63 protein-coding genes (2 of these 63 cut by a window edge) are annotated in these 53918 nt (G+C 65.8%); 38 read left to right on the forward strand and 25 right to left on the reverse strand.

Features of this window, described 5'->3' with window-relative positions:
- Positions 1 to 904 carry the 5' portion of an isopenicillin N synthase family dioxygenase gene (locus GGC65_RS10045; protein WP_192647021.1) on the reverse strand. 26 nt of this gene lie to the left of the window's left edge, so the window shows 904 of its 930 coding nt (coding positions 1–904); its start codon is at positions 902 to 904; its stop codon lies beyond the left edge, outside the window.
- A 134-nt stretch (positions 905 to 1038) separates the two neighbouring features.
- Here GGC65_RS10045 and GGC65_RS10050 point away from each other — a divergent pair, with 134 nt between their 5' ends.
- Positions 1039 to 1464 carry an EVE domain-containing protein gene (locus GGC65_RS10050; protein ID WP_192647022.1) on the forward strand — a complete coding sequence of 142 codons (426 nt, stop codon included), beginning with the start codon at positions 1039 to 1041 and terminating at the stop codon, positions 1462 to 1464.
- 21 nt (positions 1465 to 1485) lie between these two features.
- Here the strand turns inward: GGC65_RS10050 and GGC65_RS10055 are convergent, their stop codons facing one another.
- The 8 genes from GGC65_RS10055 to GGC65_RS10090 all read right to left on the reverse strand — a co-directional run bounded on the left by GGC65_RS10055 (position 1486) and on the right by GGC65_RS10090 (position 6468).
- Positions 1486 to 1812, reverse strand: coding sequence for a PilZ domain-containing protein (locus GGC65_RS10055; protein WP_192647023.1), 327 nt, complete (start codon positions 1810 to 1812; stop codon positions 1486 to 1488).
- Between the two features lie 84 nt (positions 1813 to 1896).
- Complete coding sequence (locus GGC65_RS10060; protein WP_192647024.1) at positions 1897 to 2484, reverse strand: SOS response-associated peptidase family protein; 588 nt, start codon at positions 2482 to 2484, stop codon at positions 1897 to 1899.
- A 2-nt stretch (positions 2485 to 2486) separates the two neighbouring features.
- The gene (arfB, locus tag GGC65_RS10065; RefSeq protein WP_192647025.1) at positions 2487 to 2885 is read right to left on the reverse strand and encodes an alternative ribosome rescue aminoacyl-tRNA hydrolase ArfB; all 399 of its coding nucleotides are present in this window, start codon (positions 2883 to 2885) and stop codon (positions 2487 to 2489) included.
- Positions 2878 to 3561 (reverse strand): RluA family pseudouridine synthase, encoded by a 684-nt coding sequence (locus tag GGC65_RS10070; RefSeq protein WP_192647026.1) that lies wholly within the window; start codon positions 3559 to 3561, stop codon positions 2878 to 2880. Before GGC65_RS10070 ends, arfB begins: the two co-directional genes overlap by 8 nt.
- Positions 3562 to 3585: 24 nt before the next feature.
- On the reverse strand, positions 3586 to 4386 hold the full coding sequence (locus GGC65_RS10075; protein WP_192647027.1) for a DODA-type extradiol aromatic ring-opening family dioxygenase: 801 nt from the start codon (positions 4384 to 4386) through the stop codon (positions 3586 to 3588).
- 4 nt (positions 4387 to 4390) lie between these two features.
- Positions 4391 to 4993: an NAD(P)H:quinone oxidoreductase gene (wrbA, locus tag GGC65_RS10080; RefSeq protein WP_192647028.1), complete on the reverse strand. Its 603-nt coding sequence runs from the start codon at positions 4991 to 4993 to the stop codon at positions 4391 to 4393.
- Between the two features lie 65 nt (positions 4994 to 5058).
- Positions 5059 to 5655, reverse strand: a complete 597-nt coding sequence (locus GGC65_RS10085; protein ID WP_192647029.1) for an FMN-dependent NADH-azoreductase — start codon at positions 5653 to 5655, stop codon at positions 5059 to 5061.
- Between the two features lie 117 nt (positions 5656 to 5772).
- Complete coding sequence (locus GGC65_RS10090; RefSeq protein ID WP_192647030.1) at positions 5773 to 6468, reverse strand: pirin family protein; 696 nt, start codon at positions 6466 to 6468, stop codon at positions 5773 to 5775.
- Between the two features lie 141 nt (positions 6469 to 6609).
- Between GGC65_RS10090 and GGC65_RS10095 the strand changes: the two genes are divergently transcribed.
- The 6 genes from GGC65_RS10095 (at position 6610) to GGC65_RS10120 (ending at position 11963) form a co-directional block, all read left to right on the forward strand.
- On the forward strand, positions 6610 to 7557 hold the full coding sequence (locus GGC65_RS10095) for a LysR family transcriptional regulator (protein WP_192647031.1): 948 nt from the start codon (positions 6610 to 6612) through the stop codon (positions 7555 to 7557).
- Positions 7558 to 7737: 180 nt separating this feature from the next.
- Positions 7738 to 8445: a response regulator transcription factor CtrA gene (gene ctrA / locus GGC65_RS10100; RefSeq protein WP_037513859.1), complete on the forward strand. Its 708-nt coding sequence runs from the start codon at positions 7738 to 7740 to the stop codon at positions 8443 to 8445.
- 136 nt (positions 8446 to 8581) lie between these two features.
- Positions 8582 to 9163, forward strand: coding sequence for an SRPBCC family protein (locus tag GGC65_RS10105; protein WP_192647032.1), 582 nt, complete (start codon positions 8582 to 8584; stop codon positions 9161 to 9163).
- A 278-nt stretch (positions 9164 to 9441) separates the two neighbouring features.
- Complete coding sequence (locus GGC65_RS10110) at positions 9442 to 9714, forward strand: PadR family transcriptional regulator (RefSeq protein ID WP_192647033.1); 273 nt, start codon at positions 9442 to 9444, stop codon at positions 9712 to 9714.
- Positions 9715 to 9734: 20 nt separating this feature from the next.
- The gene (locus GGC65_RS10115; protein ID WP_192647034.1) at positions 9735 to 10337 is read left to right on the forward strand and encodes a hypothetical protein; all 603 of its coding nucleotides are present in this window, start codon (positions 9735 to 9737) and stop codon (positions 10335 to 10337) included.
- A gap of 153 nt (positions 10338 to 10490) precedes the next feature.
- Complete coding sequence (locus GGC65_RS10120; RefSeq protein WP_192647035.1) at positions 10491 to 11963, forward strand: serine hydrolase domain-containing protein; 1473 nt, start codon at positions 10491 to 10493, stop codon at positions 11961 to 11963.
- 44 nt (positions 11964 to 12007) lie between these two features.
- On the opposite strand, the gene GGC65_RS10125 is transcribed toward GGC65_RS10120, so the two are convergent.
- Positions 12008 to 13351 (reverse strand): acyltransferase family protein, encoded by a 1344-nt coding sequence (locus GGC65_RS10125; protein ID WP_192647036.1) that lies wholly within the window; start codon positions 13349 to 13351, stop codon positions 12008 to 12010.
- Between the two features lie 144 nt (positions 13352 to 13495).
- Here GGC65_RS10125 and GGC65_RS10130 point away from each other — a divergent pair, with 144 nt between their 5' ends.
- The 3 genes from GGC65_RS10130 (at position 13496) to GGC65_RS10140 (ending at position 18621) form a co-directional block, all read left to right on the forward strand.
- Positions 13496 to 14494, forward strand: a complete 999-nt coding sequence (locus tag GGC65_RS10130) for a pyridoxamine 5'-phosphate oxidase family protein (protein ID WP_192647037.1) — start codon at positions 13496 to 13498, stop codon at positions 14492 to 14494.
- Positions 14495 to 14545: 51 nt separating this feature from the next.
- Positions 14546 to 16849, forward strand: coding sequence for a DNA topoisomerase IV subunit A (parC, locus tag GGC65_RS10135; protein WP_192647038.1), 2304 nt, complete (start codon positions 14546 to 14548; stop codon positions 16847 to 16849).
- An 89-nt stretch (positions 16850 to 16938) separates the two neighbouring features.
- Positions 16939 to 18621, forward strand: a complete 1683-nt coding sequence (locus GGC65_RS10140; protein WP_225940764.1) for a putative bifunctional diguanylate cyclase/phosphodiesterase — start codon at positions 16939 to 16941, stop codon at positions 18619 to 18621.
- Here the strand turns inward: GGC65_RS10140 and GGC65_RS10145 are convergent.
- Genes GGC65_RS10145 through GGC65_RS10160 form a run of 4 tightly spaced genes read right to left on the reverse strand, consistent with a single transcriptional unit; the run spans position 18594 to position 21505 of the window.
- Complete coding sequence (locus GGC65_RS10145; protein ID WP_192647040.1) at positions 18594 to 19790, reverse strand: CCA tRNA nucleotidyltransferase; 1197 nt, start codon at positions 19788 to 19790, stop codon at positions 18594 to 18596. The two genes, GGC65_RS10140 and GGC65_RS10145, sit on opposite strands and share 28 nt — an antisense overlap.
- Positions 19787 to 20371 (reverse strand): CoA pyrophosphatase, encoded by a 585-nt coding sequence (locus tag GGC65_RS10150; protein ID WP_192647041.1) that lies wholly within the window; start codon positions 20369 to 20371, stop codon positions 19787 to 19789. Before GGC65_RS10150 ends, GGC65_RS10145 begins: the two co-directional genes overlap by 4 nt.
- Positions 20371 to 20955, reverse strand: a complete 585-nt coding sequence (locus GGC65_RS10155; protein ID WP_192647042.1) for a DUF1285 domain-containing protein — start codon at positions 20953 to 20955, stop codon at positions 20371 to 20373. Before GGC65_RS10155 ends, GGC65_RS10150 begins: the two co-directional genes overlap by 1 nt.
- 46 nt (positions 20956 to 21001) lie before the next feature.
- A complete protein-coding gene (locus tag GGC65_RS10160) occupies positions 21002 to 21505 on the reverse strand; it encodes a GNAT family N-acetyltransferase (RefSeq protein WP_192647043.1) in 504 nt (167 codons plus the stop codon).
- Positions 21506 to 21852: 347 nt separating this feature from the next.
- Here GGC65_RS10160 and GGC65_RS10165 point away from each other — a divergent pair, with 347 nt between their 5' ends.
- Together GGC65_RS10165 and GGC65_RS10170 are read left to right on the forward strand one after the other, a co-directional pair.
- Positions 21853 to 22224, forward strand: a complete 372-nt coding sequence (locus GGC65_RS10165) for a dihydroneopterin aldolase (RefSeq protein WP_192647044.1) — start codon at positions 21853 to 21855, stop codon at positions 22222 to 22224.
- A complete protein-coding gene (locus tag GGC65_RS10170; protein WP_192647045.1) occupies positions 22221 to 22982 on the forward strand; it encodes an SDR family oxidoreductase in 762 nt (253 codons plus the stop codon). Before GGC65_RS10165 ends, GGC65_RS10170 begins: the two co-directional genes overlap by 4 nt.
- 82 nt (positions 22983 to 23064) lie before the next feature.
- Here the strand turns inward: GGC65_RS10170 and GGC65_RS10175 are convergent, their stop codons facing one another.
- Both GGC65_RS10175 and GGC65_RS10180 read right to left on the reverse strand, forming a co-directional pair.
- Complete coding sequence (locus GGC65_RS10175; protein WP_192647046.1) at positions 23065 to 24498, reverse strand: NAD-dependent succinate-semialdehyde dehydrogenase; 1434 nt, start codon at positions 24496 to 24498, stop codon at positions 23065 to 23067.
- 50 nt (positions 24499 to 24548) lie between these two features.
- The gene (locus GGC65_RS10180) at positions 24549 to 25148 is read right to left on the reverse strand and encodes a TIGR02466 family protein (RefSeq protein ID WP_192647047.1); all 600 of its coding nucleotides are present in this window, start codon (positions 25146 to 25148) and stop codon (positions 24549 to 24551) included.
- Positions 25149 to 25194: 46 nt separating this feature from the next.
- Here GGC65_RS10180 and GGC65_RS10185 point away from each other — a divergent pair, with 46 nt between their 5' ends.
- The 3 genes from GGC65_RS10185 to GGC65_RS10195 are packed head-to-tail and all read left to right on the forward strand — an operon-like array spanning position 25195 to position 27330.
- Positions 25195 to 26115, forward strand: a complete 921-nt coding sequence (locus tag GGC65_RS10185; RefSeq protein WP_192647048.1) for an SMP-30/gluconolactonase/LRE family protein — start codon at positions 25195 to 25197, stop codon at positions 26113 to 26115.
- A 26-nt stretch (positions 26116 to 26141) separates the two neighbouring features.
- Entirely contained in the window at positions 26142 to 26606 is a 465-nt protein-coding gene (locus GGC65_RS10190) for a GlcG/HbpS family heme-binding protein (protein ID WP_192647049.1), read from the forward strand.
- 34 nt (positions 26607 to 26640) lie between these two features.
- Complete coding sequence (locus GGC65_RS10195; protein ID WP_192647050.1) at positions 26641 to 27330, forward strand: VIT family protein; 690 nt, start codon at positions 26641 to 26643, stop codon at positions 27328 to 27330.
- 114 nt (positions 27331 to 27444) lie between these two features.
- Here GGC65_RS10195 and GGC65_RS10200 read toward each other — a convergent pair whose 3' ends face one another.
- Complete coding sequence (locus GGC65_RS10200; protein ID WP_192647051.1) at positions 27445 to 27828, reverse strand: DUF488 domain-containing protein; 384 nt, start codon at positions 27826 to 27828, stop codon at positions 27445 to 27447.
- Positions 27829 to 27885: 57 nt separating this feature from the next.
- On the opposite strand from GGC65_RS10200, the gene GGC65_RS10205 reads away from it, so the two are divergent.
- Genes GGC65_RS10205 through GGC65_RS10220 form a run of 4 tightly spaced genes read left to right on the forward strand, consistent with a single transcriptional unit; the run spans position 27886 to position 30891 of the window.
- Entirely contained in the window at positions 27886 to 28992 is a 1107-nt protein-coding gene (locus GGC65_RS10205; protein ID WP_192647052.1) for a DUF2855 family protein, read from the forward strand.
- Positions 28993 to 29038: 46 nt separating this feature from the next.
- A complete protein-coding gene (locus GGC65_RS10210) occupies positions 29039 to 29446 on the forward strand; it encodes a hypothetical protein (RefSeq protein WP_192647053.1) in 408 nt (135 codons plus the stop codon).
- A gap of 9 nt (positions 29447 to 29455) precedes the next feature.
- Positions 29456 to 30196, forward strand: coding sequence for a glutathione S-transferase family protein (locus tag GGC65_RS10215; protein WP_192647054.1), 741 nt, complete (start codon positions 29456 to 29458; stop codon positions 30194 to 30196).
- Positions 30197 to 30228: 32 nt separating this feature from the next.
- Positions 30229 to 30891 (forward strand): HAD-IA family hydrolase, encoded by a 663-nt coding sequence (locus tag GGC65_RS10220; protein WP_192647055.1) that lies wholly within the window; start codon positions 30229 to 30231, stop codon positions 30889 to 30891.
- Here the strand turns inward: GGC65_RS10220 and GGC65_RS10225 are convergent.
- Positions 30883 to 31776: a LysR family transcriptional regulator gene (locus GGC65_RS10225; RefSeq protein ID WP_192647056.1), complete on the reverse strand. Its 894-nt coding sequence runs from the start codon at positions 31774 to 31776 to the stop codon at positions 30883 to 30885. The two genes, GGC65_RS10220 and GGC65_RS10225, sit on opposite strands and share 9 nt — an antisense overlap.
- 91 nt (positions 31777 to 31867) lie before the next feature.
- Between GGC65_RS10225 and GGC65_RS10230 the strand changes: the two genes are divergently transcribed.
- From GGC65_RS10230 to GGC65_RS10260, 7 genes are all read left to right on the forward strand, one after another.
- Entirely contained in the window at positions 31868 to 32578 is a 711-nt protein-coding gene (locus GGC65_RS10230) for a CoA transferase subunit A (RefSeq protein ID WP_192647057.1), read from the forward strand.
- The gene (locus tag GGC65_RS10235) at positions 32578 to 33468 is read left to right on the forward strand and encodes an HAD family acid phosphatase (RefSeq protein WP_192647058.1); all 891 of its coding nucleotides are present in this window, start codon (positions 32578 to 32580) and stop codon (positions 33466 to 33468) included. The genes GGC65_RS10230 and GGC65_RS10235 overlap by 1 nt, the downstream gene beginning before the upstream one ends.
- Before the next feature lies 1 nt (position 33469).
- Complete coding sequence (locus GGC65_RS10240; protein ID WP_192647059.1) at positions 33470 to 34105, forward strand: CoA transferase subunit B; 636 nt, start codon at positions 33470 to 33472, stop codon at positions 34103 to 34105.
- Entirely contained in the window at positions 34098 to 34547 is a 450-nt protein-coding gene (locus GGC65_RS10245) for a hypothetical protein (protein ID WP_192647060.1), read from the forward strand. The genes GGC65_RS10240 and GGC65_RS10245 overlap by 8 nt, the downstream gene beginning before the upstream one ends.
- Positions 34548 to 34590: 43 nt before the next feature.
- Positions 34591 to 35895 (forward strand): serine hydrolase domain-containing protein, encoded by a 1305-nt coding sequence (locus GGC65_RS10250; RefSeq protein ID WP_192647061.1) that lies wholly within the window; start codon positions 34591 to 34593, stop codon positions 35893 to 35895.
- A 68-nt stretch (positions 35896 to 35963) separates the two neighbouring features.
- Entirely contained in the window at positions 35964 to 36941 is a 978-nt protein-coding gene (locus tag GGC65_RS10255) for an NAD-dependent epimerase/dehydratase family protein (RefSeq protein ID WP_192647062.1), read from the forward strand.
- Positions 36929 to 37609, forward strand: coding sequence for a glutathione S-transferase family protein (locus GGC65_RS10260; protein ID WP_192647063.1), 681 nt, complete (start codon positions 36929 to 36931; stop codon positions 37607 to 37609). Before GGC65_RS10255 ends, GGC65_RS10260 begins: the two co-directional genes overlap by 13 nt.
- Here the strand turns inward: GGC65_RS10260 and GGC65_RS10265 are convergent.
- Positions 37606 to 38124, reverse strand: a complete 519-nt coding sequence (locus tag GGC65_RS10265; RefSeq protein WP_192647064.1) for a sterol desaturase family protein — start codon at positions 38122 to 38124, stop codon at positions 37606 to 37608. The two genes, GGC65_RS10260 and GGC65_RS10265, sit on opposite strands and share 4 nt — an antisense overlap.
- A 91-nt stretch (positions 38125 to 38215) precedes the next feature.
- Between GGC65_RS10265 and leuC the strand changes: the two genes are divergently transcribed.
- The 5 genes from leuC (at position 38216) to GGC65_RS10290 (ending at position 41902) form a co-directional block, all read left to right on the forward strand.
- Positions 38216 to 39646, forward strand: coding sequence for a 3-isopropylmalate dehydratase large subunit (leuC, locus tag GGC65_RS10270; protein WP_192647065.1), 1431 nt, complete (start codon positions 38216 to 38218; stop codon positions 39644 to 39646).
- Complete coding sequence (gene leuD / locus GGC65_RS10275; RefSeq protein ID WP_192647066.1) at positions 39643 to 40233, forward strand: 3-isopropylmalate dehydratase small subunit; 591 nt, start codon at positions 39643 to 39645, stop codon at positions 40231 to 40233. The genes leuC and leuD overlap by 4 nt, the downstream gene beginning before the upstream one ends.
- Positions 40234 to 40263: 30 nt before the next feature.
- Entirely contained in the window at positions 40264 to 41259 is a 996-nt protein-coding gene (locus GGC65_RS10280; RefSeq protein ID WP_192647067.1) for an NADPH:quinone oxidoreductase family protein, read from the forward strand.
- A gap of 65 nt (positions 41260 to 41324) precedes the next feature.
- Entirely contained in the window at positions 41325 to 41537 is a 213-nt protein-coding gene (locus tag GGC65_RS10285) for a DUF167 domain-containing protein (protein WP_318780151.1), read from the forward strand.
- A gap of 71 nt (positions 41538 to 41608) precedes the next feature.
- On the forward strand, positions 41609 to 41902 hold the full coding sequence (locus GGC65_RS10290; RefSeq protein ID WP_192647068.1) for a hypothetical protein: 294 nt from the start codon (positions 41609 to 41611) through the stop codon (positions 41900 to 41902).
- Between the two features lie 62 nt (positions 41903 to 41964).
- Here the strand turns inward: GGC65_RS10290 and sdhA are convergent, their stop codons facing one another.
- From sdhA to GGC65_RS10310, 4 genes are all read right to left on the reverse strand, one after another.
- On the reverse strand, positions 41965 to 43767 hold the full coding sequence (gene sdhA, locus GGC65_RS10295; RefSeq protein ID WP_192647069.1) for a succinate dehydrogenase flavoprotein subunit: 1803 nt from the start codon (positions 43765 to 43767) through the stop codon (positions 41965 to 41967).
- 1 nt (position 43768) lies between these two features.
- A complete protein-coding gene (gene sdhD / locus GGC65_RS10300) occupies positions 43769 to 44176 on the reverse strand; it encodes a succinate dehydrogenase, hydrophobic membrane anchor protein (RefSeq protein WP_192647070.1) in 408 nt (135 codons plus the stop codon).
- The gene (sdhC, locus tag GGC65_RS10305; protein ID WP_413052724.1) at positions 44169 to 44549 is read right to left on the reverse strand and encodes a succinate dehydrogenase, cytochrome b556 subunit; all 381 of its coding nucleotides are present in this window, start codon (positions 44547 to 44549) and stop codon (positions 44169 to 44171) included. The genes sdhD and sdhC overlap by 8 nt, the downstream gene beginning before the upstream one ends.
- 224 nt (positions 44550 to 44773) lie before the next feature.
- Positions 44774 to 46294, reverse strand: coding sequence for a hypothetical protein (locus tag GGC65_RS10310; RefSeq protein ID WP_192647072.1), 1521 nt, complete (start codon positions 46292 to 46294; stop codon positions 44774 to 44776).
- A 107-nt stretch (positions 46295 to 46401) separates the two neighbouring features.
- On the opposite strand from GGC65_RS10310, the gene GGC65_RS10315 reads away from it, so the two are divergent.
- A complete protein-coding gene (locus GGC65_RS10315; RefSeq protein WP_192647073.1) occupies positions 46402 to 46620 on the forward strand; it encodes a hypothetical protein in 219 nt (72 codons plus the stop codon).
- Between the two features lie 370 nt (positions 46621 to 46990).
- Here GGC65_RS10315 and GGC65_RS10320 read toward each other — a convergent pair whose 3' ends face one another.
- The gene (locus GGC65_RS10320; protein ID WP_192647074.1) at positions 46991 to 47248 is read right to left on the reverse strand and encodes a hypothetical protein; all 258 of its coding nucleotides are present in this window, start codon (positions 47246 to 47248) and stop codon (positions 46991 to 46993) included.
- 22 nt (positions 47249 to 47270) lie between these two features.
- On the reverse strand, positions 47271 to 48386 hold the full coding sequence (ald, locus tag GGC65_RS10325; RefSeq protein WP_192647075.1) for an alanine dehydrogenase: 1116 nt from the start codon (positions 48384 to 48386) through the stop codon (positions 47271 to 47273).
- 158 nt (positions 48387 to 48544) lie between these two features.
- Between ald and GGC65_RS10330 the strand changes: the two genes are divergently transcribed.
- From GGC65_RS10330 to GGC65_RS10355, 6 genes are all read left to right on the forward strand, one after another.
- Positions 48545 to 49045, forward strand: coding sequence for an Lrp/AsnC family transcriptional regulator (locus GGC65_RS10330; RefSeq protein ID WP_192647076.1), 501 nt, complete (start codon positions 48545 to 48547; stop codon positions 49043 to 49045).
- Positions 49046 to 49194: 149 nt separating this feature from the next.
- Complete coding sequence (locus tag GGC65_RS10335) at positions 49195 to 50499, forward strand: methyl-accepting chemotaxis protein (protein ID WP_225940766.1); 1305 nt, start codon at positions 49195 to 49197, stop codon at positions 50497 to 50499.
- A gap of 53 nt (positions 50500 to 50552) precedes the next feature.
- Positions 50553 to 51245 carry an SDR family NAD(P)-dependent oxidoreductase gene (locus GGC65_RS10340; protein ID WP_192647078.1) on the forward strand — a complete coding sequence of 231 codons (693 nt, stop codon included), beginning with the start codon at positions 50553 to 50555 and terminating at the stop codon, positions 51243 to 51245.
- Position 51246: 1 nt separating this feature from the next.
- Positions 51247 to 52218, forward strand: coding sequence for a 50S ribosomal protein L11 methyltransferase (locus GGC65_RS10345; RefSeq protein ID WP_192647079.1), 972 nt, complete (start codon positions 51247 to 51249; stop codon positions 52216 to 52218).
- A gap of 64 nt (positions 52219 to 52282) precedes the next feature.
- Positions 52283 to 53164 (forward strand): hypothetical protein, encoded by an 882-nt coding sequence (locus GGC65_RS10350; RefSeq protein ID WP_192647080.1) that lies wholly within the window; start codon positions 52283 to 52285, stop codon positions 53162 to 53164.
- 6 nt (positions 53165 to 53170) lie between these two features.
- Positions 53171 to 53918, forward strand: the 5' portion of a protein-coding gene (locus GGC65_RS10355) for a hypothetical protein (RefSeq protein WP_192647081.1). The gene runs 65 nt beyond the window's last position; the window shows 748 of its 813 coding nt (coding positions 1–748); it begins with the start codon at positions 53171 to 53173; the stop codon falls past the right edge of the window.

The following is a 53918-nucleotide window of genomic DNA, read 5'->3' on the forward strand; positions in this document are numbered from 1 at the left end:
GCCGCTCCTGCAGATATTCGTCGGCGGTGATCGGCGTCGGATAGAGGTTCGGGTGCGAGGCGTCGACGCAGCTTTCGAGCGTTTCGATCGGATAGTCCGAGCGGAAGTGCAGGAAGAAGGGCATCGAGTAGCGCGCAACGCTGGCGCGGCCCGCGTCGGGATTGCGGACGCGGTGGGTGGTCGAGGGCAGCTTGTTGTTGGTAAGCCGCTGCAGCATGTCGCCGACATTGACCGCCATCGCCCCCGGCGGCGGCGAGACGGGAAGCCAGCTGCCGTCCTTGTCGAGAATTTCGAGCCCGGCCTCTTCGGCGCCGAGCAGCAAGGTGATCGTGTTGATATCCTCATGCGCCTCGGCGCGGATGCCCTTGGCGGGCGCTTCGACTGGCGGATAATGGAGCAGGCGCATCACGCTGTTGCCGTCGGCGACGGTGTCGTCGAAGAAATCGGGCGCGAGGCCGAGGTAGCGCGCGATGCCCGACAGGAGCCGACCGCCGACGCGGTCGAATTCGGCGAAGAGCTTGTCGTAGGCGGTGCGAAAGCCGTCGACCTCGGTAGGCCAGACATTGTTCGGCTGCTGCGCGGCGAGGCGGTGGCCCGCGGGCAGGTCGCGGCCGACGTGCCAGAATTCCTTGAGGTCGACTTCCTTCGCGCCCTTGGCAATCTCGGTCCCGAACGGGGTGTAGCCGCGCGCGCCGCCGCCGCCGGCGATATGATAGGCGCGCTTGGTTTCCTCGGGCAGCGCGAAAAAGGCCTTCGCCTTGGTCCAGGCTTCGTCGATCAGCGCGGGGTCGATGCCATGATCGGTGATCATCGCGAAGCCGAAGCGTTCGAACGACGCCCCGAAATCCTTTGCGAACTGGTCGGCGGGGAGCGACATGGAAATGACGGGAACGGCAGCGGTCATGAAAGATAAGTCCATTTGATAAGGGGCGGCGCCCGTCGGGGCGCGTCATGAGTCGCGATTTAGGCGCTGCCCGCCCGCGATTAAAGGGAAAAAGGCGGTTTCGTCCCGCGCGCCGCTCGGCTAAGCCCGCCGCCATGGCAAAGCAATATTGGCTGATGAAATCCGAACCCGACGCCTATCCGTGGGAGCAACTCGTGCGGGAAGGCACTGGGATGTGGGACGGGGTGCGCAATCACACCGCGAAACTGAACCTGATGGCGATGAAAGTCGGCGACGAGGCGCTCTTTTATCACAGCAATATTGGCAAGGAATGCGTGGGGATCATGCGCGTAACCGAAACCGCCTCGCCCGATCCGACCGCCGAAGAGGGCTCGCCCTGGGTCATCGTTCGGGTCTCGCCGGTGCGCGCGCTGAAGCATCCGGTGACGCTCGCGGCGATCAAGGCCGACCCGGCGCTGGCCGACATGGACCTGATCCGCCAGTCGCGGCTGTCGGTCGGGCGCGTGACGCCCGCCGAGTGGAAGCATATCCTGAAGAAGTCGGAGAAGCCCGAGGGCTGAGCCAGCGCGTAATGCGGGCGTTTATTTCGCCAGCTTCGCCCGCAAATGGTCGGCGACCGAGGGATGCAGCGGATTGGTGAATTCGCAGCCGTAATTATTGCCGTCCTGCCGGCGCACCACGGCCTCCATCGGTTGCAGCCCGGGCAGGTTTACCCAGATATGCTTGCCGATCGCCTGGCGCGAAAAGGTGAACATACGGAATCCGTTCGCCGACAGGTCGAACAGCTCGGCGTCGAACGGGTTTGAACCTGCTTCACGAAAACGGGCGCGCCCGTCGATCGACGTGCGCTCGGCGCGGCGCGCTGGCGTGGGCGCCTTTTTGACCCCGATGGTGCGATTTCCCAACACTGCTTTGGTCCCAGCGTAGTTTTGATTCGCCGCTTTTACGCCGCCGTTGGTTACCTCAAAGTGAAGGAATATGGTGAAATTCTCTTATACTGGCGGCCGGTCACCGACCGTCATCAAGTGGCTGGGGAAGGGCGTGACGAGTTGCACCGCGTCGCGCCATTCGGCGGTCAGCCAGCGCTCATGATCCTCTGCATGCAGGATCAGCGGCATCGCGCCGGGGGCGAGGCGTTCGAGCAGCCCGTTCGGATCGGTCGTCAGCAGCGCGAAGCCCGGCCAATCCTCATTCTGGCGCTGGATGCCGGCGAAAGCGAAGATCGGCCGGCCCGAAATCGACGCCCAGCGCTGGCGCTTCGCACCCGCCGGCCCCGACCACAGGGCAAAGCTTGTCGCCGGGACCAGGCAACGCAATTCGGGATGGCGCAGCGTACCGATCCAGAAGGGGCTCGACAGGTTGCGGACCGTCGCGACGGGCTGTGTGCCCTGCGGCGGCGGCGGGACACCCCACAGCTTCGGACGCAGGTAACGGCGCGGTCCGCCGCGGCTGTCGGGCGCGATCACCGGCGCGGGACGGCCGGGCGTGACATAGTCGCCCGTCCAGGGGTCATCGCCCGCATCGACGCCGAAAACGTCCGAAATCTGCGCGGCGGCGGCATCGAGCCGGTAGAGCTGCATGCTTAGTCGACGCGCACGCGGCCGCGGCCGGCCTTGACCGAACTCCGCGCCTTCTTGGTATCGACGCGCTTCGCCTTGGCCGCCTTGCTGGGCTTGGTCTTGATCCGCCGTTCGGGACGGACGAGCGCGGCGTCGACCAGTTCGTTCAGCCGCGCACGCGCGTCGGCGCGATTGGCTTCCTGCGTGCGGAAACTGCGTGCGAGGATGACGAGTTCGCCCGCGGCGGTCATCTTGCTTCCCGCAAGTGCCTTCAGCCGCCGATAGGCATCGGGCGCGAGCCCCAGTGCAAAAACGTCGACGCGCAGCTGGCACGCGGTCGCGACCTTGTTGACATTCTGGCCCCCCGGACCCGACCCAGCGAGGAACTTCTCGCTGATCGCACTTTCGGGGATCTCAGCCACGCGTCGGCTCCGCTCCCTCCGGCGCCGCGAAGCCCAGCGCGATAAAGCTGTCGGGGAACGGTGCCTCGGCAATTATTGACGGCTTGACGTCACGTTTTACGACCAGCCGTTCGGCGTGGAGCAGGGTGCGCGTTTTCGTGCCGCCACGTCCGTAAACGGGATCGCCGACGAGCGGAAAACCGAGCCCTTCGAGCGCGTGGACGCGCAGCTGGTGGGTGCGGCCGGTTTCGGGGCGGAAGCGCAGCAGGCTGCGGTCGCCGACGACGGCGAGTTTTTCCCAATGCGAGACCGACGGCTTGCCTTTCGGGTCGCCAACCATGCGCCAGCCCTCTTCGGCAGTCGAGACCTTGGCGAGCGCGATATCGATCGTGCCGCTGTCGCCCTCGGGCACGCCGTCGACGATCGCGAGATATTGCTTTTCGACCTCACGGCCTTCGAAGGCGCGCGTGAAGCGGCCATGCGCCTTGGGATTGCGCGCAAGCAGCAGGCAGCCCGAGGTGTCGCGGTCGAGCCGATGGACGGCGAGCGGCCAGCGCTTGAAACCGAAGCGCAAGGAATCGAGATGGTTTTCAAGGCTGAGGCTGCCGTCGCGCGGCGCGTCGACGGGAAGCCCCGCCGGTTTGTCGATGACGAGGGCTTCGCCATCGAGGAAAAGGATGCGGTCTGAAAGGAGCATGGCGCGCTATAGGCGGCCTGCCCCTTAGTCGAAAGCGTAAACATCCATCGCGAGCAGCCCATAGGTGACGCTGTGGTGCAGGCGTTCGGCATGGAGGGCGGTCCCGCCTGCTCCCATCGCGACGAACAGCGGCAATATATGGTCGGGCGTCGGATGGTTGTCGGCGCCGTGCGGCGCGCGTTCGACGCTGTGGAGCACGTCGTCGACCACGCCGGCCGCCATGCGGTCGGCGACCCAGTCGGTGAAGTCGGTGACCCATGCCGGCGCCGGGGCGTCGATCGGCAGGCGCGCCGAGAAGAGCGCCCGGAGGTTGTGCGTGATGCTGCCCGATCCGACAATCAACACGCCGTCGTCGCGCAAAGGCACAAGCGCCTGTCCGAGCGCATAATGCCATTCGGGCGAAGCGTTCGACGCAATCGAGAGCTGGACCACCGGGATGTCCGCCTCGGGGTATACGAGCGACAGTGGCACCCATGCGCCATGGTCGAGGCCGCGCTCGGGATCGGCGGTGACGGAGAGGCCATGTCCCGCGAGCAATTCGACGACGCGCTCCGCCAACGCCGGATCGCCCGGCGCCGGATAGCGCATCGCGAAAAGCTCGTCGGGAAAGCCACCAAAGTCGTGGATCGTAGGTGGCGCGGGCGATGCGGTGACGGTCGCACGGCCGCCCTGATACGCGGCATCGTGATGCGCCGACACGACGAGGATCGCGCGCGGACGCGGCAATTGGCTACCCAGCCCGGCGAGGAAAGTCCGCGCCGGGCTGGGCTCGAGCGCCATCATCGGCGAGCCATGCGAAAGGAAAAGGCTCGGGAGACGGCGCATCGGTTCAGGCGATCAGCTTGGCGGCGGTGCGTGCCACGCGGTCGCCGAGATAGCGGGCACCGGCGAGGTCGGCCTCGCCCGGCTGGCGCGATCCGTCGGCACCGGCGATCGTCGTCGCGCCATAGGGTGCGCCGCCCTTCACTTCTTCGACACCCATCTGGCCGGCAAAGCCATAATCGAGCCCGACGATCGTCATGCCGAAGTGGATGAGGTTGGTGAGGACCGAAAAGAGCGTCGTTTCCTGACCGCCATGCTGCGACCCGGTCGAGGTGAAGGCCGCACCGACCTTGCCATTCAGCTTGCCCTGCGCCCAGACGCCGCCGGCGGTGTCCCAGAAGCTCGCCATCTGGCTCGACATGCGGCCGAAGCGCGTCGGCGTGCCGACGACGATCGCGTCGTAATCGGCGAGTTCATTGGGGTCGCTCAGCAGCGGGTGCGCGGTGTCGGTCTTGAAGCCCGCGGCCTGAACGACCGCGGCGGGGGCGGTTTCCGCAACGCGGCGGATGTCGACCTCGGCGCCCGCGGCGCGCGCGCCCTCGGCGACGGCGTCGGCCATCTGTTCGACATGCCCATAGCTCGAATAATAAAGCACCAGTACCTTGGCCATCATCCAGTCCTTTCGTTCAAATGAAGCCGCCGCCGCGGGAGGAAGGCGCGGCGGCGGCAGGGAGATCAGGCGGCCTGCTTCAGACCGTCGATTGCGGTGGTCGCCTGGTTGATCGCTTCGCCGTTCATCATCTGCTGGTCGGCGGCGATGATGTGGACATCGGTGATGCCGACGAAGCCGAGCACGTGGCGCAGATAGCCGGTGGCGAAATCATAGTCGCTGCCGACGGGGACACCGCCCGAGGTGACGACGAGATAGGCCTTCTTGCCCTTTAGCAGGCCTTCGGGGCCGGCTTCGGTATAGCGGAAGGTCTTGCGGGCGCGTGCGATGAGGTCGATCCACGCCTTCAGCGCAGCGGGAATGCTGAAATTATAGATGGGCACGCCGATGACGATCGTGTCGGCGGCTTCGAGTTCGGCGATCATCTCGTCCGATGCGGCGAGCGCGGCTTTCTGGTCGTCCGAACGGTCGGCATCGTCGGTGAAATTGGCGCCGACCCAGTTTTCGGTCAGCAATGCCGGCGGGGTGTTGGCGAGGTCGCGGTGGGTAACGGCGGCCCCATAGCCCTGTTCGACCAGACGGGTCACGAGCTGGTCGGTCAGCTGGCGGCTCGTCGAACCGGCATGGCGGGCACTCGAATCGATGCGGAGAATATGGCTCATCTTGCTGCTCCTTGGATTGCACTGGGAGGGAGGGGTGCCGCGAGTTCCGGGGGAAACTCGCGGCACAGGGTGGATCGCCGCCGAGGGAGGGGTTTGGCGGCGACCCGGGGGGCTTCGTCAGAGGCTGTCCACGAGCACCAGTTCGGCGTCGTCGAGCGCTTCGACCGTGATCGTGCCGACATCGCGGAGTGCGATGCCGTCGCGGGGGTCGGCATCCGTGCCATTGACGCGGATGCGGCCCTTGGCGGCGACCAGATAGGCGTGGCGCCCGGCTTCGAGGTCGTAAGAGACGCTTGTCCCGGCGTTCACCGTTGCTGCGGCGACACGGGCATTGGCACGGATCGGCAGGGCTTCGTCGCCCTCGATGCCGCTGGCGAGCGTCACAAACTGTCCCGACCGGTCGGCCTTGGGGAATTGGCGCGCGCCCCAGCCGGGATTGCCGCCATCACGGTCGGGCATGATCCAGATCTGGAACAGCGTCGTTTCCTCATCCTCGAGGTTGAACTCGCTGTGCGTCACGCCGGTGCCGGCGCTCATGACCTGGACATCGCCCGCTGCGGTGCGGCCGCTGTTGCCCATGGAGTCGCGGTGCGTGATCGCGCCGGTGCGGACATAGGTGATGATTTCCATGTCGCGGTGCGGGTGCGGGGGGAAACCCGACTGCGCCGCGATGGCATCATCGTTCCAGACGCGCAGCGCGCCCCAGCCCATCCGCTTCGGATCGTGATAATTGGCGAACGAAAAGTGATGACGGGCGTCGAGCCAGCCGTGGTTGGCGTGGCCCAGCGTGTCGAATTTGCGGATATCGATCATTGGCCTTGTCCTTATCCTTGTCACCGCCCCGGCATTTTTCAGTGCCCGGCGGCGTTCATCTGTTGAGGACAAAATAGTCATTGGGATCGTTTCGAAAATAGCATAGATGGAAAACCATCGTTTCCAATCAGGAGCTATTGCGTGGCACTTCCCGACTATGAAGGCTGGGCCTGTTTTGTGGCTGTCGCCGACGGCGGCAGCTTTACCGCCGCGGCGGCTTCGCTCGGCCTATCGAAGGCAAGCGTGTCGAAGGCGGTGACGCGGCTCGAGGCGTCGCTCGGCATCACCCTGCTGCACAGGAGCTCGCGCGTCGTCGCGGTGTCGACCGCGGGCGCGGGGCTACTTGACGAGGCGCGCGCGATGGTGGTGGCGGCGACCGCGGCGACCGAAGCGGCGCGCGGCGACCGCATCGACCTCGCGGGCCCGATCCGCCTCGCGGCGCCGATGAGCTTCGGGATCAAGGTGCTCGGCCCGCCGCTCGCCGCGTTCCTCGAACAGCATCCGGCGGTCGAGATCGAGGTGCTGCTGAGCGATGCACGCCACGACCCGGTCGCCGAGGGGATCGACCTGACGCTGCGCATCGCGCCGCTCGCCGATTCGAGCCTACTCGCGCGCACGATCGCCCCGGTCGCGGCGTCGGTGATCGCCAGCCCCGGCTATCTGGAGAAGCATGGCACGCCGAAACATCCGCTCGAACTCGCGGGCCACCGGCTGATCGGATACGGTCACCGGCAGCGCGCGATGCCGCTGCACTTCCATCGCAAGGGCGAGGAGGCGACCGTGCTGCCGACCGGGCCGCTGTTTGCCAACAATGGCGACGTGGCGGTGCCGCTGGTGGTTGCCGGCGTGGGAATCGCCGCGCTGCCCGACTTCATCGCCGCCGAGGCGCTGGCGTCGGGCGCGGTCGTCCCGATCCTGACCGACTGGTCGCTCCCGCAGTCGCACCTGCACCTTCTCTCGCCGCCGTCACGCCTCCGCCCCGCACGCGTGCGCGCGCTCTCGGACCATCTCGTCGACACGCTGAAGATGTCCTGTACCGGGGCACATGACCGCTATGTGACGCTTCACCATGACCGCAAAACGGCCTGAACCACTGTTGCAAAATGGCCGCGACTCGCGGACTTCTGCGGGTTAAATCAAAATTAACCTTTTCCCTTCATTAGTTTCGTGGTTAATGTTCCGGCAGTCCTGCAACGGGGGGTTGGTCGGTGACATCCTTGATGGTCACGCGATCGGTTCGCGGGATTATCGTGGAAAAAGGGGTGCCCAATGCGCGTACTGCTGATCGAGGACGAGCCGACGACCGCGAAAGCGATCGACACGATGCTCACGACCGAAGGCTTCAATGTCTATACCACCGATCTCGGTGAGGAAGGCTTGGATCTCGGCAAGCTCTATGATTACGACATCATCCTGCTCGACCTGAACCTGCCCGACATGCACGGATACGACGTGCTGAAAAAGCTCCGCACCGCGAAGGTGCAGACGCCGGTGCTGATCCTGTCGGGCATTTCGGAAATGGATTCGAAGGTGCGCTCGTTCGGCTTTGGCGCCGACGATTATGTCACCAAACCGTTCCACCGCGACGAGCTGGTCGCCCGCATCCATGCGGTCGTCCGCCGGTCGAAGGGTCACAGCCAGAGCGTCATCAAGACGGGCAAGCTGGCGGTCAATCTCGACACCAAGACGGTCGAGGTCGATACGACGCGCGTGCATCTGACCGGCAAGGAATATCAGATGCTCGAGCTGCTTTCGCTCCGCAAGGGCACGACGCTGACCAAGGAAATGTTCCTGAACCACCTTTATGGCGGCATGGACGAGCCCGAACTCAAGATCATCGACGTCTTCATCTGCAAGCTGCGCAAGAAACTCGCGCTCGCCTGCCACGGTGAAAATTATATCGAGACGGTCTGGGGCCGCGGCTACGTCCTTCGCGACATCGACGACGAAGGCAATGAAGTGCGCCGCGTCGCCTGAGGCGTAACGCTTCGCAAGATTTACCGAGGGAAGCCGGCGCGGAGCGATCCGCGCCGGTTTTCTTTTGTGCGGAGCCAAACGCGCCGTCGCCCTGCGTCCGATTGCGCGGGTCGCAGGCGGTGTTAGACTGCCCGCGATGATCAGGCGAACCATGACCCTTGCGTTTGTCGTCGCCGCCTTTGCGGCCGTCACGGAGCCTGGTGCAGCCGCGACCGGGGCGGTACGCGTCACGACCTCGATCGAAGCGGATATGTCGCGCACCATGGTCCATGAAGTGCTGGTCGATGCACCAGTGGCGGACGTGTGGACCGCGATCTCGACCCCGCAGGGCTGGATGAGCTGGGCGGTGCCCGCGGCGTGGATCTCGCCGGCCGATCCAGACATACTCGAAACCAGTTACGACCGCACCGAGGCTCCGGGCGGCCCGGGGACGGTCCAGCAGCGGTTCGTGGCGCGGATCCCCGGGCGCCTGCTCGTGTTCCGCACGATCAAGGCGCCTGCGGGATTTCCGCATTGGGAAACCTATCGCGGTGTCACCAGCCTGTTCGAGATCGAGCCTGCGGGGCGCCAGACCCGCGTACGACTGACCTCGACGGGCTATCCCGACAATGATGCCGGCCGGGCGCTGATCGCCTTCTTCGAGCGCGGCAACGCCCAGACGCTGGAAAACCTCCAGCGCCGTTTCGTGACCGGGCCGGTGGATTGGGAAAAGCGCTGACCCGCACGCGCGATGGCTGCGACCGGAAGGGACCGCCCCACTTCGAATATCGCAAAACTTCGCTCTTTATCCAGCAGGCATTCCGCCTCGACCGCGGACAAAAGGCACGACTGTACCAGTCGATGGATCGCACCCGACTGCGCAATCGCGGCGCCGGAAACGGGCCGTCAACGCGCCAGAGTCGCACGCTACCACGACCCGTCAGCAGAAGCCTTGACAGATAACTCTACATATGTGACTTTTAGTACATGGTTCGATCGCGACGCCCTTCGAAGCAGATGTTGCTCCTTCTCTATGCGCTTTCGGTGCGCACCCAGCAGTGGCGGCACGGCTATGAGCTGATGAAGGAGACCGGCCTTCAATCGGGGACGCTCTATCCGCTGCTGATGCGCATGTCCGAGCAGGGCCTGGTCGAGGCCGAGTGGCGCGAGCCGGAGCGGCCGGGTCGCCCGGCCCGTCACGCCTATCGCCTGACCGCGGCTGGCGTGACGCTGGCGCGGGAAGTGGCGCCGGCAGCAGGTGCATTCGCCCCGGAGTTTATACGCGCATGAGAACGCCCGTCGCCCGAGCCATGATGACGCTGGCCACAGCTTGCATGGAAGAGAAGCATCGCGAATGGGGGCTCGCCATGCAGGCCGAGCTCGAAGAGGCAATCGACGCCGGCAAGCCGCTGCGCTTTGCATTCGGTTGTCTGGTCGCCGCGTTGCGCAGGATGCCGGTGCATAATGAGGGGCGCTTCAGCTTGACGGCGCACGCCTTCGCGCTCGGGCTACTGATCCCCGTTGCCGCGCTTCAGATCGGCCTCGCACTATTCGGCTTTCCGCACACGCTGGCCCGCGGCAGCGCCCTGACCTCGGGTCAGAACGCCCTTCTCGCCGGCACCTATCATGCCACGATTCCGTTGCTGGTGGTGCTCATGCTGGTGCTCGCGATCGGGCATTTGGGAATGGCATGGTTGCTACTGAATCGCGACTGGCCGCGCGTCGTCAAGGCGGGCGCGCTGACGCTGTCGACGACGATTGCCATCGTGACGTTCATGGCGGTGCTGAACCTTGAGATCGACCAAGCCCTGCTGCAAGGCGCCATTCTTGTGGTTGAACTGGCGGTGCTGGCAGGGCTGGCATCGTGGCACACCGATTTACCGCAACCCGCCGAGGCCGACCCCGCGGCCTGACAACCGCCCGGAAGGACACCACTGACTGACCGCACGGCCGCGTGCCGATGCGCGGCCGTGCGCCTGTCGCATGGCTATGCCGACCCTCGCCCGATCAAAGAGAGGATACCGATGCCAGGAATGAACCATGGGCTCGCATCATTTGGCACAGCCATGGCCGTGCTGATTGCCGCCCCCGCCGCCGCGCAGCCGGGCAGCTGCCCCTCCCCTGCCGAGGCTGTGGGCGGGCCGAGCAACGCGCATAGCCGCTATATCGAGGCAAATCTGCAGCCCCCGATCGTCGAAAAGGGGGCCAAGCCGTTCAGCCTCGCCGAACGCATGCGCCGATATGATGTGCCCGGGCTCAGCGTCGCCGTGATCCACGATGGCAAGCTCGACTGGACACGCGGCTGGGGCATTCGCGATCTCACGAGCTGCGCGCCGGTCACGCCGGACACCGCCTTCCAGGCCGCGTCGATCAGCAAGGTCGTGGCGGCGATGGTGGCGCTGCGACTGGTAGAGCAGGGCAGGATCGGGCTCGACAGCGATATCAACGGCGCGCTGCGTTCCTGGCAGTTGCCGAAGGATCCGAAGCTGGCGCCGGGCGGCGTCACGCTGCGCCAGTTACTGAGCCATACTGCCGGACTCGGCGTTCATGGTTTCGATCGCGGGTACCTGCCCGGCGAGGCCCTCCCCACGACCGTCCAGATCCTCGATGGCTTGCCGCCGGCCGACAGCCAGCCCGTTCGCAGCATATTTCCCGCGGGCGCGCAATTTCGATATTCGGGCGGCGGTTATATGGTGGCGCAACTCGCGCTTTCCGACGTGAGCGGCATGTCGTTTTCCGATCTTGCCGAGCGTGAGGTGCTGGGTCCGCTTGGCATGACCCGCAGCGCCTTTGCCATGCCTCCGTCAGCCGCGATCCGCACCGACATGGCGTTCGGGTCCGCTCATGGCGCGACGATCCCGGGCTATTATGTCGTCGTCCCCCAACTGGCGGCCGGGGGGCTGTGGGCCAGTTCTGGCGACCTCGCGCGCCTGCTGATCGACCTTCAGGCATCCGGCGCGGGCGAGAAGGGTCACCGCCTTTCGCCCGCCATGACGCGCGCGATGATGACGCCGGTCAAGGACAATTGGGGGCTCGGGCTTGCCCTTTACCGGGACGGTGTCCCGCGCTTCGGCCACGACGGCGTGAACCCCGGATTCGAATCCTTCATGGCCGCCTATGTCGGCAAGGGCGAAGGGATCGTCGTCCTGACCAATGGCGGCGACGGCCGGCGGCTCATCAACGAAGTCGTGCGCGCCGTTGCGGCCGACTATGGTTGGCCGGATATCGCGGTGCCGGCCACCGAGGCGAAGACATTGCCGCTCGCGCAGCTTTCCAAGGCGGCGGGGCGCTTCGAGGGTAGCGGGCTCAACATCGACATCGACGCGCGACCCGAGGGATTGTTTGCGAAGTTCGTCGGCGCCCCCGCCTCCGCGGCCGAACGGCTGGTCGCGCTCTCACCCACGCGCTTTCGATCCGAAGCGCTTGGCATCACGGTCGAGTTCGCGCCGGACTTTTCAAGCTTCACCTTCATCGATGGCGGTCCTCCGATGCGGGTGGTGCGGACGATGGCGGCGCCCCCGGCGACGAAAGGCAGTTAGTTGATCGCCGAGCCCGCGAGGCTGGGAACGACGCCGGTGACAGGTCAGGCCCGCGATTGCGACAGTCGATGGATCGGGCCGAATTGCGCGATCGCAGCGCCGACGAAGGGTAGCGCGACGAGCCAGAGGCGCACACCCGTCACGCCGAGCGGGCTCGCGATGCTGATCGCCGCGGTGGCGCCGAGCCCAGCACAGATGAAGATCAGTCCGACGATCAGGCGCCAGTGCGGCACCTCGCCGCTGTCCTTGCTCGCGCGTTCGTAGCGGGCGAAGAGGGTGATCAGCGGAAAAAGCGCCGCGATATAGAGAGCAAACCAAATGGGCCGCGCGAGCCACCATGGCGCGCTGCCGGGCGCCACATCGAGCCCGATCCCGCCGAGCAGCCACGCCGCGACCATCACGAGGACGAAGGCGGTGAGGTGCCAGAGATAGATCGTCATGATCATGCCGTTGACGAGCACGACGCCGATCCAGATGCGAAGGCTATCGAGCATCCGCCGCCCCGCAGGCTCGAGCGCGAGCGCGAAGCCCGCCTGCGCGATGCCGAGCGCCAGCAGCGCGATCGTCGGCGGCATCGAATTGCTGAGGCCGCTTCCCGGCACGCCGATCATCGCGACCGGATAGGGCCCGAAACCGACAAGCAAGCCGAGCGCGACCAGCCCGCCGATGCCCCACAGCAGCGCCCTGCCCGGCCTCAGCCGCCCCTCGCTCCACGCGAAGCCGAGCTGGTGGATCGCGAGCCAGACAAAGCCGAAGTTGAGGAAATTGACGTAGGGCACGCCGAAGCGCAGCGCCGCAACATCGATCGCGACCGCGCCCGCACCGAGCATCCAGAAGGAAGCGAAGCCCCAGCGTTTCCACGCCCGCCACGTCAACGGCACAACAGCCGCGACCATCAGGTAAACCGACAGGAACCACACCGGGATCAAAGCAAGCTGCGCCGCCATCGCGACGACGCCGCGATCGACCCCCGCGAGCGTTCCGAACATCGCGACGAGCGTCCAGATCAGGAACAATGGCAACACCGGGTTGATCAGCCGCTGCAAGCGCCCGCTATACCAGCTTTCGTACGAGCCGCCCTTGCGCAGCGTCGCGGCCCACGACATGCCGTTCGAGAAACCGCCGACGAGGAAGAAGAGCGGCATCACCTGGAATCCCCAGGTCAGCCACTGCGTCCACGGCAATATGCCGAGCAGGTGTCCGCCCTCGACCGCGCCATCCTTCATATAGGGCGCTGCGACGAGCCAGTGGCCGACGACCACCGCAAGAATCGACAGCGCGCGGAGGAAATCGACGTAGCGATTGCGCTCGGGCGGCGCCTGTCCGGCCATCTCTTGCGCACGCGACCAGATGCTCTTGCGGCGGATGCCCTCGCGGCTTTCGGTCAATATCCCATCCCTTCCCCAATCAGGCATCCAACTTAGGGGCGCCCGGCGCGAGCTCAAGTCTTTGTGGGCAAAAGCCTCAAGCGAAACTTATTGCGAATAAATCGCAACAACGCCATGATGCGAGCCTTGAGCAGGGGACAGGCCATGACCGCCATCGACAGCATCGCCGCACTCGAAGCCGTGGTGGGCAAGGCCCCGCCCGCGATCGACCTCAAGGTGATTGACCATCTCGACGCCACCGCGCTGCGCTGGCTCGCCGCCTCGCCGCTGATGTTCGCGGGTACCGGCGGCGACGCCGGCATCGCGATCACGCTCGCTGGCGGGGCTCCGGGTTTCGCGCGCGGCGACGCGGCAGTGCTTTCGATTCCGCTGGAGTTTTTCGACGACCCCGGCTTGCTGCGCCCCGGCGCGGGTTTCGGTTCGCTGTTCCTGCTCCCCGGGATCGGCGAGACATTGCGCATCAACGGCCGCGTGGCGAGCGCCGACGGCGTCGCGCGGATCGCGGTCGAGGAATGTTATGTCCATTGCGCCAAGGCGCTGATCCGATCGGACTTCTGGAAAGCCGAACCCGACGAAAGCGCGCCAGCCGACCCCGATGCTTTCGTCGCCGCAAGCCGCTTCATGGCGCTTGCGACGATCGATCCCAAGGGCGCCGCCGACCTTAGCCCCAAGGGCGATCCAGCAGGGCTGATGGCGCGCAAGGACGGCGACGCACTCTGCTTCCCGGACCGCCCGGGCAACCGGCGCACCGACAGTTTCCGTAACATCATCGCGCAGCCGCGCATCGCCGCGGCGCTGCTCATCCCGGGCGCCAGTTCGGTCGCGACCTTCACCGGATCGGCGGCGCTGACGAGCGACGAAGCCGCGCGTGCACCCTTCACTGTCGGCGACAAGCAGCCGCTGCTGACGGCGCGTGTCGACGATCTCGCGATCCGCATCGCGCCCAGCGCCGCGCTGCGCCGAGCCGCGCTGTGGCCCGCCGCGGCTGCTCCGGCGGACATCAGTCCCGCCAAGATGTTCGCCGAGCATCTGCGGCTCAACAAAAACAAGGGCATAGGCGCACGAATCGCCAGCGCGGTGGTTTCGATTCCCGGCTTTATGCAAAAGGGCCTCGACAAGGATTACAAAGACAACCTCTACTAATCCGCATCCCCCTTTGCCTTGGCGCGTCAGCCTTGCTATCGGCTCCGGACAATGGCGACCACCACCGACGATCCCGACAGCAACGATCCCGTCCCCGGCATGACCGATACCCCGTTCGACAGCGCGCTGTCCGAACGCTATCTCGTCTATGCGTTGTCGACGATCACCGCGCGCTCGCTTCCCGATCTGCGCGATGGATTGAAGCCGGTGCACCGCCGCCTGCTGTGGGCAATGCGCGCGATGCGGCTCGACCCGTCGCAGGGTTACAAGAAATCGGCACGGGTCGTCGGCGACGTCATCGGCAAATTCCATCCGCATGGCGACACCGCGGTCTATGACGCGATGGTCCGCCTCGCGCAGGATTTCTCGCTCCGCTATCCGCTCGTCGACGGCCAGGGCAATTTCGGCAATATCGACGGCGATAATGCCGCGGCGTACCGCTATACCGAGGCGCGGCTGACGCGCGTCGCGATCGACCTGATGCAGGGGCTCGACGAGGGCACGGTCGATTTCAAGCCGACATACAATGGCGAGGATGAAGAGCCCGAGATCATGCCCGGGCTGTTCCCGAACCTGCTCGCCAATGGCGCGAGCGGGATCGCGGTCGGCATGGCGACCAATATCCCGCCGCACAACGCCGCCGAGGTCATCAATGCGGCGCTCGTGCTGATCGAGAATCCGCGCGCCGAGCTCGCCGAACTGCTCGAGCATGTTAAAGGCCCCGATTTCCCGACCGGCGGCATCGTCGTCGACAGCCCCGAAACGATCGCTTTGGCCTATGAAACCGGGCGCGGCGGTTTCCGCGTTCGCGCGCGCTTTTCGACCGGCAAGCTGGGTGACGGCAGCTGGGAAGACAGCGGGATCGAGAAACAGTCGGGCGGTACCTGGCAGCTCGTCATCAGCGAAATCCCGTACGGCGTCGCCAAGGGCAAGCTGATCGAGCAGATCGCGCAGCTGATCGCCGACAAGAAATTGCCGATCCTCGAGGATGTCCGCGACGAAAGTGCCGAGGATCTGCGCATCGTCCTCGAACCCAAGAGCCGCAACGTCGACCCCGAGGTATTGAAGGAAAGCCTCTATCGGCTGACCGACCTCGAAAACCGTTTCGCGCTGAACCTTAACGTCCTCGACGCGACGCGCACGCCCAAGGTGATGGGGCTGCACCAGCTGCTCACCGAATGGCTGATGCACCAGATCGTCGTGCTCGTCCGCCGCGCGCAGCATCGGATCGCAAAGATCGACGACCGGTTGGAGCTGGTCGCGGGCTATATCATCGCCTTCCTCAACCTCGACCGGATCATCGAGATCATCCGCACCGAGGACGAGCCGAAGCCGGTGATGATAGTGGAATTCACCCTGACCGACCGGCAGGCCGAGGCGATCCTGAACATGCGGCTGCGCTCGTTGCGCAAGCTCGAGGAAATGGAGCTGAAGCGCGAGCAGGCCGATCTGACCGCCGAGCGCGAGGAGCTCGCCAAGCTGATCGAGAGCCCGGCGCGGCAGAAGACGCGGCTGCGCAAGGACCTTGAAAAGCTGCGCGACGTCTATGGGCTCGAAACCCTGCTCGGCGCGCGCCGCACAACGATTTCCGAAGCGGCGCCCGCACGCGAAATTCCGCTCGACGCGATGATCGAAAAGGAACCGGTAACGGTGATCCTGTCGAAACGCGGATGGATCCGGGCGCAACGCGGCCATGTCGCCGCCGACCAGTGGGCCGAATTCAAGTTCAAGGAAGGCGACGAGCTGCTGTTCGCAGCGCACGCGCAGACGACCGACAAATTGCTGATCGCGGCGAGCGACGGGCGCTTCTTCACCGTCGGCGCCGACAAGCTGCCCGGCGGGCGCGGGTTCGGCGAGCCGCTGCGGCTGATGGTCGATATCGATCCCGAAGCGCGGATCGTCGCGATGATCCCGGCGAGCGCCGACGGCCGCCTGCTGCTCGCCTCGTCAAGCGGCCACGGCTTTATCGCGCAGATGGCCGAGGTGGTCGCCGAGACGCGCAAGGGCCGCAACGTCGTCAATCTGAAACCCAAGGCGGCGCTCGCCGTCGTCCGCCCGATATCGACGGGCGACGACAGCGTCGCGGTCGTCGGCGAGAACCGCAAACTCGTCGTCTTCCCGATCAACGAGGTGCCGGTGATGGCGCGCGGTCAGGGCGTGATGCTGCAACGCTATCGCGACGGCGGGCTTGCCGATGCCGTCAGCTTCGCCTTTGCCGAAGGGTTGAGCTGGGCGATGGGCGGCGAGACCGGGCGCACGCGCACCGAAACCGACCTTGCCCCCTGGCGCGTGGCGCGCGGGGCCGCCGGACGGATGCCTCCGACCGGTTTTCCGCGGAACAATCGCTTCGGCTGACCGCAATTACTCGTAGCCGTAAATCGCTTATTTACTTCCCATAACCTAGGCATGGGCCAATGGGGAAAGGTCGCACAAAACCCTCTATTATGCCTATCGATAGAACCGGCGAAGACCGGCCCTTATTGTTCGTCGGCTGGATCGACGCGTTGCCCGTCCCGGCCGCGCTGATCAGACCGATGGCGCGCGGCAATTTCCGCCTGCATGCCAGCAACGCCGCGTTCGATCGGTTGAGCCTGTCCCCCGCGGGCGTCGAGGCGCCGATCGAGATGCTGCGCGCGATCGAGCGCGCATCGCAATATCCGGAGGAATCGCAGGAATTCTCGTGCCAGCTTGGTGACGGACCCGCCGCGCGCGACCTGCGCGGGTCGATCGGTCCGCTGCCGACCGAATCGGGCGACGACGGGCTGTTCCTGCTCACGCTGATCGACCGGACGCAGGAAATGATGACCGAGCGCAATTTGCGCCGCGAACTCGTTTCCGACAGCCTGACCGGGCTGCCCAACCGCGCAGGCTTCGAGGAGCTGGTCGAACAGCGTGCGCGCCACGAGGGGCCCGGTGCCGATCATGCGATCCTGCTGCTCGACCTCGCGCGGTTTAGCCGCATCAACGAACATATCGGCCCGATGGCGGGCGACGAGCTGATCATCACCGTCGCGCGGCGGCTGAAATCGAGCCTGCGCAGCGGCGACATATTGGCGCGCACCGGCGGCGATGAATTCGCAATATCGACGCGCGTCACCGGCGGCCGCGCCGATGTGCGCGAAATGGCGCGGCGCATTCGCGGCTGCTTCGATCACCCCTTCCGCATCGGCAAGCTGAAGGTCAGCGTCGATTGCGCGCTCGGCTGTGCGATCCAGCCGGCAGCTGACACCGATGTCGCCGATCAGCTGCGTCATGCACAGATTGCGCTCAAGCGCGCGAAGCAGACCGACCGCATCGAAATCTATGAACCCGAAGCCGCGATGCTGTCGGACAATCGCTTCGGGATGGAGACCGAGCTGCGCAACGCGATCGAGGAAGACCGGCTCCACCTCGCCTTCCAGCCGTTGATCGAACTGTCGAGCGGCCGCGTCGCCGGGTTTGAGGCGCTCGCGCGCTGGGACAACAGCAGCGGCCATGCGGTTTCGCCGACCGAATTCATCCCGATCGCCGAGGATTCGGGGCTGATCGTTCCGCTCGGCCAATGGGCGATCGGCAAGGCGGCGGAAGTGCTCGCCGATTGGGACCGGCAGAATGGCGGCAAGGTGGTCGACGCCTATTTCTCGGTCAATGTTTCGGCGATCCAGCTGGTGCGCGACGACCTTGCCACGGTGGTGCGCCAGGCGCTCGAAAGCCAGAAGATCGGCGGCGAACGGCTGATGATCGAACTCACCGAAAGCGCGATCATCGGCGACCCCGACCTCGCGCTGTCGGTGCTCAGCGAGTTGAAGGCGCTCGACGCGCGCGTCGCGATGGACGATTTCGGTACCGGCTATTCGAACCTCGCCTATCTGCAGCGCCTGCCGATCGACGTGCTCAAGATCGACCGCAGCTTCGTCGAACATATGGTCGACGACCGCGACAAGGTGGCGATCGTCCGCACGATCCAGAGCCTCGCCGAAGTGCTGGGGATGAAGACCACCGCCGAGGGCGTCGAGACCGCCGACCAGGCGCGTCTGCTGTCGGCGCTCGGATGCGATTTCGGCCAGGGCTTCCTGTTCGCGCGGCCGATGGATGGCAAGGCCGCGCTCGAATATTGGCGTCAGTCGCTGGTGCGGCCGATCTTCTGATCGACGAGCTCGGCGACCCGTACTGCGCCGGGGAAATCCTCCGCCACCCACTCGGCCTCGACCGCCTTCAGGATGCGCGCGACCTCGGGGCCGACCGCGATCCCGCGCGCAACGATGTCGCCGCCCTTGAGTGGCATTTCCGGAACCTGCCAGTCGGCCAAGGCCGCAAGTGCTGCGGGATCACCCACGAGCAGGTGCACGTCGCGCGCAGCGTCGACGCCGATGGCATAAGCGAGTTGACGGATCGGCCGCGCGACGTCGCCGCGGCTTCCGCCAAGCGCGGCGAGATGTTTGCGCTGGCGCGTCGACAGGCGCAGCCGGCTCGCGACCTGTTCAGCGATCGCGGCGTCGGCGGGTAGCAAGGACGCGAGGCGGCGCAGCGGCGAAACCGGAACGGCTGCGGTATCCTCATTGGCCAGCAGCCGGTCGAACGCGACGGCGAAGCCCGGATCGAGTTCGGGCAGCAGCACCGCGAATATGCCGTCGGCCGACATTTGGCCGACGATCGCACGCGGATCGGGCAGCGAGAGGATCTTGAGCAGTTCGTCGGCGATGCGTTCGCGCGACAAGCTTTTGAGCGACTGGCGCGCGGTCACGACCGCAGCGTGGCTGACCGCGTCGAGCTCGCCGCGCCCGAAGCGCGCCGCGAAGCGATAGAAGCGCAGGATGCGCAGATGGTCCTCGGCAATCCGTGTCGCGGCATCGCCGATGAAGGCGACACGCCCCGCGTTGAGATCGGCAAGGCCGCCGAACCAGTCGTCGATCGCGCCGCTATCGGGGTCGGCGTAGAGTGCATTGATCGTGAAGTCGCGCCGTGCGGCGTCGTCGCGCCAGTCATCGGCGAAGGCGACCGTTGCGCGGCGGCCGTCGGTTTCGACGTCGCGGCGCAGGGTCGTGATCTCGTGATGGTCGCCGCTGGCGATCGCGGTGACGGTGCCGTGCGCGATGCCGGTTGGGATCACCTTGATATCCGCCGCCTCGAGCCGCCGCGTCACATCCTGCGGCAGCAAAGGCGTTGCGAGGTCGATGTCGGTGACGGGCAAGCCTAGCAGCGTATCGCGCACCGCGCCGCCGACGATTTTCACCGCGCCGCCGTCGCTGCGCAGTGCGGCGACGATGCGGCGCAGGCCGGGACGGTCGCGCCATTCGGCGCCGGGAAGGACCGTCACCGGTGCCAGCCCGCCGGCATCCGCCGCGCCAGATTGATGATAATCCCCGCCGTCACGCCCCAAATCCGCCGCCCCTGCCAGTCCATGTCATAATAATGGCGATCCTGTCCCTGCCAATTCGCATGATGCTGCGTGTAATTGTCGGGATCGAACAATATGTCGAGCGGCACCTCGAACCAGTCCTCGACCTCGTCGGGGTTGGGGTCGAGCGGCAGATCGGGCGGGATCACCCCGAGTACCGGCGTGATGATATAGCCGCTGCCCGACCGATAGGGCTCGGTCGCACCCGCGATCATGACATCGTGGCGGCTGAGGCCGATTTCTTCTTCGGCCTCGCGCAACGCGGCGTCGATCGCGTCGCGGTCGCCGGGATCAATCTTGCCCCCGGGAAAGGCGACCTGCCCCGCATGGCTGCGCAGCCATTGCGGCCGCTGGGTCAGGATGACGCCGGGGTCGGGGCGATCGGTGAAGGCGATCAGCACCGCGGCATCGCGCAGCGTCGGGGTGCCGAGATAGGTTTCGTCCTCGCCCGCATCGGGCAGCAGATTGTCGAGCGCGGCACGCAGCTTGTCCGACAGCATCAGGCGTCCACCAACGGAAAGCGCGTGCCGTTCGACCAGATCGCGGGCGCGTCGGCGTCCTCGGCCAGCGCCATGTCGACGATCTCATAATAGAGCGCGCGGTCGATCCGCGCCTCGAGCCCGTTACCGATCGTGCCCCGGACGTGCAGCCGCGGGTCGGGATTGTCGGCATCGCCGCCGAAGCTGAGCGGATGATCGGCACCGGCCATAACCAGGTCGTCGGTGTCGAGCCGGAAGACCAGTTTGCGCGCCGCCCCCTCGCCTTCGCTTTTCATCTCAACCGCGCGGAACGGCGTATCCTCGACCGCGATCGACAGCCTTTCGGCGGGCGTCACGAGCACATGGCTGCCATCGGGCTCGCGGCGCAGGATCGTCGAGAAGAGCTTGACCATCGCGGGCCGGTTGATGCGCCCGCCCTCATGAAACCAGCTGCCGTCGGCGCGGATTTCCATGAAACTGTCGCCAGTCCGCTCGGGATGCCATTGCTCGACCGGCGGCAGCTTGCGCGCCGCCAGCAGTTCGGCGGCTTCGGTCAGCGAAAGCTGCGAAAATTCTTTCGGAAGCGACGGCGCAGGGGTGACCATATATCCGACATAGGCGGACGCGCGGCGGGTGCAACCCCGTGCACGGTCAGCGCGGCCCGATCATTCCCGCGCCCGTCGGCAGGTCGTGCCCGTTCACCGCCCGCGCGAGCAGGCGACGACGCTCGAACGGGCCGGGCAAGTCCCATGCGCCCGTCGCATCGGCGGTGAAGCCGAAGAAGCGGCCATAATATTCGGGGTCGCCGATCATCATCAGCGCGCCGTCGGCTTCGGTTTCGGCGGCATCGAGCATCTGCGCCATCAACGTGCGCCCATGACCGCCGCGCTGGACGTCGGGGCGGATCGCGACCGGGCCGACCATCACCAGCGGGACGCCGGCGGCATCGGGCGCACGCAGCGCGACGGGCCAGCACTGGATCGTGCCGACCAGCGCGCCGTCCTCGACCAGCGCGAAGCTGAGCGCAGGCACCGCATCCATGCCTTCGCGGATGCGGTAGGCGGTTCGTCCAAAGCGATCCGATCCGAAAGCGGCGTCGAGCAGATCCTCGACCGCCTGCGGCTCGATATTCGACAATGGAAGTAACTCGACCAACGCGTACCCTTTCGCTAATGCGGCGGCGCCTTAGAGCCTGTCTAGGCGAATTGAAAGCGTCGAGACGGAGTCAATTTTGACCCAGAGCAAGGCGCGAGGAAGGAGCAACGGCTATCCATCGTGACTGACGAGCAACGCAGCTCTGGGTCAAAATTGGCCCGCCGCTTCGCGGTCGTCGAGAGAAGCGCGCTGGGGGCGTCGGATCGTTTGCGCGGGCTACCAGCCCGCGCTGCACGTTCCTTCTACCCAGCGCGCTTCTCCCGACGATCTCGACGTTTTCAATTCGCCTAGACAGGCTCAGGGGACCGGGGGGGCGCTTGCAAACCCCCGACGGACAGGAATTTCTTGTGACCGATACATTGTGGCTGGAAGTGAACGGGCTGACCGCCCAGGTGCTGACCGGCATCTATTCCGAAGAAACCCACCTGCCGCAGCCGCTGCGCATCTCGGTGCGCGCGAAGCTGGCGATGGCCGATCATTATGATCCGGTGACACCGCTCAGCCGCTCGAAAAATTACATGCACCTCAAATTCGCGGCGACCGAGGGCATTCCCAAGGATGTGCATTTCGTCCTGATCGAAAGCGTCGCCGACCATATCATCGACACTTTGTTCCTGCAGGACGAGAAGGTCGAAGAGGTCGAGGTGAAGATCGTCAAGCTCGCGATCGCCGAGGAGGGCGAGGAGATCGGCATCACGATGCAGCGGGCGCGCAAGTGACGCAAAAGCTCGCTCTGGTCACGGGCGGGCTGCACCGCGTCGGCGCCGCGATTTCGGCGCGGCTGGCGCGCGAGGGCTATGCGCTGGCGATTCACAAGCGGAGCCCTGGTGAAGCCGATCCGGTACTTGCCGAAGCGCTCGCTGAAACTGGCGCCGAGAGCCGCCGCTTCGCAGCAGACCTGTCGAACCCGGCTGAGGTCGATACGCTGATCCCCGCGGTGATCGAGAAATTCGGCCGCGCGCCCGACCTGCTCGTTAACAATGCCGCGCTGTTCGCCGAGGGCGAGTGGGCCGACCTGTCGGCGGTAGCGCTCGCCGAGATGATGCAGATCAATCATCATGCGCCGGTGATGCTGGCGAAGGCGTTGATTACGCATAGCGAAGGCGCACGACCCGCGATCGTCAATATCGTCGACCAACGCGTGGCGCATCCGGTGCCCGACCAGATCGCCTACAGCCTGTCGAAGTCGGCGCTGTGGCAGGCGACCGCGACGCTGGCCGTCGCATTCGGCCACCGCGCGCGCGTCAATGCCGTCGCGCCGGGGCTGACGATGGCGACCGAGGATTATTCGGCGGCGCAGGTCGAGCGGCTGGCGGGGCTCATGCCATTGGGGGCGCTGCCGACGCCGGCACAGATCGCCGACGCCGTGGTGTATCTGGCGCGCGCCGAGGCGGTGACGGGGCAGACGATCTTCGTTGACGGCGGCGCGCATCTGGCGCCGATGGCGCGCGATTTCGTGGCGCTGGAGCGGGATTGATAGCGTCATCCCAGCGAAAGCTGGGATCTCCATCGCCCTGTCGGAACGATCGCGGCCCCAGCTTTCGCTCGGGCGACGATCATTAGTAGATGTGCACCGCCTTGGTCACCAGATAGCCGTCGAGCCCTTCGGGCCCGCTCTCGCTGCCGAAGCCCGATTCCTTGATCCCGCCGAACGGCATGTCGAGCGTCGAGATCACGAAGCTGTTCACCCCGACCATGCCGCTCTCGATCGTGTCGACGATGCGGTTGATGCGGCGGCCATTCTCGGTGAAGGCGAAGGCGGCGAGACCGTAGGGCAGCCGGTTCGCCTGTTCGAGCGCGTCGTCCTCGGTCGCGAACGGACGGATGAGCGCCATCGGGCCGAAGGGTTCATTGTTCATCGCATCGGCCTCGATCGGCACGTCGGCGATCGCGGTCGGCTGGAAGAAATAACCGTTGCCGGTCGCCTCGCCGCCCGCGATCACGCGCGCGCCTTTCGCCTTGGCGTCGGCAACCAGCGCTTCCAGCGCGGGAATGCGGCGCGCGTTGGCGAGCGGGCCCATCTGCGTGTCGGCGTCGAGGCCGCTGCCGATCTTCACCTTTTGGGTGCGTTCGGCAAAGCCCTTCACGAACGCATCGTAGATGCCCTGCTGGACATAGAAACGCGTCGGCGAGATGCAGACCTGCCCCGCGTTGCGGAACTTCTGCGTCACAACACGGTCGAGCGTCGCTTCGAGGTCGCAATCGTCGAACACCAGCACCGGGGTGTGCCCGCCGAGTTCCATCGTGATCCGCTTCACGCCATCGGCGGCGAGCTTCATCAGATGCTTGCCGACCGCGGTCGAGCCGGTGAAGCTCACCTTGCGGATCACCGGGCTCGCGAGCAGGTGGCGGCTGATCTGGTCGGGATCGCCGTACACGAGCTGTACGACGTCACCGGGGATGCCGGCATCGGCGATGCAGCGCATGATCGCGCTGGTGCAGCCGGGGGTTTCCTCGGGCGCCTTCGCAATCACGACGCAGCCCGCGGCGAGCGCGGGGGCGATCTTCTTGACCATCAGATTGACCGGGAAGTTCCATGGGCTGAACCCCGCGACGGGGCCGACCGGATGTTTGGTGACCATCGCGCGCTGGCCGAGCGGACGCTGGAGCACGCGGCCCTCGATGCGTTTGCCCTGCTCGGCAAAATAATCGAACAGGCCCGCCGCCGACAGCACTTCGCCGCGCGCTTCCGCGATCGGCTTGCCCTGTTCGAGCGTCAGCAAGGTCGCGATATGCTCGACGCGTTCGCGGATGATGCCCGCGGCCTTGTGCATCAACGCGGCGCGCTCGTCGGCGGTCTTGGCGCGCCAGACCGGCCAGCCGCGTGTCGCGGCCGCGAGCGCTTCGTCGAGGTCGGCGGCGGTGGCGACCGGCAGTTCGGCGATCGTGCCCGCGGTCGCGGGGTTATAGACCGGCCGCTCGTCGCGCCCCTCGCCGCTCCGCCAGGCGCCGTTGATAAAGAGCTGGAGGTCGGCGTCGTAGGTCGCGGTCATATAAGATCCTTGCGCAAGGAAATGGGGGGATGGCGGCGATATAGGGTGGCTCAGCGATAGTTAAAGCTGATGCTGATCCGTTCGCCCTTGCCCGAATGCGGCATCACCTCGTGACGCAGCCAGCTTTCCCACAGGAAGACGCGGCCCGCAGCGGGTTCGGCATAGATGAAGGGATGAAGATGCTCGGGCGCTTCGTCGGTGCGACCCGGCGCTGCCATCAGCATCGCGAGGCGGGGGTCTTCGAGCTTGAGCGCGCCCGATCCGGGCGGGACGGCGACATAGAAGGTTCCCGACACGATGCTGTGTGGATGGATATGGCCGCTATGCGTGCCGCCGGGTTTCAAGATGTTGACCCATAGGCTGTCGAGCTTGAGCGGTTTCGCGAGGTCGAAATGGCACGCCTTGGCGAACGCCTTCACTTCCTTGTCGAGCAGCTTCTTGAGGTCGTAAAAAGCCGGATCGCGTTCGGGCAGGTCGCCGAGGCTCGCGTAGCTGGTATAGCCCTTGTAGCCATGCTCGCGGCTCCACGCCTTCCCCGCGCCATCCTCTTCGGCGAACAGGCGGCAGCTCTCCTCCAGCTCTTCGAGCAGGTCGGATGAGCCGATATCGGCCTCGTAAAAATTGGTGGCGAAGAGCGTGCGAACGGGCATGATGCGCGCAAAGCACAGCCAAAGTGCAAGAGCAAGGGAGACGAGGATGGCCGAGTTTGAACTGATCGCCGACGGATTGCGCTTTCCCGAGGCGCCGGTGGTGATGGACGACGGTAGCGTCATCGTCGTCGAGATCGAGGCAAAGCGGATCACGCGCTGCTGGCCCGGCGGCCGGAAGGAAGTCATCGCGACCCCCGGCGGCGGCCCCAACGGGCTTGCGATCGGGCCTGACGGCAAGCTTTATTGCTGCAACAACGGCGGGTTCAACTATGTCGAATCAAACGGCTATCTCGCGCCGCACGGCATCGCCGACGATTATTCGGGCGGGCGGATCGAGCGCATCGATATCGACACCGGCGAGGTCGAAATCCTCTATAAGAGCGGCGACCATGGCGTCGTGCTGCGCGGCCCCAACGACATCATGTTCGACGCGCATGGCGGCTTCTGGTTCACCGATCATGGCAAGGTCGATTATGCCGCGCGCTGCCACGACATCGTCGGCATCTTCTATGCCAAGGCCGACGGCAGTTTCATCGAGGAAGTCATCTTCCCCAGCTATAATCCGAACGGCATCGGCATCTCGCCCGACGGCACCAAGCTCTATGCGGCCGAAACCTATACCTGCCGCCTGACCCAGTTCAACATCGTCGCGCCGGGCAAGGTCGACGATGCTGCCGGCCCCGGCGGACCCGGCATCCCGCTCTACCGCCCCGCAGGCTATAAATTCTTCGACAGCCTCGCGATGGAGGCGAACGGCAATATCTGCGTCGCGACGATCGGCGAGTGCGGCATTTCGGTCGTCGGCCCCGATGGCGCGCTCGTCGAATTTGTCGCGACCGACGATATCTTCACCACCAACATCGCCTTCGGCGGGCCCGACCGGCAGGATGCCTATATCACCCTGTCGGGGACGGGCCGGCTCGTGAAGACGCGCTGGGCCAGACCGGGGCTGCAATTGCAGTACTGACCCCGCGCCCCATTGGGGAGGCGAGGATGAGGATGATCTGGATGGCGGCGCTGCTGATGGCGGCGCCCGCGAATGCGCAAATGCTGAACGCCGAACAGGCCGATGCGATCGTCAAGGGCTGCGCCGCGCATGCGCGCGCCAAGGGACAGGGCCATGCAATCGCGGTCGTCGATCTTGGCGGGCATCCCGTCGCGATGTGGCGGATGGACGGCAATGCGTTCGGCATGATGGACTTCTCGCTGGAGAAAGCGCGCGCGGTCGCGGCATGGGGTTTCCCGACGAGCGGGATGGAAGAAGCCGCGAAGGGCACGCCGGGTTTCGCCGATGCACCGCATGTCGTCACGGTCGCGGGCGGCGTGCCGATCTTCAGCGCCGACGGGCGGACGCGGCTCGGCGGGGTGGGCGCGTCGGGCGAGGCACCCGCCGATGATGCCGCTTGCGCCGCCGCGGGGATCGCGGCAGCAGGGCTGAAGTCGGAGCGCGCCCGCTGACGATCATGGCGCCTCCTGCAACAGGGAGCATCACATGCACGAGGAAACCCACGCCGTCACGCGGATCGGCTGGCTTCGCGCCGCGATCCTCGGCGCCAACGACGGGATCGTCTCGACCGCCAGCCTGATCGCGGGTGTCGCGGCGGCGGGCGTGTCGCAATCGTCGATCCTCGTCACCGGCACCGCGGGGCTGGTCGCCGGCGCGATGTCGATGGCGGCGGGCGAATATGTGTCGGTGAGCTCGCAGAGCGATGCGGAACGGTCCGACGTCGAGCTGGAGAAGCGCCACCTCGCCGCCGATCCCGAGTATGAGCTCGAGGAGCTGACTTTGATCTATCAGGAGCGCGGGCTCGACCGCGCGCTGGCCGAGCAGGTCGCGGTACAGCTCACCGAACATAATGCGCTCGACACCCATCTGCGCGACGAGCTGGGGATGACCGATGCAATGGCGGCGCGGCCAGCGCAGGCGGCGGCGGCTTCGGCGGCGAGCTTTGCAATCGGCGCGGCGCTGCCGCTGGCAACCGTTCTGGTCGACAAGGGCGACACGCTGCCCTTCACGGTGTCGGCAGCATCGCTCGTCTTTCTCGCGATTCTTGGCGCACTGGGGGCGTGGGCGGGCAACGCGCCGATGCTGCGGCCGGTGGTGCGAGTGACCTTCTGGGGCGCATTCGCGATGGCCGCAACAATCGCGATTGGATCGTTGCTCGGTACGACGGTGGGTTAGAAGCAGCCTTTCAAACCGTTCGTGCTGAGCTTGTCGAAGCACTGCATTTTTCTTTTGCGGTTACCACAAGAAGAACGGCCCTTCGACAAGCTCAGGGCGAACGGGGTTGGGGAGTCAGCGCCGCTCCAGCCACTCCCGCAGCGCCACGGCATTGTTTCGCTCCTCGCTTTTCGCGGCGTAGAGCAGGGTAACGGGACCGGCCCGCACTGCCGCATCGAGCGTGGAGAGCGCCGCCTTCACCTCCTCGCCGCCCGCGTCGAGTTCGGCGAAATAGTCCAAGCGGAACGCGTCCCACGCCTCATCCGAATCGGCGGTTTCGCCATGGAACCGCTTGCGCAGCCCATCGCTCGGCGACAGCGGCTTGAGCCACGCCGCCAGCGCCGCTTTCTCCTTCGAGACGCCGCGCGGCCACAGCCGGTCGACGAGGAAGCGCGTGCCGTCGCCGGGACCGGCCGGTTCGTGGATGCGTTTGACCGCGATTGTCAGGGGCGATGCCATCTGTATGACTATCGGTCATCCCGCAATCGCGGGCAAGTCAATCGGAGGGGTCCGGACATGAGCGCAGCAGGCTGGGCGATCGACATCGATCGCGACGATATCACGCAGGCAAATTTGGTCTCCGATTCCGATGCACCGCTCGCGCCGGGACAGGTGCGGGTGCACCTCGACAGCTATGCAATGACCGCGAACAACATCACCTATGCCGTGTTCGGCAAGCCGGCCGGACTGTTCGGCAACGATCAGGGTTATTGGGATTTCTTCGCCGAACGGGACGAAGCCGGCCGCCTGCCCGTCTGGGGCTTTGCGACGGTGACCGAAAGTGCAGCCGAGGGCGTGTCGGTCGGCGATCGCTTCTATGGCTATTATCCGATGGCGGAGACCGCCGTGCTGGCCGTCGGCAAGGCGGGCCCGGGCGGCTTCACCGACGTCACGCCGCGGCGCACCACGCTGCCCCCGATTTACAATAATTATCAGCGGATCGAGGCGCTGCCCGATTACCGGGCCGCCGACCATGATTATTGGCCGGTCTTCCGCCCGTTGTTCCTGACCGGCTGGCTGATCGCCGACCAGTTCGAGGATGAAAGCGATTATGGCGCCGACCAGATCCTGATCGCGAGCGCGTCGAGCAAGACCGCGATCGGGCTGGGCTTCGCGCTCGCGCGGCGCGCGGGCCATCGCCCCGAAACGATCGGCCTCACCAGCAAGGCGAATGTCGCCGATCTCGATGCGCAGCGCATCTATGACCGCGTGATCGCCTATGACGACATCCTCACGCTCAATCCCGCGACGCCCTCGGCGCTCGTCGACATGGCGGGCAATGGCGCGGTGACGCGCGCGGTGCACAGCCATTTCGGAAACAACCTCAAGGCCTCGATCATCGTCGGTAAATCGCATTGGGACGCCGACGCCGGGCAGGCGGCGCTCCCCGGCCCCGAACGGCAGGGCTTTTTCGCGCCCGGGCGCAGCCAGAAGCGCATCGTCGACTGGGGCGGCGCGGCGTTCGGGCAGAAGATCGCCGAAGCCTGGCTGGCTTTCATGGACGTTGCGCCGCGGCTGACTTCGGTCGATAAGCGCAGCGGCGGCGATGCGGCGCTCGCTGCCTATCGGGAGATGCTCTCGGGACAGGCCGACCCCAAAAAGGGGATCGTCGTCGTCCCATGAGGGTCGCATGAGCAGTCCCTTTCCCCGCCGCACGAAAGGACCGACCATGCTTCGCACGCTTGTTTTCGCTACCTCGCTCGCGCTCCTGCTCCCGGCGGGAGCGGCGCTGGCCGAAACGCCCAAGGCCGCACCCGCGCACAAGCCCGACCTCGCCGACCGCGTCGCGGGGACGTACAAGGGCGACATCATCTCCGACGCGCGCGGCTCGTCGAAAAGCGGCGTGACGATTACGGTCACGCGCACGGGGCCGAACAAGGTCGAGATCAAGTCGAGCCATGCGCGCTTTCCGACCGTCACCATCCCGCTTGAAAAGGCGATGGATGCGATCCTCGCCGCGAGCGGGCCTTCCGTGTTCCTGCTCGATACGGTGCGCTCGCCCGACAAGCTCGACCTCACGATCGACGATGCGAGCTGGTCGGGCAATCGCGTCGCGGCGACGCCCGCGAAGAAATAAAGGAAAGCCATGCTGATCGTCGGCAGTCCCGTCTCTCCTTATGTGCGCAAGATCCTTGCGATCCTGCATCTGAAGGGGCTCGACTATGAACTCGATCCGATCACGCCCTTTTACGGCAATGACGAATTTTCGAAGCTGAGCCCGCTGCGCCGTATCCCCGTGCTGATCGACGGCGACCTCGTCGTGAATGATTCGACCGTGATCGCCGAATATCTCGACGAGGCATACCCCGACGTTCCGGTGTTGCCGAAGAGCCCGCGCGAACGGGCGCAGTCGCGCTGGATCGAAGAATATGCCGACAGCCGCCTCGGCGACCTCTGCATCTGGGGGCTCTTCTATCCGAAGATCGTCGCCCCGCATGTGTTCAAGCGCCCGCCCGACGAAGACGCGCTCGCCAAGGTCACCGACGGCGACCTGCCCGAAGCGCTCGACTGGATCGAGGCGCACGCACCGACGGCCGGCTTCCTGTTCGGCGACGCCGTCGGGGTCGCCGACCTCGCCGTGGCATGCCCGTTGCGCAACGCTGCGATCGCAGGCTGGACGCCCGATCCGGCACGCTGGCCGAAGACCGCCGCGTGGCTCGCCCGGATCGCCGCGCTCCCCTGCTATGCGCGCACGATGACCTTCGAACCCGCGATCCTCGCAACGCGTGCCGACAGCCGCCGCGCGGTGCTCGAAGCGGCGGGCGTGCAGGTTGCAGAAACGAGCTTCGGCACCGACACGCCCCGCGCCAGCATCATGCTGCGCTGATCCCTTTCTCTCCCAAGCAACAGGAATGACTTATGGGTCGCTTCACGACCGTGATCTTCGATTTCGGCGGCGTCATCACCGCCTCGCCCTTCGAGGCGTTCAACCGGCTGGAGCAGGAGCGCGGGTTGCCGCAGGATTTCGTGCGGCGCGTCAATGCGACCAACCCCGACGGCAATGCCTGGGCGAAGTTCGAGCGCGCCGAGATCGATGCCGCGGCATTCGACGCGCTCTTCGCCGAGGAGGCCCGCGCGCTGGGGCATGAGCTGGAAGGTGAGGCGGTGCTGGCGGTGATCGCGGGGGCGGTGCGCCCGTCGATGGTCGCGGCGCTCGACACGTTGAAGGCGCGCGGCTTCACCATCGCGTGCATCACGAATAATGTTCCCGGCGGCAAGATGGGCATCCAGGGCGCGGGCATGACGCGCAGCGCGGAAGCGGCGATCGAGGTCGCCGACATCATGGCGCGCTTCGTTCATGTCATCGAATCGAGCAAGGCGGGGGTGCGCAAGCCCGACCCGCGAATTTATCAGATGATGTGCGAGAAGCTCGGGGTCGAACCCGGCGAGTGCATCTATCTCGACGACCTCGGCATCAACTGCAAACCTGCGAGTCAGCTCGGCATGCATGCGATCAAGGTGACAAGCGGCGAACAGGCGCTTGCTGACCTGTCGGCGGCGCTGGGGATGCCGCTACCCTGACGCTTCGGCGAGGTTGAGCTCCGCCGCGCGTTCGAAGATTTGCGTGAGCACGGGTTCGGTGTCGGCGACACGCATCGCGACGTGGAATTCAACCGGCGCGAGCGCGGGCATGGCTTCGATCTGAACGAGCGCGCCACTCGCCAATTCACCGCGCACCATCGGCTGCGGGAAGATGCCGATGCCCCCGCCCGCCTTTGCGATGTCGATCATCGTGCGTGCGTTGTTGCAGAGGTTGAGCGACTTTTGCGCGATGCGCGATGCCTCGATCGCCTCGCGCATCCGGCCGTGGATCGGCGAATGGCTGGCGAGCGACCAGACGGGCAGCATCGCCTCACCGCCCGCAAAGGCCGACGCGACCGCGGGGCTCGCGAGCCAGACGAGTTCGACCGCGCCGATCGGGCTGGTCTTGAGGGCCGGGTGCGCGATCGGCCCAGCGGCAAAGGCGATGTCGGTGCGGCCGGTCAGCAACTGCTGGATCAGGTTCGCGGTCAGGTCGATTTCGATTTCGAGGCCGACGCCCGGCATATCGGCCTTGAGGCTCGCGACGAAGGCGGGAAGGCAGCTCGCCGCCGCGATCTCGCCCGCGCCGATGCGTACGACCCCGCTCGCTTCGGCGAAACCGCCGCTGCCGAGCAGCGCGACCTGCATGTCGCGAAGCAGCGGATCGCAGTCGCGCACGAGCTTGCGCCCCGCCGCCGTGAGCGACATCGTCCGGCCGTCGCGGCGGAACAGCGTAGTCCCCAATCTCTGCTCCAGCTCACGCATCCGCGCCGACACCGCCGGCTGCGTCGTGTTGAGCCGCTCGGCCGCGGCCGAAAAGGTCCCGAGCCGGTCGATCCACAGCAGGGTTTCGAGGTGATAGAGCGAGACGCGATTGATAGACATCGTCTATGTATAATCCAAAAATCGAACAATTAGAATTGATGGATCAAATGCGCCAAGGTCGCGCCCGACATTCCCGCAAGGAGGCCTCTTCATGGCGAACAAGCAATATTCCGACGCAGCAGCCGCGCTCGACGGCCTCCTCTTCGACGGCATGCAGATTTGCGCGGGCGGCTTCGGCCTGTGCGGCATCCCCGAGCGGCTGATCGATGCGATCCGCGACGCGGGCACCAAGGATATCACGATCGCCAGCAACAATGCGGGCATCGACGGCGAAGGGCTCGGCAAACTTCTCCGCACGCGCCAAGTCAAGAAGATGATCTCGTCTTACGTGGGCGAGAACAAGGAGTTCGAGCGGCAATATCTGGCGGGCGAGCTCGAGGTCGAATTCTGCCCGCAAGGCACGCTCGCCGAACGCTGCCGCGCGGGCGGCGCGGGCATCCCCGGCTTCTATACCAAGACCGGCGTCGGCACGCTCGTCGCCGAGGGCAAGGAGGTGAAGAATTTCGACGGGCAGGATTATATCCTCGAACGCGGCATCTTCGCCGACCTTGCGATCATCAAGGGATGGAAGGCCGACGAAAGCGGCAATTTGATCTTCCGCAAGACCGCGCGCAACTTCAACCAGCCGATGGCGACCGCGGCGAAGATCTGCGTCGCCGAGGTCGAGGAAATCGTGCCGACCGGCAGCCTCGACCCCGACAGCATCCACCTGCCCGGCATCTATGTGAAGCGCATGATCGTCGGCGCGCCCTATGACAAGAAGATCGAATTCCGCACGACGCGTCCGCGCGAAGCAGCGTGATGCGTAGTTTCGCCCTTACCGCCGCGCTGCTCCTTGCCGGGTGCGCGAGCGCGCCGGCAGAGGTGGCGACGGCTCCGGCTCCGCCGCCCGCCCCCCTGCCGGCACCCGCGCCCGCCACAGCCGAGAAGCCGCCGGTCGCGTTGCAATATCTCTATGGCTCGCCCGAGGCGGCCGTCGCGGTGCGCGCGACCAATGCGCGGATCGCCGACTATGGCGTGGGACGGATCAAGCAGCGGCCGAAGGACAGCGTCGTGCTGGCGCCCAGCGCGACGATGGACGCGCCGACGTTCGAGCCGTGCGGCAACAAGCCCTTCGCCGCGGTGTTCGACGCCGACGAGACGCTGATCTGGAACCTCGGCCCGATGCGTTATTTCGCCGAGAAGGGCACGGCGTTCGACGCGAAGGTCTGGGACCAGTGGGAAAAGACCGGCGCGGGCAAGGCGGTCGCGATGCCCGGAACGGTCGAGATGGTGAACAAACTCCGCGCCGCGGGGATCGCCGTGATCGCCAACACCAACCGCAGCGCCGCCAATGCCAAGGGCAGCGAGGATACGCTCCGCGCCGCGGGGCTCGGCGAGTTCAAGCATGGCGAGACGCTCTTTCTGATGGGCGACGACGCGGGCGGGTCTAGCAAGGACGGCCGCCGCGCGGCGATCGCGTCGAAATATTGCGTGATCATTTTGGGCGGAGACCAGCTTGGCGATTTCAGCCAGCAGTTCAACGTCAAGGACTTGCCCGCGGCGCAGCGCATGGCGCTCGCGACGAGCGCGGGCGCCACTGCACTTTGGGACAAGGGCTGGTTCCTGTTCCCCAACCCCGTCTACGGCCCGTGGGAAAAACTGGGCTGGGGCGACGCCTTCCCCTCCGACAAGCAATGGGAGCCTAACTGACATGGCCTGGACGCGTGATGATATGGCGGCGCGCGCCGCGAAGGAACTGCAGGACGGCTATTACGTCAACCTCGGCATCGGTATCCCGACCTTGGTCGCGAACCATATCCCCGCGGGGATGACGGTGACGCTGCAGTCGGAGAACGGCATGCTCGGCATCGGCCCCTTCCCGTTCGAGGGCGACGAGGACGCCGACCTGATCAACGCGGGCAAGCAGACGATCAGCGAGTTGCCGCAGTCGGCCTATTTTAGCTCCGCCGACAGCTTTGCGATGATCCGCGGTGGGCATATCGACCTGACCGTGCTGGGCGCGATGGAGATCGCCGAAAATGGCGACATCGCCAACTGGATGATCCCGGGCAAGATGATCAAGGGCATGGGCGGCGCGATGGACCTCGTCGCCGGGGTCAAGAAGATCATCGTCGTGATGGAACATAATGCCAAAGACGGCAGCCCGAAATTCATCCCGGCGTGCACGCTGCCGCTGACCGGCAAGAATGTCGTCGACATGATCATCACCGACCTCGCGGTGTTCAAGCGCGACGATCATTCCAGCCCGTTCAAGCTGATCGAGCTCGCGCCGGGCGTCACCGCCGAAGAGGTCGCCGAAAAGACCACGGCGCATTATATTGCATAATGTCGCCGCCAATCCCGGCACCACCTGGCTGATCGTCGGCGGGTGGCTGTCGGTTCTGGCCGCGCTGCTGCATATCGCCTGCATCTTCGGCGGCCCCGACTGGTACCGCTTCTTCGGCGCGGGTGAAGGCATGGCGCGCGCCGCGGCGCGCGGCGATATGCGACCAACGCTGATCACGCTGGGCATCGCCGCCGTCCTGCTGATCTGGGCCGCCTATGCCTTTTCGGGCGCCGGATCGCTCCCGCGCCTGCCGCTGCTGCGGACGGGACTGATCGTCATTGCCGCCATCTATCTGCTCCGCGGGCTTCTTTTCGTGCCGCTCCATATGTGGCGGCCGCAACATACGGACAGTTTTGCGATCTGGTCTTCGCTGATCGTCTTCATCTACGGCGCGGTTTATGCCGGTGGGACGTTCAAGGCGTGGGGCCATCTTGCGCCCTGAGGGGTGACGGCGGCGGATGTCGCGGCTAAGACGGCCGCCAATTATGAGGTCGCAGTCTAAAAGCAAGTCGAGGAAGCCGGTTTTCACCTATCTCATCGCGGTCGTCGCGTTGGGACTTGTGGGCTGGTTCGGCATTCACGCGCTCGGCGGGAAGCATCCGCTCGCGAGCGTCCCGATCCCGATCAAGGCGGCGGAAAACCTGCCCGATACGCCCGCCGAATGGCGCGGGCGGATCGATTATCGCGCGCTCGACAAGCAACTTACTGCCTTATCGCAGCGGCCCGAAATGGCGGGGCTGGCGGTGGCGGTGGTCGAGGACGGCAAACTCAGCTTTGTCCGCACCTATGGCGTCGCCGACAAATCGACCGGAGCGCCGGTTACCGCGCAGACGCTGTTCCGCTGGGCGTCGGTGTCCAAGACCGCAACGGGGGCCCTGGCGGCGGCGCTGGCCAAGGATGGCAAGGTCGATCTGGACCGGTCGGTCGCCAGCTGGCGCACGTCGCTGCGCCTGCCGGGCGGCGCCGAGGAAAAGATCACGGTGGGCGACCTGCTCGCGCAGCGGACCGGCCTCACCAAAAACGCCTATGACGAAAAGCTGGAGGAAGGACAGAGCCCGCAGCTGCTACGCGCGAGCCTTGCCCTCGCACCGCTGCAGTGCGAGCCCGGCACCTGCCACACCTATCAGAATATCGCCTTCGACACCGCGAGCGAGATATTGGGCAAGGCGGCGAACGAGCTGTTCGCCGATGCGGTCGAGGACCGGTTTTTCCGCCCGCTCGGCATGGTGAGCGCGGGTTATGGGAAGGACCGGCTGACGAGCGCGAAAGACTGGGCGAAACCGCACCGAGGCGCGCAGGTGCGCCCGATCAAGGAAGCCTATTGGCGCGTTCCCGCCGCCGCAGGGGTCGAAAGCGATATCGTCGATTTCGCAACCTGGATGCAGGCGATGATGGGCAGCCGCCCCGATGTGCTGCCGGGCGAGGTGCTCCAGATTGCGCATCGTCCGCGCGTCGGCACGGGGCGGCTTTATGGCGGCACCTTGCGGGCCGCCACGGGCGAAGCAGGCTATGGCCTCGGCTGGCGCAGCTTCACCTATGCCGGCGGCCGGCTCGAAGGCCATTCGGGTGCGGTCGAGGGTTATCGCGCGACGATGATTTTCGAACCGTCGACGCGGACGGGCGTCGTCGCGCTGTGGAACAGCGATTGGGGATTTCCGTTCCGCATCCCCTTCACGGTGATCGACAGCTATCACAAGCGCGACGACGCGGGCTGGCTCGACCTCAGCGAACTGCCCGCGCCGACCGGTAGCGCCGCAAAAGCGCCGCCGGCCGCAGAGCCGAAAGGCTGACCGCGCTTGCCCCGTCGTCCGCTGCCTGTGTATGAGGCGCGCGGGCAAGGCCGGGAGGAGATAGATCGATGCGCGTGCTGCTGACCGGATCGTCGGGCTGGCTCGGGCGCTATCTCGCTCCCCTCCTCGCCCAAAACGGGCATGAGGTCATAGGGCTCGACGTCGTTCCCGGCGCATATACGCAGGTGATCGGCACCGTCGCCGACCGCGCGCTGATCGACCGGACGATGGGCGAGCATGGCATCGAGGCGGTGATCCATGGCGGCGCGCTGCACAAGCCCGACATCGTGCGCTATCCGCGCCAGGCGTTCGTCGACGTCAATGTGACGGGCACGCTGAACCTGATCGAGGCAGCGGTCGCGGCAGGCAACGACCGTTTCCTGTTCACCTCGACGACCTCGCTGATGGTGCGCGCCGATGTGCGCGAAGGCGCGGGCGAAAAGGGCGCGTGGTGGATGGACGAGGATTTCGGTCCGATCGAGCCGCGCAACATTTACGGGATCACCAAGCTCGCCGCCGAACAGGCGGTGAAGCTGGTGCACCGCGAGCATGGCATCGCTGCCCTGATCCTGCGCACCGGGCGCTTCTTCCCCGAGGATGACGACACGCATGCGGTGCCGAGCGGTCCCAACCTGAAAGCGAACGAACTGCTCAATCGCCGCCTGACGGTCGAGGATGCCGCCGCGGCGCATCTCGCTGCGCTCGAAGCCGCGCCGCAGATCGGCTGCGACACCTTCATCCTCTCCGCCCCGCCGCCGTTCGTGCGCGAAGACGCCGAGGAGCTGGCCCGCGACGCGCGCGCCGTGATCGCGCGGTACTATCCCGAAGCCGCCGAGCTTTATGCCACCAACGGCTGGGTGCTCCCCGAGATCATCGACCGTGTGTATGATCCGTCGCACGCCGAACGCCGCTTCGGTTGGCGCGCGAAGAGTGACTTTCGCAGCCTACTCGCAGCGCTGCGCAACGGCACCGAACTGCCCTTTGCGCACGACCCCGACTATACCTCCCCCATCATCGCACAGGAGCGCGAAGCATGTATGTGCTGATCACCGCCAATCGCAATTATTCGAGCTGGTCGCTCCGCCCGTGGATGCTGATGCGCGCGCTCGGCATCGCGTTCGAGGACCAGATCGAGCCGTTCAGCAATCCGATCAACTATGACGAGTTTCGCAGTTTTTCACCGACCGGACAGTTGCCCGCGCTGCTCGACGAGGGTCGGACGGTTTATGATTCGCTCGGTATCACGCTCTATCTTGCCGACCGGCACGAGGGGGTGTGGCCGACCGACCCCGACGCGCGCGCCTGGGCGCAATGCGCGACGGCCGAAATGCACAGCGGCTTTTCGGCGCTGCGCAACGATTGCACGATGAATGTCGGGGTACGTGTGACGCCGAAACCGCCGTCGGGCGCGCTCCGCCTCGACGTCGCGCGCATCCGCGAATTGTTCGCCGAGGGGTTGTCGCGCTTCGGCGGGCCCTTCCTCGCGGGCGACCGCTTCACCGCGGTCGACGCCTTCTTTGCGCCCGTCGCCTTCCGCATCCGCACCTATGGTCTCGACGTCGGCGCCGGACAGGCGTGGGTCGACCATATGCTCGCGCATCCCGCGATGCAGGATTGGGAACGGCAGGCGCTCGCCGAAAGCTGGCGCGAGGAAAGCCACGAAGCCGAGTTGATGGCAGCGGGCGCGATTACCGCCGACTATCGCACGGCCTAGTCGGCGAGCGCCTCGCGCACGACGGCAACGCCGGCCTCGCGCTGCGCCTTCAATTCAGCCTTCAGCTTCGCCGGATCGCGCGCGAAGACGAAGCCGAAGCTGACGCCGCCCTCCTTGCCGATCGTCGCATGGTGGAGCTTGTGCGCCTGCACGAGCCGCTTCGCATAGCCACGCCGCGGCACCCAACGGAAATAGCGCTGGTGGACGAGCCCGTCGTGCACGAGCGTGTAGATGATCCCGTAGAAGAGGATGCCGAGCCCGATCCATGTTCCGGGGTCCCACGCATCCGCACCCATGATCATCGGGCTACCGATGGCGAACATCGAAATGCTCATCGCGGCGCCGACGATGCCGAACAGATCGTTCTTTTCCAGCATCTTGTCATGCGGTTCATGGTGGTCGCGGTGCCATGCCCAGCCGAAGCCGTGCATGATATATTTGTGGCTCGCCCACGCGACCAACTCCATCGCCACGATTGTGGCAAGGATGAGCGCGAGGATGGCGAGCGTCGACATGGCCCCTTTATACGCCATGATGCGCGACCGAAAATTGCGTTTTTGATCGCCACTCGCTTGCAAAGTTGTCGAGTAGGGCTAAGTGAACCGCATGACTCGGCCCCGCACCCTCTATGAGAAAATCTGGGACGCGCATGTCGTCGAACAGCGCCCCGATGGTACTGCCCTGATCTTCATCGACCGTCACCTTGTCCATGAAGTCACCAGCCCACAGGCGTTCGCGGGACTACGTGCTAACGGGCGCACGGTCCGCCGCCCCGACCTGACGCTCGCGGTGCCCGATCATAATGTGCCGACGACCGCGCGGCTCGACGCGAACGGCAACAAGCTGCCGATCGCCGACCCCGAAAGCGCGGCGCAATTGGCGGCGCTCGAAAAGAACGCCCCCGAGTTCGGCATCCGCTACATCGATGCCGTCGCGCCCGAGCAGGGCATCGTCCATGTCGTCGGCCCCGAGCAGGGTTTCTCGCTGCCCGGCACGACGATCGTCTGTGGCGACAGCCACACCGCGTGCCACGGCGGCATCGGCGCGCTCGCCTTCGGCATCGGGACAAGCGAGGTCGAGCATGTGCTCGCGACGCAGACTTTGCTGCTCCAGCCGTCGAAGACGATGGAAGTGCGCGTCGAGGGCGAGGTCGGCCCCGGCGTGTCGGCGAAGGACATCATCCTCCACATCACCGGCGTCATCGGCGCTGCGGGCGGCACCGGCCATGTCATCGAATATACCGGCAGCGCGATCCGCGCGCTCAGCATCGAGGGCCGTCTGACCGTCAGCAACATGGCGATCGAGGGCGGCGCGCGTGCGGGGCTGATCGCGCCCGACGAGACGACTTTCGCCTATCTCAAGGGCCGTCCCTATGCGCCGAAGGGCGCCGACTGGGATGCGGCGGTCGCCTATTGGAAGAGCCTCGCGACCGACCCGGGCGCGAACTATGACAAGACCGTCGTGATCGACGCCGCGGACATCGCGCCAAGCGTCACCTGGGGCACCAGCCCCGAGGATGTCGTGCCGATCACCGGCGTCGTCCCCGCCCCGGGCAGCTTCGCCGATCCGTCGAAGCAGACCGCCGCCGCCAAGTCGCTCGCCTATATGGGCCTCGAGCCGGGCACGCGGATGCAGGACGTCCCGATCGAGAATATCTTCATCGGCAGCTGCACCAACAGCCGCATCGAGGATCTGCGCGCCGCCGCAGCGGTGATCAAGGGCCGCCACAAGGCCGACAATGTCAAATGGGCGATCGTCGTTCCCGGTTCGGGTCTGGTGAAGGCGCAAGCCGAAGCCGAAGGGCTCGACCGCATCTTCACCGACGCGGGGCTCGAATGGCGCGAACCCGGTTGTTCGGCATGCCTCGCGATGAACCCCGACAAGGTGCCCGCCGGCGAACGCTGCGCCTCGACGAGCAACCGCAATTTCGTCGGCCGCCAGGGGCCCGGCGCACGCACGCACCTCGTCAGCCCCGCGATGGCGGCGGCAGCGGCGGTGACGGGCAAGCTCACCGATGTACGGGAGCTCCTGGCATGACCCCGCTCGACAAGGTCGAAGGCCGCGCGATTCCGTTCGGGCTCAAGAATGTCGATACCGACGTCATCATCCCCGCGCACTGGCTGAAGACGACGACGCGCGAGGGCATGGGCCGCGGCGCGTTCGAGGCGATCCGCAAGGACCCCGACAATCTGTTCGACAGCGCCGAGTATAAGGGCGCGCCGATCCTGATCGCGGGCGACAATTTCGGTTGCGGGTCGAGCCGCGAACATGCCGCATGGGCGCTCGGCGACCTCGGCATCCGCGTCGTGATCGCGCCCAGCTATTCGGACATTTTCTCGGGCAATGCGGTCAAGAACGGTATCCTTCCCGTCGTGCTGCCCCAATCGGCCATCGACCGGCTGATGGAGGTCGCGGCGACCGATCCGGTGTTCGTCGACCTCGAGCATCAGACGGTGACGACGCAGTTCCAGGACCGCTTCACCTTCGAGATCGATCCGTTCCGCAAGATGTGTTTGCTCGAGGGGCTCGACGAGATTTCGCTCACCGAAAAGAGCGACGCCGCGATCGGTGCCTATGAGGCGAAACTCGACGCCGACCGGCCGTGGATGCGGCCCGCGGCATAAGGCTCAACAAACACCATAGAGGAGAAGATGATGAAGGCTCTCTTGTCGACCGCAACCGGCGGCCCCGATACGCTCACGCTGGGCGAGCTTCCGCGCCCGACCGCGGGCAAGGGCCAGATCGTGATCGACGTGAAGGCCTGCGCGGTCAACTTCCCCGACGTCCTCATCATCGAGGATAAATATCAGTTCCGCCCCGAACGCCCCTTTGCCCCCGGCGGCGAGGTCGCGGGCCTCGTCGCCGAAGTCGGCGAGGGCGTGACCGAGTTCAAGGTCGGCGACCGGGTGATCGCGGGCTGCGGCAACGGCGGCATGTCCGAAGCCGTCTCGGTGTCGGTGCATAATGTCTATCACCTGCCCGAAGCACATGATTTCGCGGCGGGCGCCTCGCTGCTGATGACCTATGGCACCAGCATCCACGCGCTCGTCGATCGCGGCCATATCGGAGAGGGCGACACGTTGCTCGTTCTCGGCGCTTCGGGCGGCGTCGGGATTGCGGCGGTCGAGCTGGGCAAGGCGTTCGGCGCGCGCGTCGTCGCGGGCGTGTCGAGCGAGGCGAAGGCCGAGATCGCGCGCCAGGCCGGCGCCGACGAGGTTGTCGTCTATGGCTACCAGCCCTTCGACAAGGACGCGTCGAAGGCGCTCGCCGAAAAATTCAAGGCGGCGGTCGGCCCCAATGGCGCGAACGTCATCTATGATGCGGTCGGCGGCGATTATGCCGAGCCCGCGCTGCGCTCGATCGCGTGGGAGGGCCGCTATCTCGTCGTCGGTTTCCCCGCGGGCATTCCGCGCCTGCCGCTCAACCTGACCTTGCTCAAGAGCTGCGACGTCGCGGGCGTGTTCTGGGGCGCCTTCGTGATGCGCGAACCCGCGCGCAACCGCGCCAATATCGCGCGGCTGTTCCAGCTGTGGGAGCAGGGCAAGATCCAGCCGCGCGTCACCGAGAGCTTCAGCCTCGAAGACGGCGGCAAGGCAATCGCCAAGCTCGGCGACCGCAGCGCCGTCGGCAAGCTGGTCGTCACCATCTGAAATATCGGCCCGATCCCGCGCTGACCGAAGCGCTGCGCGCGCTCGCCGCATCGGGACGGATCGCAGTGCGGGTGACGCCGGGCGCCAGCCGCGAGGCGGTGACGATCGAGGGGGACACTGTACATCTCCGCGTCACCGCTCCGCCCGCCGACGGTGCCGCGAATGAGGCGGTGCTGCGCCTGCTCGCCGCCGCATTGGGCCGTCCACCGCGCGATCTGACGCTGCTGCGCGGCGCGACCGCGCGGATAAAATTGATCGGAATTGCGACGAACCGATAGCGCCCAGTTAACCAATTGGCAGGAGCTGGGCGCTATGTCCGGAGCAGGACTAGCTGGACCAAGGTGGATCAATGGCGAAGCGCCGCACCAAAAGCGTGGAGGGAGACGCGAGCATCGCGAATATTTCGCGTACGCGCCGTGCGCAGCTTGTCGCCGAATTCGAGGGCGAACTCGGGATCGACTACAAGGCCCGCGCCAAGGCCGAAGAGGCCGAGCGCCGCTGGATCGCCCGCAAGACCTTTATCGTCTGGACGATCGCGGTGATGTTCTTTGCCATCGCATGCCAAAAGCTGTGGATCATGGGCAACGACGTCGACGTGCCCTTTTCCGACATCAACCCGGTGCGCAGCCTGTTCGGCGAATAGCGCGGTAGCCAAGCAAACGGGGCCGCGATCGCTCGCGACCCCGCACATCCGCTAAAAACCGATCAGTAAACGCGCGCCTTCGGCTTGATATATTCGACGTCGTCGGACAGCGTATATTCGTGGACCGGGCGGTAATCGAGGCGGACGCCGCCGCCCTTGCCGCCCCAGCCGTCGAACCAGCTGACCGTGTGCTTCATCCAGTTCGCGTCGTCGCGGTTCGGGAAATCCTCATGCGCGTGGGCGCCGCGGCTTTCCTTGCGGTTGAACGCCGAATGCATGGTCACCGTCGCCTGCGAAATCAGGTTGTCGAGCTCGAGCGTTTCGATGAGGTCGGTGTTCCAGATCAGGCTGCGGTCGGTGACATGGATGTCGTTCATCCGCTGATAGGTCTTGGTCAGCTTTTCCTTGCCCTCGGCCATCAGCTCGTCGGTGCGGAACACCGCCGCGTGGGCCGACATCGCGCGCTGCATTTCGAGGCGGATTTCCGCGGTCGGCGAGCCGCCGTTGGCATTGCGGAAATGGTCAAGACGGCCGAGCGCGAGGTCGGCGCTGTCCTTGGGCAGCGCGGGTTGCGCCGCGCCGGGCTTCAGGATTTCCTTGAGGCGGTGGCCGGTCGCACGGCCGAAGACGACGAGGTCGATCAGGCTGTTCGAGCCGAGACGGTTCGCGCCATGCACCGACACGCACGCGGCTTCGCCGACCGCGAACAGGCCGGGGACGACGGTGTCGGGACCGTCCTTGCCCAAGGTCACGACTTCGCCATGATAGTTACAGGGGATGCCGCCCATATTGTAATGGACCGTCGGCACGACGGGCAGCGGCTGGCGCGTCAGGTCGACGCCCGCAAACACCTTGCCGCTTTCGGTGATGCCCGGAAGCCGTTCGTGGAGCACCGCGGGATCGATATGATCGAGGTGCAGGAAGATATGATCCTTGTGCGGGCCGACGCCGCGGCCTTCGCGGATTTCGAGTGCCATCGAGCGCGACACGACGTCGCGCGACGCGAGGTCCTTCGCCGACGGGGCATAGCGTTCCATGAAACGCTCGCCCTCGGAGTTGGTGAGGTACCCGCCCTCGCCACGCGCACCCTCGGTGATGAGGACGCCGGCGCCATAGATGCCGGTCGGGTGGAACTGGACGAATTCCATGTCCTGCAAAGGCAGGCCGGCGCGCAGCACCATGCCGCCGCCGTCGCCGGTGCAGGTGTGCGCCGAGGTCGCGGTGAAATAGCTGCGGCCGTAACCGCCGGTCGCGAGCACGACGGCTTGGCTGCGGAAACGGTGGATGCTGCCATCCTCGAGGCACATCGCGATGACGCCGCGGCAGGCGCCATCTTCCATGATCAGGTCGAGCGCGAAATATTCGACGAAGAAGTCGGCGTCATATTTCAGCGACTGCTGATAAAGCGCATGGAGCATCGCATGACCGGTGCGGTCGGCCGCGGCGGCGGTGCGCTGCACGGGCGGGCCTTCGCCCATATTCTGCATGTGACCGCCGAACGGGCGCTGATAAATGGTGCCGTCCTGGTTACGGCTGAACGGCACGCCGGCGTGCTCGAGTTCGTAGACCGCGTTCGGCGCCTCGCGCACCATATATTCGATCGCGTCCTGGTCGCCGAGCCAGTCGGAACCCTTGACGGTGTCGTACATGTGCCACTGCCAATGGTCGGGCGAATTGTTGCCGAGCGAGGCGGCGATGCCGCCCTGCGCCGCGACGGTGTGGCTGCGCGTCGGGAACACCTTTGTGATGCAGGCGGTCTTGAGCCCCGCTTCGGCACTGCCCATCGTGGCGCGCAGGCCCGATCCACCGGCGCCGACGACGACGGTGTCATAGATATGGTCGATGATCTTGTAGGCTTCGGTCATGTCACATGCCCCCCGGGGCGATCCCGGCGGCGGGCGCCAGCGCGATGCGGATGATGGCGAAAATGCCGTAAGCGGCGCCGCCGATCGCGTAGAAGTTCAAAAGGACGAGCGACAGAATCTTCGTCGCCTCGCCGTGCACATAGTCCTCGATCATCACCTGCAGCCCGAGGCGCAGATGCCAAAAGACGCTGGCGGTGAGCAGGATCAGCGCGAGCGCGACCGTCGGGTTCGACGCCCAGCGCAGCACCGCGCCATGGTCGGTCAGCGGCAGGCGGAACATCGAGACGACGAACCAGGTGACGAGCAGGATGTTGGCGAGCGCCGTCAGGCGCTGCTGGATCCAGTGGGCGGAGCCATGGTGCGACGAGCCGAGCCCGCGCACGCGGCCGAGACGCGTTCCGTTACCCATTGAGCGCCTCCGCGAAAACATAGAGCCAGACCGCGGCGGTCGCGGTGATCGAACCGATGAAGACCATGGCGGACCAGAGCTTGTTGGTCTTGAGTTCATAACCCGCACCCGTGTCGAGCACGAAGTGGCGGAGGCCCGAGAAGAGATGCTGGAAGAAGGCCCAGGTCAGGCCGATCAGCACGACCTTGCCGAGGATATTGGTGATCTGGTGCAGCGTGCTGACTTCGGGGCTCGGATCGTGCCACACGCACGCGATGAATGCCGCATAGGCTTCGGGCCCCGCCGCGAGCGCGCCTAGCCACCAGAGGAACATCAGCCCGCCGACGATCGCGAGACCGTCGCCGCTGACGCGGTGAAAGATGGAGACCGCCATCGCGGGGGTCCATTTATACACCTGTAGATGCGGGGAGCGCGGACGCGCGCTCGGTTGATTGCCAGCCATATCAGCCCTGTCCTGACTCTAAACGGTCGATGCGGTGCCGGTTAAGCCTTCCCGCCACGATATGCAATTGCTTAGGGAGCGTAGCTTGCAAGAATTTGGAGCGCGCTGTGGTTGTCCGGCAGGCGTCACCCGCCACGCATCGATCACCCTTCGAGCTACTGCACCTTTCCGACCAAAGCGCCTATGCCCGTGAGGGTCGTACCCGCTCCCGGTGTCGTCAGCGAAAATATCGCGGCGATCTCCTGCGCGTGCGGGCCATAGAATCGGCCGTCGATCCGTCCCGTCGCACCCGGCGCCCCGACGATGTCACCAAAGAAGGCAACCGACATGCCATTGAAGCCCGGCAGCGACCCGTTGGCGACGGTGAAAGTGCCGAGCGACGAGGCGACGTTCGTTCGCAAATTGGTCGCTGTCGGATTCAGCGTCCCGGTGAAGCTCGCCGCGCCAAAATCGAAATCGAAGCCGGCGGTCCCCGTCAGCGCAAAGCGATCGGCATTATTGTCCGATCCGATCGCGGTGCCGTGAAGGACGCCTTGATACAGGCCGTGGCCCGAGCGCGGCAGAAAGTTATAATTGCTCTGCAAGCCAAAGATCGACGTTTCGTTGAACCGCGCGCCAGCAGGACCCGTGAACTCCCTCTGCAGGAAAGTTGCATAGCTCAGGACAAGCTGGTCATTGCCGCTTCCGACATTGTAAACGCGATAGACTGTCTGGTTTTCACCATATCCGATCTGATAGGTGGTAAACCGGGCGTCCGACCGTTCGGGAACCTTGTTCGCCGGTCCAAAATCCTGGCCATCGAAATAGGAAAGCGGTGCGGGGTTAATCGTGATTGCACTATCCCCTCTGCCAAGGGCGACCGAACTGAAGCTGGTGCCCGCACCATTATCGACATAGCGCAAGTTGGTATGTGATTCCGACACCATGATCGGTGTCAGAAGCGCAGCCAGCGTTTCATATTCGAGCGCGGCATTCCCTCTACGACCGATGATCGCCCCGACCAAAGCCAGGTCGTTGACGCCAAGACCAGAAAAGGTGGCGCCAATTTCTTCCGCAGCCGGGCCATAGAAACGTCCATCGAGGGTCGCCCGAAATGCCGCGAGCATTTCGAAGTCGATTGTTCCCGTGAAGAGATTGCTTCCCGACCCCAAGGTCCCGCTGGTCGCGAACCGGCCGAAATAAGGGCTATAGGGGCCATCCGGCCTCAGCGGATAGCGATTTGAGGGATAACGAAACGTCAGCAGGCCGGATCCCGTGAAGGCGAGATTTGCAAAATCCACGGCGAGGAGTCCGGTGCCGTCAAAACGGCCCACCGCATCGCCGAGCGCCTGGTTCCCCGTGATACCAATGGCGAATGAAGCGCTTCCCGAAGTCGGAACGGCGGCATCGGCTGTCCGGATACCGTAAGTAAAAGCGTCAAGGCGGGTCAACTGGCCGACTTCGGTTCCCGAGCCAGCACGGTACCGTTTCAGCCCCGCCGCGACATAGCGATAGTTGAATGGACCGCTGTCGCCGGCCTTCGTCAACATCAGCGCGTCGGCATCGCTTCCGTTCGTCCACGAATAATATGTGGCGTTCTCATCACTGGACGCCTGATCCTGCGGCCCGAACGTCCGCGAGCCATTGGGCGTGTTGACCGTATAGCTTTGCGATGCCGCATCATAGCTGATGGTCAATGCCGTCCGTCCCCGCGGATCGTCACCGGGAAGACCGCCAGGATAATAGGCCGCACCGGTCACGCCGTCGGCAACAAAGGTTTCACTGACCGTCAGGTCGACAAGCGATGAATTACCCGGCGTCGGCGTGGGCGTCGGTGTCGGCGTGGGCGTGGGCGTGGGCGTGGGCGTGGGCGCCGGTGTCGGCGTCGGCGTCGGCGTCGGCGTTGGTGTCGGCGCCGGTGTCGGTGTCGGTGTCGGTGTCGGTGTCGGCGTCGGCGTTGGTGTCGGCGCCGGTGTCGGTGTCGGTGTCGGTGTCGGCGCAGGAGGCGGAGGCGTACTGCTGACGCCACCACCACTCCCGCCGCCGCAGCCAGCAAGCGTGAAGCTCAGCGCGGCGAGCGAAACCATCGCCGCCAGCCGGCGGGAACCAATAAAATGCATGAACAACCCCCGTTGAACGCCCGTTATTATCTGTCGGAAGAAATATCCGTCCAGATATCATGTCTTTGATCTAAAACATTTCCTGAGATGGAATTCAAGCAGCGCATCGATCGTATTTCTTCTTCCACCCGCCATCCCTTTTCGATCCGATCACAGCCTGCAAACCATAGTCACAACAAAAAGGGCGGCACACAGCCGCCCTTTCCTGTCGCGGACGAAGTCCGAGACGACGTATTTACAAGGCCCGGCGCTTTCAGCGCACGGGGAAGTGCGTTACTTGATCTTGCCGCGGTTCGCGTAGAGCAGTGCAGCGATCACCGCGGCCGAGCCGATGCCGAGCCCCGCGGCAGCCGCGGTTTTCCAACCGCGCTTGCCGTTTTCGCCCTTGGCCGCGTCCCTGTCGGCAGCGTCGGCAGCTTCGGCGGCGTCCGCCGCTTCCTTCTGCTGCTGCCGCTCGCGCGCGGCGCGCAGCACTTCATTTTCTTCCTGTTCGTCGTCGTGTTGCGGCGGAGGGGGCGCTTGGTCGGTCATCGTCTCTCTTATGTCCTTGTGGTCAGGCGAGTGCCTGCTCCACAGGCACATAATCGGTTCCGATCGCTTCGGCTACGGCTTCGAACGTCACCTTACCATTCCAAACGTTCAAACCCTGCGCAAGATGCACGTCGCGCTTCAACGCTTCTTTCCAGCCGAGATCGGCGATGCGCAGCGCATGCGGGAGGGTGACGTTGTTGAGCGCATAGGTGCTGGTGCGCGCGACCGCGCCCGGCATATTCGCGACGGCATAATGGACGATGCCGTCGACGACATAGGTCGGATCGGCGTGGGTCGTCGCATGGCTGGTTTCGAAACAGCCGCCCTGGTCGATCGCGACGTCGACGAGCACCGAGCCCGGACGCATCGTGCCGAGCATCTCGCGCGTCACGAGCTTCGGCGCCTCGGCGCCGGGGATCAGCACCGCGCCGATGACGAGGTCGGCCTCGGCGACGCATTCGGCGAGGTTCGCGCGGTTCGAGAAGCGCGTCTTGGCGCGTGCCTCGAAGAAGGTGCCGACGCGTTCGAGCACTTCGGGATCGCGGTCGAGGATGGTGACGTCGGCGCCGAGGCCCGCGGCCATCTGCGCCGCGTTGAAGCCGACGACGCCGCCGCCGATCACGCAGACCTTGCCCGGCGCGACGCCCGGGACGCCGCCGAGGAGCACGCCGCGGCCGCCATGCGCCTTTTCGAGCGCGGTCGCGCCGGCCTGGATCGACATGCGCCCCGCGACCTGGCTCATCGGTTTCAGGAGCGGCAGGCCGCCGTGCGGGCTGGTGACGGTTTCATAGGCGATGCAGACGGCGCCCGACTTCATCAGGTCGCGCGTCTGGTCGGGATCGGGCGCGAGGTGGAGATAGGTGTAGAGGATCTGCCCGGGGCGCAGCATCGCGCGCTCGACGGGCTGGGGTTCCTTGACCTTCACGACCATGTCGCAGGTGGCGAAAATCTCTTCGGCAGTCTGGACGATCTCGGCGCCCGCTTCGACATAATAGCGGTCGTGCGCGCCGATCCCCTCGCCCGCGCCGGTCTGTACCAGCACGCGGTGGCCGTGGACGACGAGTTCGCGCGCGCTTTCGGGGGTCAGGCCGACGCGATATTCGTGGTTCTTGATTTCCTTGGGGGTGCCGATGATCATGGTCGCTCTCCGAATATGGATGTCATCGGCGATCAACTGGCGCCGCCGAAAACTTGTCGGCGTTTTTAGCAGAAACTGCTCGCGAGGTGCTTGCATATCCTTCGCGGATTCGCGACATATTTGCACGATTTTGGCGTGGAATAGATCGATGACGCACAATGATTGACCGGATCGATGCAAAGCTGCTCGACTTGCTGCAACGCGGCGGACCGCGCCCCGCGGCCGAACTGGGTGAAGTCGTCGGCCTCTCCGCCTCGGCGTGCCATCGGCGCATCCGCGCGCTCGAGGCGGCGGGGATCATCACCGGCTATACCGCGCGGCTGAACCCCGACAGCATCGGGCTCGGGCTCGACGTGTTCGTCGATATCAGCCTGACGTCGCAGAGCGAGGAGGCGCTGACCGCGTTCGAGAGTGCGGTGAAGAGCTTCGACGAGATCCTCGAATGCCAATTGCTGTCGGGGGCGTCGGATTATCGGCTGCGCGTCGCGGCGCGCAATGTCGCCGATTTCGACCGGCTGCACCGCCACTGCCTGTCGCGCCTGCCCGGGGTCGCGGCGATGCACAGCGCCTTTGCGCTGCGCACGATCAAGGCGTTCGAGGGCTATCCGGTGCCCCGGCCATCGTCGGGCGCCGAGGGCAAGACCTCGGCTTCGGGTTAACACCGCCTTTACCACTTCTATCGCATATCCCGTTCACCAGTTTCGCGGACGCATGCGGGCGGCAGACTCGCGCGGTCAGGATCGATCAGGGAAGCAGGATCATGGTGAAGGAAAATCCCATTCAAAAGCAGCAAATCGACCCGATTCTGATGGCCGAGCGCTTTCCCTATTATGATCTCGACGGGCAGCTCGCCGCCGACGCGGCCGAAATCTATGGCATCATCGCCGGCCGCGAAGAGCATATTGCGCGCGCCTATTGGCAGGCGTTCAACGCCCTGCCGGGCATCGAGCGCAAGGTCGAGGGCGAGCTTTTCGAATCCTATGTCCAGGGCAGCGCGCGGCACACCGCCTCCAAATATCGCGACGCCGCGGGACAGGAGGTCGCGACAATCGCCTGCCAGAACACGCATATGGCGCGGCGCGTGAAGCTGCCGCTCGCGTCGGTGATGTCGTGCATCGGCGAAAGCCTGCGCCTCACGATCGAATTCGTGATCGACGCGACCGCCGGCGACACCGCGCGACAGACGCGGCTGACCGCGGCGATCAACCGCTTGTCGCTGCTCGAATTCGACATCATGCAGCGCTATGCGACCAAGCTCGACCGCGCGGTGATTTCGAGCGAGCGACAGACGCTCGCGGGCGATTTCGACCGCTCGATCGCGTCGCTGGTGCAGGACACCGACGGGGTACGCGACCAGCTCGCGCGGCAAGCCGCCTCGGCCGACCAGGCGGCGAAGGGCATGATCGCCAAGACGAGCGAAGTCGCCGCCGCCTCCGAACAATCGGCGATGGCGATGCGCGAAGCCGCCTCGACCGCCGCGGGCCTGATCCGCGCGATCGAGGATGCGCGCAGCGAAGTCGAAGCCTCCGCCAGCGTCGCGACGCGCGCGTCCGAACAGGCGGGCGAAGCCGTCGCGATGTCCGAAGCGCTGTCGCACCACGCCGAATCGATCGAATCCATCCTGGGCCTGATCCGCGAGATTGCGGGCCAGACCAACCTGCTTGCCCTGAACGCCACGATCGAAGCCGCGCGCGCAGGCGAATCGGGCCGCGGCTTTGCCGTCGTCGCGCAGGAGGTGAAGAGCCTCGCCAACGAAACCGCGCGCGCGACCGACGATATCGCGGGCAAGATCACCGCGATCCAGCAGGCGACGCGCGGATCGGTGAACGCGAACCAGTCGATCCAGGCGACCATCGTCGAAGTCCAGAACTCGGCGCAGCGCATTCGCGACGCGATGGATGCGCAGGCGCAGACGGTCACCTCGATCACCGCCGCGGTCGACGAAACCGCGCTCGCCGCCGACAGCATGTCGTCGACGATCGCCAGCATCCGCAACGATTCGGGTATGGTCGCGAGCGAGATCAGCGTGCTGAGCCAGGAATTCGCCAAGATGGGCGGGCGCCTGCAGCAGCTCGAACATGCCGCAAGCGAGTTCAGCCGCCGGGTGGCGTAAAACAGCGGCCTCCCCCGCTTGGCAAGCCCTGCCCCGCTGCCTAAGGCGGGGGCATGAGCACGCATATCCTGATCACCGGCGCGAGCCGCGGCATTGGCGCCGCAATCGCCGAGGCCCTCACCACCGACGCGACCAAGGTCGTTGCGCTGTCGAGCGCCGACGGCGACTTGTCCGACCCTGCGACGCCCGACCGGCTGTGGCGGGCGAGCCTCGACCGGCTGGACGGCCGCATCGACGTGCTCATCAACAATGCGGGCGTGTTCGAGGACAATCCGCTGGGCGATCCCGACGCCGACTGGCTCGCAACCTGGAACCGCACGATGCAGGTCAATCTGACCGCGAGCGCGCAGCTCTGCCGCCATGCGGTATTGCACTGGCAGGAACGCGGCGTTCCCGGCCGCATCGTCAATATCGCGAGCCGCGCCGCCTATCGCGGCGACAGCCCCGCGCATTGGCATTATGCGGCGTCGAAATCGGGCATGGTCGCGATGACCAAGACGATCGCGCGTGCCTATGCCAAGGACGGCATTCTCGCCTTCGCGATCTGCCCCGGCTTCACGATGACCGGTATGGCCGAGGAATATCTGGCGAGCCGCGGCGGCGAGAAATTGCTCGCCGAGATCCCGCTAGGCCGCGTGGCGATGCCCGATGAGGTCGGCGAAATGGCGCGCTGGTGCGCGCTCGACGCGCCCGACGCGATGACCGGGGCGGTGCTCGACGTCAACGGCGCGAGCTACGTCCGCTGAGATGAGCTGGATCGTCTCCCTCCCCTGCACGCGCGACGAGGCCGAGGCGCTGGCGGGTGAAATCCCCGAGCTCGATGCGATGCCCGAGGCGCCGGTCGTCGTGACGCGCGAGATCGACGAGGATGCGGGCGAGTGGCAGCTCGACGCCTATATGGACGACAAGCCCGGCGCAGCGCTGCTGAAACTGCTCCAGTCGTTCGTGCCCAGCGCGAAGGGCAAGAAGCCCGTCGTCGCCGAACTGCCCGAAGAAGATTGGGTCACGCTGAGCCAGCAGGGGCTCGAACCCGTGCAGGCGGGGCGCTTCTTCGTCCACACGAGCAGCTATGCCGACCGCGTACCCGCGGGCAGCACCGCCTTCCTGATCGATGCAAGCCAGGCGTTCGGAACCGGTGGGCACGACACGACCGCGGGTTGCCTGGCGATGCTCGACCGGCTCGCGCGGCAGGGCGCGAGCCCGCGCAATATTGCCGACATCGGGACCGGCACCGGCCTGCTCGCCTTCGCCGCGATGGCGCTGTGGCCGCGCGCCAAGACAATCGCGTCGGACATCGATCCGGCGAGCATTTTCGTGACGCGCGACAATGCCGCGATCAACAATATGCCGCTCGGCCGTGGCGGCGGACGGCTCGCGCTCGCGGTCGCGCCGGGCACCGATCACCCCTCGATCAAGCATCGTGCGCCATACGACCTGGTTATCGCGAACATATTGGCGGGGCCGCTGATTACGCTGGCCCCCGATATCGCCGCGGCGACCGCGCCCGGCGGTCATGCGATCCTCGCGGGGCTGATCGCGCGCCAGATGGAGCCGGTGCTCGCCGCCTATCGCGCGCAGGGTTTCCGCCTCGCCGCACGCGGCGGCAGCGCCGAATGGCCGTGCCTGTTGCTGATCAAGCGCCACCGTTACGGCTGGCGCCGCAAGGAACGCGCATTCCACCGCGCCAGCCCGTCGGATGCGAGCTTTGGAAGCTGGTAAGCTAAACGCTGGAAATCTCCTGACGATTTGCTAGCCTGATGCAAATCATCGGGAGGAATCGGCCATGAGCCTGTTTGCCGCCGTCGCTTTGCTTGCCACCGCGCCCGTCGCCAGCGAAACCCCTGATCCGATCGTCGTAACCGGCACACCCGTCACCGAAGCCGAACAGCGCGAGCGCGCGCAGGAATTCATCCGCCGAACGGGGGTCGCCGAACTGCGCCCGGTCGCGCGCTGGATTGCGCCGATCTGCCCGCGCGCCATCGGCGTCGGCGACGAGGTGGCGGCCATCGTCGAACAGCGGGTTCGCGACGTCGCCATCGCCGCCGGCGCGCGTGTCGCGAAAAAGGGTTGCAGCACCAATGTCGCCATCGCCTTCGCGTCGGACGGCGGCGACCTGACGCGCGAGATGCTGCGCAAATCGCCCAAACGGCTGGCCGAGCTGTCACCGTCGGAGCGCGAGCGCGTCACCAATGGCGATGACGCGGTCCGCTGGTGGTACAGCACGCAATTGCAGAGCCGCGATGCGGTCTCGGCCTCGACTGCCCCGCTGCCATGGATCGTCGGGCATAGCGAGGGCGGCGGCCCCGTGATCCAGGGTGCGGGCCCGACGCTGTCGCACCGCGGATCGAGCATCGTCGGCACGCAAGCGGTGCGCGCGCTGACCGCCGCGACCGTGGTAATCGACGTCGAAAGAGCCAAGGGCACACCGCTCGATTCCGTCGCCTCCTTTGCCGCAATGGTCGCGATGGCCGAAATGGACGGCGATCCCCCGCCGCCCGGAAACTCGATCCTCGCGCTGTTCGATGGCGAAGACGATCGGCGCACGCTGTCGGATGCGGATCGGACGCTGCTGCGCGCGATCTACAGCCTGCCGCCCGACCGCGAAGCGCATCAACACCGTCAACGGTTGGTTGCCGCGATCGCCAAACCCGCGGGCGATGACTGACGCACGATGAGCCTGGTTGCCGCGATCGCCCTGCTCGCCGCTGCGCCCATTGCCGGCGACGATCCCGACGCGATCATCGTCACCGGAACCCCCATCACCCGCGAAGAAGCCAAGAAGCGCGCGGCCGAATATGTGCGGCGCGCCGGAGTCGTGCAGCTCAAGCCGCTCGCGCGGTGGACCGATCCCGTGTGTCCGCGCACGGTTGGGGTCGATGATGCGGTCGCGGCCATCGTCAACGCGCGCGTGCGCTCGGTCGCCACGGCCGCTGGCGCACCTGTCGCCCCCACGGATTGTCAGGCCAATATCGTCATCGCCTTCAGCGCGGACGGCCGCGGCCTCGCGCGCGCGGTGCGCCGCAAGGCGCCCGACCAATTCGCCGAGCTGGCGCCGGTGGCGCGCGACCGCGTGCTCGACGGGACGGGCGCCATTCGCTGGTGGTACACGACCCGCGACGAAAGCCGCGACGGCATGCCGATCAGCGATTTTTACGTGAAACTCTATAACAGCAGCATCGTGAGTACGCAGGTCGTCCGCGCGCTCCAGTCGGCGACGGTGGTCATCGATGTCGAACAGGCCGAGGGTACGCCGCTCGATGCCGTCGCATCCTATGCCGCAATGGTCGCGCTCGCCGAATTCCGGAGCAATCCCCCGCCGCCGAAAGAGTCTATCCTCGCGCTGTTCGACGGCGAGACGGAGCGCCGCGAGCTGTCGAATCACGATGCGGCGCTGCTGCGCGGGATCTACACCGTGCCGC

The sequence above is a fragment of the Sphingopyxis sp. OAS728 genome, assembly GCF_014873485.1.
Classification (GTDB): Bacteria; Pseudomonadota; Alphaproteobacteria; order Sphingomonadales; family Sphingomonadaceae; genus Sphingopyxis.

Excerpts from the sequence above, each read along its gene's own strand:
- GGC65_RS10050 (WP_192647022.1), top strand. The coding sequence starts at position 1,039 with ATGGCAAAGCAATATTGGCTGATGAAATCCGAACCCGACGCCTATCCG.
- GGC65_RS10060 (WP_192647024.1), bottom strand. The coding sequence starts at position 2,484 with ATGCAGCTCTACCGGCTCGATGCCGCCGCCGCGCAGATTTCGGACGTT.
- GGC65_RS10070 (WP_192647026.1), bottom strand. The coding sequence starts at position 3,561 with ATGCTCCTTTCAGACCGCATCCTTTTCCTCGATGGCGAAGCCCTCGTC.
- GGC65_RS10075 (WP_192647027.1), bottom strand. The coding sequence starts at position 4,386 with ATGCGCCGTCTCCCGAGCCTTTTCCTTTCGCATGGCTCGCCGATGATG.
- wrbA (WP_192647028.1), bottom strand. The coding sequence starts at position 4,993 with ATGGCCAAGGTACTGGTGCTTTATTATTCGAGCTATGGGCATGTCGAA.
- GGC65_RS10085 (WP_192647029.1), bottom strand. The coding sequence starts at position 5,655 with ATGAGCCATATTCTCCGCATCGATTCGAGTGCCCGCCATGCCGGTTCG.
- GGC65_RS10090 (WP_192647030.1), bottom strand. The coding sequence starts at position 6,468 with ATGATCGATATCCGCAAATTCGACACGCTGGGCCACGCCAACCACGGC.
- ctrA (WP_037513859.1), top strand. The coding sequence starts at position 7,738 with ATGCGCGTACTGCTGATCGAGGACGAGCCGACGACCGCGAAAGCGATC.
- GGC65_RS10105 (WP_192647032.1), top strand. The coding sequence starts at position 8,582 with ATGATCAGGCGAACCATGACCCTTGCGTTTGTCGTCGCCGCCTTTGCG.
- GGC65_RS10110 (WP_192647033.1), top strand. The coding sequence starts at position 9,442 with ATGTTGCTCCTTCTCTATGCGCTTTCGGTGCGCACCCAGCAGTGGCGG.
- GGC65_RS10115 (WP_192647034.1), top strand. The coding sequence starts at position 9,735 with ATGATGACGCTGGCCACAGCTTGCATGGAAGAGAAGCATCGCGAATGG.
- GGC65_RS10120 (WP_192647035.1), top strand. The coding sequence starts at position 10,491 with ATGGCCGTGCTGATTGCCGCCCCCGCCGCCGCGCAGCCGGGCAGCTGC.
- GGC65_RS10130 (WP_192647037.1), top strand. The coding sequence starts at position 13,496 with ATGACCGCCATCGACAGCATCGCCGCACTCGAAGCCGTGGTGGGCAAG.
- parC (WP_192647038.1), top strand. The coding sequence starts at position 14,546 with ATGGCGACCACCACCGACGATCCCGACAGCAACGATCCCGTCCCCGGC.
- GGC65_RS10140 (WP_225940764.1), top strand. The coding sequence starts at position 16,939 with ATGCCTATCGATAGAACCGGCGAAGACCGGCCCTTATTGTTCGTCGGC.
- GGC65_RS10150 (WP_192647041.1), bottom strand. The coding sequence starts at position 20,371 with ATGCTGTCGGACAAGCTGCGTGCCGCGCTCGACAATCTGCTGCCCGAT.
- GGC65_RS10155 (WP_192647042.1), bottom strand. The coding sequence starts at position 20,955 with ATGGTCACCCCTGCGCCGTCGCTTCCGAAAGAATTTTCGCAGCTTTCG.
- GGC65_RS10175 (WP_192647046.1), bottom strand. The coding sequence starts at position 24,498 with ATGACCGCGACCTACGACGCCGACCTCCAGCTCTTTATCAACGGCGCC.
- GGC65_RS10180 (WP_192647047.1), bottom strand. The coding sequence starts at position 25,148 with ATGCCCGTTCGCACGCTCTTCGCCACCAATTTTTACGAGGCCGATATC.
- GGC65_RS10185 (WP_192647048.1), top strand. The coding sequence starts at position 25,195 with ATGGCCGAGTTTGAACTGATCGCCGACGGATTGCGCTTTCCCGAGGCG.
- GGC65_RS10190 (WP_192647049.1), top strand. The coding sequence starts at position 26,142 with ATGAGGATGATCTGGATGGCGGCGCTGCTGATGGCGGCGCCCGCGAAT.
- GGC65_RS10195 (WP_192647050.1), top strand. The coding sequence starts at position 26,641 with ATGCACGAGGAAACCCACGCCGTCACGCGGATCGGCTGGCTTCGCGCC.
- GGC65_RS10200 (WP_192647051.1), bottom strand. The coding sequence starts at position 27,828 with ATGGCATCGCCCCTGACAATCGCGGTCAAACGCATCCACGAACCGGCC.
- GGC65_RS10205 (WP_192647052.1), top strand. The coding sequence starts at position 27,886 with ATGAGCGCAGCAGGCTGGGCGATCGACATCGATCGCGACGATATCACG.
- GGC65_RS10210 (WP_192647053.1), top strand. The coding sequence starts at position 29,039 with ATGCTTCGCACGCTTGTTTTCGCTACCTCGCTCGCGCTCCTGCTCCCG.
- GGC65_RS10215 (WP_192647054.1), top strand. The coding sequence starts at position 29,456 with ATGCTGATCGTCGGCAGTCCCGTCTCTCCTTATGTGCGCAAGATCCTT.
- GGC65_RS10220 (WP_192647055.1), top strand. The coding sequence starts at position 30,229 with ATGGGTCGCTTCACGACCGTGATCTTCGATTTCGGCGGCGTCATCACC.
- GGC65_RS10225 (WP_192647056.1), bottom strand. The coding sequence starts at position 31,776 with ATGTCTATCAATCGCGTCTCGCTCTATCACCTCGAAACCCTGCTGTGG.
- GGC65_RS10230 (WP_192647057.1), top strand. The coding sequence starts at position 31,868 with ATGGCGAACAAGCAATATTCCGACGCAGCAGCCGCGCTCGACGGCCTC.
- GGC65_RS10235 (WP_192647058.1), top strand. The coding sequence starts at position 32,578 with ATGCGTAGTTTCGCCCTTACCGCCGCGCTGCTCCTTGCCGGGTGCGCG.
- GGC65_RS10240 (WP_192647059.1), top strand. The coding sequence starts at position 33,470 with ATGGCCTGGACGCGTGATGATATGGCGGCGCGCGCCGCGAAGGAACTG.
- GGC65_RS10250 (WP_192647061.1), top strand. The coding sequence starts at position 34,591 with ATGAGGTCGCAGTCTAAAAGCAAGTCGAGGAAGCCGGTTTTCACCTAT.
- GGC65_RS10255 (WP_192647062.1), top strand. The coding sequence starts at position 35,964 with ATGCGCGTGCTGCTGACCGGATCGTCGGGCTGGCTCGGGCGCTATCTC.
- GGC65_RS10260 (WP_192647063.1), top strand. The coding sequence starts at position 36,929 with ATGTATGTGCTGATCACCGCCAATCGCAATTATTCGAGCTGGTCGCTC.
- GGC65_RS10265 (WP_192647064.1), bottom strand. The coding sequence starts at position 38,124 with ATGTCGACGCTCGCCATCCTCGCGCTCATCCTTGCCACAATCGTGGCG.
- leuC (WP_192647065.1), top strand. The coding sequence starts at position 38,216 with ATGACTCGGCCCCGCACCCTCTATGAGAAAATCTGGGACGCGCATGTC.
- leuD (WP_192647066.1), top strand. The coding sequence starts at position 39,643 with ATGACCCCGCTCGACAAGGTCGAAGGCCGCGCGATTCCGTTCGGGCTC.
- GGC65_RS10280 (WP_192647067.1), top strand. The coding sequence starts at position 40,264 with ATGAAGGCTCTCTTGTCGACCGCAACCGGCGGCCCCGATACGCTCACG.
- GGC65_RS10290 (WP_192647068.1), top strand. The coding sequence starts at position 41,609 with ATGGCGAAGCGCCGCACCAAAAGCGTGGAGGGAGACGCGAGCATCGCG.
- sdhA (WP_192647069.1), bottom strand. The coding sequence starts at position 43,767 with ATGACCGAAGCCTACAAGATCATCGACCATATCTATGACACCGTCGTC.
- sdhD (WP_192647070.1), bottom strand. The coding sequence starts at position 44,176 with ATGGGTAACGGAACGCGTCTCGGCCGCGTGCGCGGGCTCGGCTCGTCG.
- sdhC (WP_413052724.1), bottom strand. The coding sequence starts at position 44,549 with ATGGCGGTCTCCATCTTTCACCGCGTCAGCGGCGACGGTCTCGCGATC.
- GGC65_RS10315 (WP_192647073.1), top strand. The coding sequence starts at position 46,402 with ATGAATTACCCGGCGTCGGCGTGGGCGTCGGTGTCGGCGTGGGCGTGG.
- GGC65_RS10320 (WP_192647074.1), bottom strand. The coding sequence starts at position 47,248 with ATGACCGACCAAGCGCCCCCTCCGCCGCAACACGACGACGAACAGGAA.
- ald (WP_192647075.1), bottom strand. The coding sequence starts at position 48,386 with ATGATCATCGGCACCCCCAAGGAAATCAAGAACCACGAATATCGCGTC.
- GGC65_RS10330 (WP_192647076.1), top strand. The coding sequence starts at position 48,545 with ATGATTGACCGGATCGATGCAAAGCTGCTCGACTTGCTGCAACGCGGC.
- GGC65_RS10335 (WP_225940766.1), top strand. The coding sequence starts at position 49,195 with ATGGCCGAGCGCTTTCCCTATTATGATCTCGACGGGCAGCTCGCCGCC.
- GGC65_RS10340 (WP_192647078.1), top strand. The coding sequence starts at position 50,553 with ATGAGCACGCATATCCTGATCACCGGCGCGAGCCGCGGCATTGGCGCC.
- GGC65_RS10345 (WP_192647079.1), top strand. The coding sequence starts at position 51,247 with ATGAGCTGGATCGTCTCCCTCCCCTGCACGCGCGACGAGGCCGAGGCG.
- GGC65_RS10350 (WP_192647080.1), top strand. The coding sequence starts at position 52,283 with ATGAGCCTGTTTGCCGCCGTCGCTTTGCTTGCCACCGCGCCCGTCGCC.